General features: G+C 48.6%; 38 protein-coding genes. 16 read left to right on the forward strand and 22 right to left on the reverse strand.

Features of this window, described 5'->3' with window-relative positions:
* On the forward strand, nt 1-379 hold a 379-nt coding region (locus tag ACMJ0U_RS00490; protein ID WP_417127450.1), incomplete at its 5' end, for a GTP-binding protein.
* 95 nt (nt 380-474) lie between these two features.
* On the opposite strand, the gene ACMJ0U_RS00495 is transcribed toward ACMJ0U_RS00490, so the two are convergent.
* Genes ACMJ0U_RS00495 through ACMJ0U_RS00515 form a run of 5 tightly spaced genes read right to left on the reverse strand, consistent with a single transcriptional unit; the run spans nt 475 to nt 5,079 of the window.
* Nucleotides 475-2,010, reverse strand: coding sequence for a glycoside hydrolase family 28 protein (locus tag ACMJ0U_RS00495; protein WP_417127452.1), 1,536 nt, complete (start codon nt 2,008-2,010; stop codon nt 475-477).
* An 18-nt stretch (nt 2,011-2,028) separates the two neighbouring features.
* Nucleotides 2,029-2,562 carry an HD domain-containing protein gene (locus ACMJ0U_RS00500; protein WP_417127453.1) on the reverse strand — a complete coding sequence of 178 codons (534 nt, stop codon included), beginning with the start codon at nt 2,560-2,562 and terminating at the stop codon, nt 2,029-2,031.
* A gap of 23 nt (nt 2,563-2,585) precedes the next feature.
* A complete protein-coding gene (gene thiD, locus ACMJ0U_RS00505) occupies nt 2,586-3,404 on the reverse strand; it encodes a bifunctional hydroxymethylpyrimidine kinase/phosphomethylpyrimidine kinase (RefSeq protein WP_417127455.1) in 819 nt (272 codons plus the stop codon).
* Nucleotides 3,379-4,527, reverse strand: a complete 1,149-nt coding sequence (locus ACMJ0U_RS00510; protein ID WP_417127491.1) for an aspartate aminotransferase family protein — start codon at nt 4,525-4,527, stop codon at nt 3,379-3,381. Before ACMJ0U_RS00510 ends, thiD begins: the two co-directional genes overlap by 26 nt.
* A 36-nt stretch (nt 4,528-4,563) precedes the next feature.
* On the reverse strand, nt 4,564-5,079 hold the full coding sequence (locus tag ACMJ0U_RS00515; RefSeq protein WP_249087609.1) for a pyridoxamine 5'-phosphate oxidase family protein: 516 nt from the start codon (nt 5,077-5,079) through the stop codon (nt 4,564-4,566).
* Between the two features lie 187 nt (nt 5,080-5,266).
* On the opposite strand from ACMJ0U_RS00515, the gene ACMJ0U_RS00520 reads away from it, so the two are divergent.
* The gene (locus ACMJ0U_RS00520) at nt 5,267-5,956 is read left to right on the forward strand and encodes a Crp/Fnr family transcriptional regulator (protein WP_304194375.1); all 690 of its coding nucleotides are present in this window, start codon (nt 5,267-5,269) and stop codon (nt 5,954-5,956) included.
* A 61-nt stretch (nt 5,957-6,017) separates the two neighbouring features.
* Here ACMJ0U_RS00520 and ACMJ0U_RS00525 read toward each other — a convergent pair whose 3' ends face one another.
* From ACMJ0U_RS00525 to ACMJ0U_RS00565, 9 genes are all read right to left on the reverse strand, one after another.
* On the reverse strand, nt 6,018-7,298 hold the full coding sequence (locus tag ACMJ0U_RS00525; protein WP_417127456.1) for an alginate export family protein: 1,281 nt from the start codon (nt 7,296-7,298) through the stop codon (nt 6,018-6,020).
* Between the two features lie 16 nt (nt 7,299-7,314).
* A complete protein-coding gene (locus ACMJ0U_RS00530; protein WP_417127492.1) occupies nt 7,315-8,103 on the reverse strand; it encodes a cytochrome c biogenesis protein in 789 nt (262 codons plus the stop codon).
* Nucleotides 8,104-8,113: 10 nt separating this feature from the next.
* A complete protein-coding gene (locus ACMJ0U_RS00535) occupies nt 8,114-9,340 on the reverse strand; it encodes a cytochrome c biogenesis protein ResB (protein WP_417127458.1) in 1,227 nt (408 codons plus the stop codon).
* 5 nt (nt 9,341-9,345) lie between these two features.
* Nucleotides 9,346-10,821: an ammonia-forming cytochrome c nitrite reductase gene (nrfA, locus tag ACMJ0U_RS00540; RefSeq protein ID WP_117672617.1), complete on the reverse strand. Its 1,476-nt coding sequence runs from the start codon at nt 10,819-10,821 to the stop codon at nt 9,346-9,348.
* 17 nt (nt 10,822-10,838) lie between these two features.
* Nucleotides 10,839-11,399 carry a cytochrome c nitrite reductase small subunit gene (gene nrfH, locus ACMJ0U_RS00545; RefSeq protein ID WP_417127459.1) on the reverse strand — a complete coding sequence of 187 codons (561 nt, stop codon included), beginning with the start codon at nt 11,397-11,399 and terminating at the stop codon, nt 10,839-10,841.
* 222 nt (nt 11,400-11,621) lie between these two features.
* A complete protein-coding gene (locus tag ACMJ0U_RS00550) occupies nt 11,622-12,611 on the reverse strand; it encodes a quinone-dependent dihydroorotate dehydrogenase (protein ID WP_417127460.1) in 990 nt (329 codons plus the stop codon).
* A gap of 267 nt (nt 12,612-12,878) precedes the next feature.
* Nucleotides 12,879-16,313: an SbcC/MukB-like Walker B domain-containing protein gene (locus ACMJ0U_RS00555; protein WP_417127461.1), complete on the reverse strand. Its 3,435-nt coding sequence runs from the start codon at nt 16,311-16,313 to the stop codon at nt 12,879-12,881.
* Between the two features lie 3 nt (nt 16,314-16,316).
* Nucleotides 16,317-17,531, reverse strand: coding sequence for a metallophosphoesterase family protein (locus ACMJ0U_RS00560; RefSeq protein WP_417127462.1), 1,215 nt, complete (start codon nt 17,529-17,531; stop codon nt 16,317-16,319).
* A gap of 5 nt (nt 17,532-17,536) precedes the next feature.
* On the reverse strand, nt 17,537-19,981 hold the full coding sequence (locus ACMJ0U_RS00565; RefSeq protein WP_417127463.1) for a S9 family peptidase: 2,445 nt from the start codon (nt 19,979-19,981) through the stop codon (nt 17,537-17,539).
* 85 nt (nt 19,982-20,066) lie between these two features.
* On the opposite strand from ACMJ0U_RS00565, the gene ACMJ0U_RS00570 reads away from it, so the two are divergent.
* The 5 genes from ACMJ0U_RS00570 to aat are packed head-to-tail and all read left to right on the forward strand — an operon-like array spanning nt 20,067 to nt 24,777.
* Nucleotides 20,067-20,861: a M48 family metallopeptidase gene (locus tag ACMJ0U_RS00570; RefSeq protein WP_417127464.1), complete on the forward strand. Its 795-nt coding sequence runs from the start codon at nt 20,067-20,069 to the stop codon at nt 20,859-20,861.
* 22 nt (nt 20,862-20,883) lie between these two features.
* The gene (locus ACMJ0U_RS00575) at nt 20,884-21,552 is read left to right on the forward strand and encodes a glycine zipper family protein (protein WP_417127465.1); all 669 of its coding nucleotides are present in this window, start codon (nt 20,884-20,886) and stop codon (nt 21,550-21,552) included.
* Nucleotides 21,553-21,585: 33 nt separating this feature from the next.
* Nucleotides 21,586-21,894, forward strand: a complete 309-nt coding sequence (locus tag ACMJ0U_RS00580) for an ATP-dependent Clp protease adaptor ClpS (RefSeq protein ID WP_417127467.1) — start codon at nt 21,586-21,588, stop codon at nt 21,892-21,894.
* A 14-nt stretch (nt 21,895-21,908) separates the two neighbouring features.
* Entirely contained in the window at nt 21,909-24,125 is a 2,217-nt protein-coding gene (locus ACMJ0U_RS00585; protein WP_417127468.1) for an AAA family ATPase, read from the forward strand.
* A gap of 10 nt (nt 24,126-24,135) precedes the next feature.
* Nucleotides 24,136-24,777, forward strand: a complete 642-nt coding sequence (gene aat / locus ACMJ0U_RS00590) for a leucyl/phenylalanyl-tRNA--protein transferase (RefSeq protein WP_417127469.1) — start codon at nt 24,136-24,138, stop codon at nt 24,775-24,777.
* A gap of 78 nt (nt 24,778-24,855) precedes the next feature.
* Here the strand turns inward: aat and proS are convergent, their stop codons facing one another.
* The 3 genes from proS to ACMJ0U_RS00605 form a co-directional block, all read right to left on the reverse strand.
* Complete coding sequence (gene proS, locus ACMJ0U_RS00595; RefSeq protein WP_417127470.1) at nt 24,856-26,346, reverse strand: proline--tRNA ligase; 1,491 nt, start codon at nt 26,344-26,346, stop codon at nt 24,856-24,858.
* Nucleotides 26,347-26,436: 90 nt separating this feature from the next.
* Nucleotides 26,437-27,687, reverse strand: coding sequence for an ABC transporter permease (locus ACMJ0U_RS00600; RefSeq protein ID WP_417127472.1), 1,251 nt, complete (start codon nt 27,685-27,687; stop codon nt 26,437-26,439).
* Nucleotides 27,684-28,886: a pyridoxal phosphate-dependent aminotransferase gene (locus tag ACMJ0U_RS00605; protein WP_007560434.1), complete on the reverse strand. Its 1,203-nt coding sequence runs from the start codon at nt 28,884-28,886 to the stop codon at nt 27,684-27,686. Before ACMJ0U_RS00605 ends, ACMJ0U_RS00600 begins: the two co-directional genes overlap by 4 nt.
* A gap of 205 nt (nt 28,887-29,091) precedes the next feature.
* On the opposite strand from ACMJ0U_RS00605, the gene ACMJ0U_RS00610 reads away from it, so the two are divergent.
* From ACMJ0U_RS00610 to ACMJ0U_RS00625, 4 genes are all read left to right on the forward strand, one after another.
* Entirely contained in the window at nt 29,092-30,330 is a 1,239-nt protein-coding gene (locus ACMJ0U_RS00610; RefSeq protein ID WP_417127473.1) for a fucose isomerase, read from the forward strand.
* Between the two features lie 80 nt (nt 30,331-30,410).
* Nucleotides 30,411-30,893: a DUF4494 domain-containing protein gene (locus ACMJ0U_RS00615; protein ID WP_417127493.1), complete on the forward strand. Its 483-nt coding sequence runs from the start codon at nt 30,411-30,413 to the stop codon at nt 30,891-30,893.
* Between the two features lie 18 nt (nt 30,894-30,911).
* Nucleotides 30,912-31,580, forward strand: a complete 669-nt coding sequence (locus ACMJ0U_RS00620) for a YggS family pyridoxal phosphate-dependent enzyme (protein WP_417127475.1) — start codon at nt 30,912-30,914, stop codon at nt 31,578-31,580.
* A 13-nt stretch (nt 31,581-31,593) separates the two neighbouring features.
* The gene (locus ACMJ0U_RS00625; protein ID WP_417127477.1) at nt 31,594-32,571 is read left to right on the forward strand and encodes a dihydroorotate dehydrogenase-like protein; all 978 of its coding nucleotides are present in this window, start codon (nt 31,594-31,596) and stop codon (nt 32,569-32,571) included.
* Between the two features lie 83 nt (nt 32,572-32,654).
* Here the strand turns inward: ACMJ0U_RS00625 and ACMJ0U_RS00630 are convergent, their stop codons facing one another.
* Complete coding sequence (locus tag ACMJ0U_RS00630) at nt 32,655-33,740, reverse strand: HpaII family restriction endonuclease (protein ID WP_417127478.1); 1,086 nt, start codon at nt 33,738-33,740, stop codon at nt 32,655-32,657.
* Between the two features lie 370 nt (nt 33,741-34,110).
* On the opposite strand from ACMJ0U_RS00630, the gene ACMJ0U_RS00635 reads away from it, so the two are divergent.
* The 3 genes from ACMJ0U_RS00635 to ACMJ0U_RS00645 all read left to right on the forward strand — a co-directional run bounded on the left by ACMJ0U_RS00635 (nt 34,111) and on the right by ACMJ0U_RS00645 (nt 36,395).
* Nucleotides 34,111-34,797: a hypothetical protein gene (locus tag ACMJ0U_RS00635; RefSeq protein WP_417127480.1), complete on the forward strand. Its 687-nt coding sequence runs from the start codon at nt 34,111-34,113 to the stop codon at nt 34,795-34,797.
* A 200-nt stretch (nt 34,798-34,997) separates the two neighbouring features.
* On the forward strand, nt 34,998-35,459 hold the full coding sequence (locus tag ACMJ0U_RS00640) for a hypothetical protein (RefSeq protein ID WP_417127481.1): 462 nt from the start codon (nt 34,998-35,000) through the stop codon (nt 35,457-35,459).
* A 12-nt stretch (nt 35,460-35,471) separates the two neighbouring features.
* Nucleotides 35,472-36,395 carry a DNA/RNA non-specific endonuclease gene (locus tag ACMJ0U_RS00645; protein ID WP_417127483.1) on the forward strand — a complete coding sequence of 308 codons (924 nt, stop codon included), beginning with the start codon at nt 35,472-35,474 and terminating at the stop codon, nt 36,393-36,395.
* 26 nt (nt 36,396-36,421) lie between these two features.
* Here ACMJ0U_RS00645 and ACMJ0U_RS00650 read toward each other — a convergent pair whose 3' ends face one another.
* The 4 genes from ACMJ0U_RS00650 to ACMJ0U_RS00665 are packed head-to-tail and all read right to left on the reverse strand — an operon-like array spanning nt 36,422 to nt 42,629.
* Nucleotides 36,422-36,922: a hypothetical protein gene (locus ACMJ0U_RS00650; RefSeq protein WP_417127485.1), complete on the reverse strand. Its 501-nt coding sequence runs from the start codon at nt 36,920-36,922 to the stop codon at nt 36,422-36,424.
* Between the two features lie 13 nt (nt 36,923-36,935).
* Nucleotides 36,936-38,312, reverse strand: coding sequence for a TolC family protein (locus tag ACMJ0U_RS00655; protein ID WP_417127486.1), 1,377 nt, complete (start codon nt 38,310-38,312; stop codon nt 36,936-36,938).
* A 43-nt stretch (nt 38,313-38,355) separates the two neighbouring features.
* Nucleotides 38,356-41,499: an efflux RND transporter permease subunit gene (locus ACMJ0U_RS00660; protein WP_417127487.1), complete on the reverse strand. Its 3,144-nt coding sequence runs from the start codon at nt 41,497-41,499 to the stop codon at nt 38,356-38,358.
* Nucleotides 41,500-41,510: 11 nt separating this feature from the next.
* The gene (locus ACMJ0U_RS00665) at nt 41,511-42,629 is read right to left on the reverse strand and encodes an efflux RND transporter periplasmic adaptor subunit (protein ID WP_417127488.1); all 1,119 of its coding nucleotides are present in this window, start codon (nt 42,627-42,629) and stop codon (nt 41,511-41,513) included.
* Between the two features lie 219 nt (nt 42,630-42,848).
* Between ACMJ0U_RS00665 and ACMJ0U_RS00670 the strand changes: the two genes are divergently transcribed.
* Together ACMJ0U_RS00670 and ACMJ0U_RS00675 are read left to right on the forward strand one after the other, a co-directional pair.
* Complete coding sequence (locus tag ACMJ0U_RS00670) at nt 42,849-43,238, forward strand: hypothetical protein (RefSeq protein ID WP_417127489.1); 390 nt, start codon at nt 42,849-42,851, stop codon at nt 43,236-43,238.
* A gap of 38 nt (nt 43,239-43,276) precedes the next feature.
* A complete protein-coding gene (locus ACMJ0U_RS00675) occupies nt 43,277-43,726 on the forward strand; it encodes a hypothetical protein (RefSeq protein ID WP_417127490.1) in 450 nt (149 codons plus the stop codon).
* Nucleotides 43,727-43,863: the final 137 nt, after the last annotated feature.

Consider the following 43,863-nt stretch of genomic DNA (forward strand, 5'->3'; position numbering starts at 1 on the left):
AGGTGAGACCGAGGAATACGGCATCAGCAGTTTCGTGTACTATCGCCGTCCTGCCTTCGACATCCACAAGTTCGACCGCTTTGTGATGACGAAATGGCCTCGCAACGTGATTCGTGCCAAGGGAGTATGCTACTTCGCCCACAACCGCGACATGTCGTTCCTGTTCGAACAGGCCGGACGACAAAAACAGATTTCAGAAGCCGGGCTCTGGTATGCCACCCAACCGGAAGAAGAAATCGTAGAACTGATGAAGCGCGAACCCGGCCTGCTGAGAGACTGGGACGAGCACTATGGCGACCGCATGCAGAAGATTGTCTTCATCGGCCAGCACCTTGACAAGGAACAGCTCATCAAAGACCTGGATGCCTGTCTGGAATAATCCCGACAGCCATAAAATAACGATGCCTTCCCGAGTCTACCCATTCCGTGACTCAGGAAGGCATCATGCTTTTACCTAACTAAGGCCCGAAAGCCCTATTCCACTTCTGTGATATACTCCTTCACCACATCATCGGCCGATTGCAAGTTTGTCTGCCGTAGTACCACCTGCCCCACCTTTTTATTCTCCGGTAAACTGATGCCCGAAAGATTTACATCGCTTACCCTGTCGAACACAAAAGCCGGACGGAAATCATCTTCCTGCAAACGCAACTTGACATTATGCATCTGGATACCTTTCACATGGCGCACATAGAATCCCCATGAAGGCAATTCCTCGAACATGGTAAATTCCGGGTATCCTTTTTCATTTTCCGGCACATCTTTCAAACGACTCAACGACATATAGGCCATTCCGCGCGTAGCACGTCCCGGACACACAATCTCTATATTCTCCAGTTTCACGTTTTCAATATCATGCCCCGGAATGCCTGAGATGGAACTCGGGAACGGATTATGAAAGAACGTCACCGCCGGTCCGCGCAAGTCATAGTTGATGTCCGGACGACCGAAAGGCACTTCCACATACACATCCTTTATTGTCACATTCCGCAAATACCCCGGTTGCTCACCCGAACGGTGACCCAGACGGATAAAAATGGCATTTCCTGTGTTGACCGCATGCACGTTAGACACCCGCACGTTTTCAATCTCCGCCCCGTCGACCGACTCAATGGCTATGGCCGAACGGAAAGTATCTTTAACCCGAATATTGTCAATCGTCACATTCTTGAATCCACCCAACGATTCCGTACCAAACTTAATGGCACTGGCACTGCTGATGATGTGGCAGTTGGAGATACATACCTTGTCGTTCCATGCTCCCCGGTTATGCGACTTCAGGCAAATGCCATCATCTGCCGAGTTAATAAAGCAGTTAGAAATACGCACATCCTTACAATCGCTAATGTCAATCCCGTCATTGTTCCAGTACGCCCTGTTTTCCACATGCAGGCTATCAATCGTCAGATCGGCACACAGAGAAAAAGAAAGCCCCCATGCCGCACCGCTCCGGAAATTCGTTTTCCGAAGCTCCACCTTCCGGCAACTACGCATAAAAAGCAACTTTGGTCGTGTGTTCGGCCGCTTGCGATACGTATTATAGTGCTTGTCCACCAGTTCTCCCGTATGATGCAGGCTGTCAATCGTCAGCGCCAGTTCCCTGCCCTGTCCGTCTATACATCCTTCTCCCGTGATGCCGATATTTTCCGCACCCTCCGCATAAATCAAGGCCTGGTCAAAATGGTCATCATTGACTTTCAGTTCCTTTTCGGTACTGAAACCCGGATAGTCATAAGGGCTCGTACTTCCTAACAGCACTGCATCCTTTTCCAAATAAAGTGTCACATTCGATTTCAGTTGCAGGCTGCCGGTCAAGTAACGTCCGGCAGGGAAGTACAACTGCCCTCCCCCTTTTGCATGAAGCGCATCAATGGCCGATTGCAAAGACTTCGTATTCAATGTTTTTCCGTCACCGACGGCCCCCTGCTGAAGCACGTTGTAATCTGTGGCAGCTATCGTAGCTGCGCATAAAAACAAGCTACATAGAATGAAGATAAATTGTTTTTTCATGGTATTATCAATTTCTATTTACTGTTTTTCAACTCCAAACATCGTCTCGAGCAGTGCCCGTCCTGCCGAGGTTTTGAAAATCTTTTCTCTCACCTTGCGAATGGCATCGGCCGGCAGATTATCTTCATAAATGTTGACCAGGAAATCAGCTTCCACCAAAATCTGATAGTCTATCCCTGTAATAGAGTCATACGTATGATGATGTCCTACCAGCCAGCATATCCGTTCTATTTGTGCTTCAGAAAATGTCCCCATATCCGTCAGCAGTTTCCGGGCTTCGTCCGGACCTTCCAGTTCCTGATGCTTTCCATCGCAGACTCCGTATTTCTGCTCACAAATCCGGATACCAATGTCATGCACAATGGCTGCCGCCTCCAAAATCAGTTGAGTAGCCTCATCCACATGCACTGCCAAACCAATCATACGGGCAAAATAATGTACTTTTATCAAATGTTGTATACGCTTCGGATCGCCCGCATTATAGGCAACCATTCTGCCTGCCAGTTCATGAAGCTGCCGTTCCGCAGCCTCGATAAATTCAGTTGTTTTCATATTATTCTCGTATTGTTACACATTTATTCTTGTACTTCATAATAAGGATATACAGGACCGAATCCTCTTCCAAACTTAAAGCGGGCTCCTAACTCAATGGACTGCTGAATAAACCTTTCCGCTTCAGCAACAGCAAACTCAATCCCATAACCTTTACTTAAAAAAGTCGCTATTGCAGAAGCAAAACTATCTCCAGTTCCATTTACATTTCGGGTTCGAATTCCTTCCTTCTTGTAAACCTTCATCATCTTTTCCACCGGATTATAATAATAATCGATAAAGAAATCACGGTTCTCCACCGACTTTATAACTACACTATTTCCCCAACGGCTCAAATCCTTCAAACATTCCTCTATATTATCCTCATTCAACTCCTTTCCACACAACCACTCAGCCTCTTTCTTATTCGGTGTTAGGATAGAAGCACGAGGGAATAGGTAATCTTTATAAGCTTGCACCGCATCTTCTTCCAGCAATTTATCACCCGAAAAAGTAACCATGACCGGATCAACGACAACTGGAATCGAGCTATATTCATCTAATATGCCTGCAACAAGCCGAATGATATTTTTAGAATACAACATACCGGTTTTTATGCAATCTGCCCCTACATCTTCAAGGAAAGAACGGATTTGTCCTGCAACCATATCTGCCGGTATCAAGTGTACTCCTTTTACATGAGTTGTGTCCTCATCTACAATACATGTCACTGCTCCTGCTGCATACCCTCCACAAGCCACGATGGCTTTCATATCGGCCTGAATTCCCGCTGTCCCTAAAGGTTCACTACCCGCAACAACGAAAACTTTATAAAGCTTATCTGCTATTTTCATAATATCCATCCAGCACTTTCTTCAAACTCCCTACAAATATATCCACTTCTTTCTTTGAAAGTACCAGCGGAGGAAGTATTCTTAATGTATACAGCCCGGAATAGCCGGTAAAAATCTGTTCCTCAAACAGCAGGGGTTCGCGTACCTCTTTCACCGGCACGGTCAGTTCCACCCCCACCATCAGTCCACGTCCCCGGATTTCTTTTATAAGCGGAGAGTGAAGTTCCTGCAACCGCTGCATCAAATACGCTCCCGTATGAAGAGCATTCTCTATCAGTTTCTCCTCGCGGATAATTTTCAGCACAGCCAGAGCTGCGGCGCATCCCAAATGATTGCCACCGAACGTCGTACCGAGCATTCCTTTTCGGGCGGCAAACATCGGACTAATCAAGACTCCCGAAAAAGGAAATCCGTTAGCTATACCCTTGGCCACAGTGATAAGGTCCGGCTTGATGCCAGCCCACTGGTGAGCAAAGAACTTCCCCGTACGACCATAGCCCGACTGTATTTCATCAAGAATCAATACCACTCCATAACGTATCGTCAGTTTCCTCAATTGCCGCAGAAAGTCCTCATCGGGGACCTGGATTCCCCCTACTCCTGAAATTCCTTCTAGAATTACGGCACACACATCTCCCTTGGCCAACTCCGTTTCCACCTCCTTTATATCCAAGTCTGCAAAATACACGTTATGATTCGTATTAATCGGTGCATGAAGGGCAGGATTGTCCGTCACTTCCACAGCCGCCGACGTACGCCCATGAAAAGAGTTTCTGAAAGCCACTACCCGCTTTTTCCCCGTATGAAACGAAGTCAGTTTCAGGGCATTTTCGTTGGCCTCTGCTCCCGAGTTGACAAAGAACGCCCGATAATCAGGATACCCCGACAACTCACCCAGCTCATAAGCCAGTCTTTCCTGCAACTTATTCACTACCGAGTTCGAATAAAACATCAGCTGCTGCAGTTGCTCACTCATGCACTTCACCAGATACGGATGCGAATGCCCCACCGAAATCACGGCATGTCCGCCATACAAATCAAGATAGGCCTGCCCCTTCTCGTCATATACCTCACAACCTTTTCCCCTTACGATATTCACGGGAAAAACTGAATACACATCAAACAGTTCCATCATCTTTTACATTTTACGATATAGCCTGCGGCAAGGTCATTCCATCCTGCCGTATTTCATTTCATCTCCATTCTTGTCATATTGCTTACGCTTGCCGGTGGGAGGGCTTAATAAAGTAATCCGTACCACCTCCGTACGATGAAGGCTTCTCTGCACCGCCTCATCAAACGCATCCATGTGCTTGGGCAGGAAACGCTGACTGATGACCCGAAGCGCCTCAATTTTCTCTTCCGTATCCGTCACCCGTTCCGCCCTGCCAAAAGCGATGGCCGAACGATATTGAAGTGTAAACGTGCCGTCCTTCGGTCCCACAGTAGGCTGGCACTTCGTGACCGCCGAAAGACACACTTCCGGATGTACGGCAATGGCATCCAGCTTATCCCCTTCAGGAGCACAATGAAAATACCACACGTCCTCACTTGTACAAGCCAGTGAAAGCGGCACCCCGTATGCACTTCCGTCGGCCCGGGTAAAGCTGACCGTGATATAAGGGGCCTTGCGCATAACCTCCAAAGCCCACTGACTATCCATTTCTCTACTTGCTTTTCTCATCTGTAATTCTTTATTCAGATTTTTCCTTCTATTTCACAAAAATACGGCTTGCCAGACAATCTGCATGTAAGATTTATGACAAGGGGATTAATTAACACTCCCACAAAAACAGATTAATCCTGCCTTTCTATTGAAAGTAATAAACAAAAAACATATTTTTGCAAAAGAAAATGCAGAAAGACAGATAATGAAAAGCATACCATTCAACGATTATTACAAGGAAAAACTTTTTTCTATTCCACTCTTTAAGGAACTGCCGGATTACCTGAAAAGTGAGATTCTAAAAAGACTTGATTTCCGTCTTCAGGAAATCAACGGGAATACGGTTATCCTGGAGCAAGGAGATATATGCTGTAATCTGTATGTATTGCTTGAAGGAACCTTGGAGGTGAACATCATCGATGCCAACGGCAATGAAGTCTTAATCGAACACATTGAGTCGCCCAGGGCTTTCGCCACCCCTCACCTGTTCAAGAAAGACAACCGTTTCCCCGCCACATTCCGTACGCTGGAAAAATCTGTCCTCCTGACTGCCACCAAGGACTCCACCTTCCATCTTATCAGCAAATATCCGGATATGCTGAAAAGTTTTCTCTGCGTATCAGGCAACTGCAACGTGTGTACCACCATGCGACTGGACGTGCTGTCACGAAAAACCATTCGCGAAAGAATCCTGGTCTATTTACTGAAACGGCTGGATAAAGACACTTCTACCGTGAAACTGACGCATACCCTTACGCAACTGGCCGAATACATTAACGTGACACGTCCGGCCTTGTCTACCGAATTCAATAAGATGGAAAAAGAAGGCATCCTCAAAAGGAAAGAAGGCAATTACATCGAACTGAACCGAAAAGCCATAAAAGGGATTATATAAAGAACAAGGACTGCTCCTTCAATGTGGAACAGTCCTTGTTCTTTTATTGTGCACGTAACTATTATTTTTTGAAAAGAGTCGGATTAACGTTCAAAGACACCCATCCCCAGTCTTGCCAGCTTTTGTGATTTCCTCCTTTCACGACATCCATTGTCGAAGTTCCTCTCATCAGCGAGTAACCCACCGAAAGGCTGACATCTTTCATGATTTTCCAGTCCAGCTGATAATCCAGTTCAGACCCTAAGGTACGGTTCAGGCTCTCCAGCTTCACACCTGTGGCGAAATAATGATAATTCAGTCCCATCGATACTGAAGAAGATACCTTATAACCTACTCCTATCTGCGTGTCAGAAAGTCCCGGTGCATAGCCGTTCACAAAATCGGACGCATAAAAATAATCCATTGCTCCGTAAAATTTATGATGAGTGCCATACAGCGGATTAAAAGCCCGGTAAGTGCCATCGGACTTCTTACTACCACTCAGGTAATCAGTTCCCACATTGACCGTCCAACTGTCATTGATAGAATACGAAGCCCGCACACTTCCCATGAAAGCAGAAACCTTGCGTGCGGATACATTCTTTCCTGTCTGATAATAGAAAGACCCTGACAGATTCCATGAGGCCGGGGTGAATTGTACGTACATGCCCACCGTCTGCATATATTGAGTATCCGACTTTCGGGTTTCGGCATCACCTCCTTCCTGACCCAGATTCATGGCCAGCACAGAAAGTTTCACAGGTGCAGATGCGAAATCATAATGATACCACAAGGTCTGCATATTTTTATATAGTTTGGTCTTGCTGCTGTCATAATATGTTCCGCCTATCAGGGTCTCGTCATTCTGGTTGAAAGCAAAGATACCATCCAGCTGATGCCCTCCGTGTCTGTAGCCTATTTTCAGGGCATCATGATAGCGCCCTGCCACGTTCCAGTCCAGTCCTCCCAAGATGCGCTCATCATCATACACCAGCGACTGCCTTCCCAGCTGCATGAACCACGAGTCATTCAGATGGAATGCAGCCCAAGCCTCGTTCAATATAAAACGCCCGTTTTTGTCAACCAGCGCATCCTGCCCCCACACACCGACATGCTGTGCCGAGAACTTCAACGACAACTTCTTGCGTTCATATCCCAACGTCAGTCGGGCACGTTCATTGATAAACCCCGCAGGTTTATCGCCCTCACCGCGGGGAGACAGCGCGCCATTCCGGTATTCTCCTCTTGTACGAATCTGGGCTGAGGCCCAAAAATGACTTTCTTCATTCTCCTGAGCATGGACCAAGGACACCTGCCCAAGAAGCAAAGCCACCGCCCATGCAGACAAAATTCTTTTTCTCATACTCTCAGCGTTTTTATCAGTTCATATTATAGGTGTGAATACTGCTCCCTTGTGCGGAGGGCAGGTAATTAATGCCCCACCAGCACATCTGTAAAAAAACAAAAGAAATCAGCAGGACCGACAATGACAACCGGCGCTTCTGCTGTAACCCCATTCGCATGTGAATGTAAGTAAGATACGAAAACCAGGTCACAGCCGCCCAAGTTTCCTTGGGGTCCCACGCCCAGTAATGTCCCCAGGCTTCCTTCGCCCATAAGGCACCGGTAAGCATTCCCAGTGTCATAAACGACAGTCCGACATATACAAGGTTATCACACAAGGCCATTTCCTTCTCGTCGCACCGGTTCTTTCTGACCCAGAGCAGGTAAATGGCCATCACGGCAGAAGCTCCCAGCATGGCATAGGCAAACATATAAATAATGACATGAGGGGCAAACCAGGGACTCTGCAAGGCAGGCATGAGCGCTTTATTGTGTATCTCTGGCTTCAGAATATTCACACAGATAAAAACAACCGACAGCAATGTGCCAAATCCTAATATCCATTTATATTTCCACCTTATGTAAGTAATCAGTCCGGCAAAAGGCAGAAAGAACGAATACCACAAACGGGTTTCTCCCATCGTACGCAGAGGAGGACGCTCCAGTGAATGCCACAACAAGCCGATAAATGTACCAAACACCACAAGCCCTAACACCGTACACGCACATGCGCGCAGACGACTCCCCTTAAAGGCACTCCATGCACCAGCTATCCAGCACAGCACAGCCACCAGGGCAAAATAACTAAACCAGTCCCAATTCAGCATATTCTTCTCAACACTTATTATTCTTCTGGGCCGTTACGAACATGCATACAGCCCCCAACATCATCATTACAATTCCCACATAAACTACCGGAAGCCATGGGTCTGACACCAGTTCAAACACACTGACATCACTCCAGCGGCCTTTGCTCTCATCGTAGCTTAACTGATAGATTTTCCAGCCTTCCACTTTTGCCGGCTTATTGACTTCAATTGTCTGCTCAAGCTTTTTTCCTGTCTTTGTATAAATTGTCACCTCAGACGAGAAGCGCCGTGGCTCTCTGTCGGGCATCATCAGGCTGCAGACACTATCAAGCCGGAGCGCCTGATACGGGAACAGAAAACTTCCGCAGCTTACCCAGCCGTCTGCCATCTGCTTCCCATCAGCAGAAGTAGCCCTGACATGGACGGCACACGTAGCTCCCATGCTCGGCCATTCCACGTACCTCACCGTATCTTCTCCTGACACGGAGGCAGCCATATCTATCTTGTTACGTACCTCAATATTCCATCCGGGCAACACACCCTGACTGACACCCTCTTCCAAAAGCAGATGGGCAGGTGCGTTGTCTGGCAAAGCTCTTCCGGTAGCATTGTCTATCAGCATCAGCTTGGGAGGATATTCTTCTATACTGAAATTCTTGAGTTCGATGGCCAGTGGTAACTCGGTTAACTGCCCGTTCGTGTCCGTAGCACGCCATTCAGCCTGACCCACACGTGTATTCATCGTCAACCGTTTCATATCGGCACTACCCAGTGTGGCAGATACCAACGCCACGAATAACCCAAAATGATTCAGCAGAAACGGTATCTTCTGAAACCGGAATGAAAACAGGTGCTTGAGCGACACCAGTCCTACGATGGACGTCATCCAAAAATACTCCAACACGAAAGGCCACCATGAAATCATGCGGTTAAACATGGAAATACCCTCGGCAGGTACATGTCCCGGGACCTGCTTAATCATACCCATACAGAATGTAAGGACCGACACAGCTGCCAGCGAAGGAATCGCCGCTTTGTACGACATGGCCCAGCGCACGAAATAAAGCTTTTTCCGCAAAAAATACAATGCCACCAGCCACACCAGGTAAGCCACTGCCACACACAAATTCAATGGCCAGGAAAAGCTGTTCCAGTCTACTCCACCCGTCATCAAATGAAGAATAAGACCTATGACGAGCAATCCCGCACAGGTCATTATTCCTTCTTTTATCCCCCAAGTATTTTTCCACATAACACTTAAATGATACGTTCCTTCAGTTTTGCTTCTTTCAACCAGTTCGGAACCGTTTCATTCAAGAAACGTTCTTTAGCAGCTTTTTCAGCCGGGATGTCCAGACCTATGAACTCCTGCGCTTTCTCTTTGGTAGAAATATCCGGCATCGGCACACTCTCCGTGTAACCGTGCTTAGCCAGAATACGGACAAGAGAAAGACGGGCCTGCAGTGCTCTGTCCAGTCCATGCGACAGGATTCGCTGAATTTCCTGAGGTGCATGGAAAGCAGCTCCATGAGAAGCTACTCCAAAATCCCAGCGCCACTGAGCTTCACGCAGCAGTTTCAATACCGGTTGCATTTCATTCTCTGTCGCTCCCTTATCCCAGGCGAATTTAGCTTCGATATGTGCCGAAGCCAGTTCTTTTTCCAGACGGGTTCTGATTTCATTGGCCTTACGCTGACGTTCATACACGTTATTGCGCAATGTTTCTTCACTTTCACGATGACACACCTGACACGTACGGTCTATCATGGCAAGCGGACTCTGGATGTGATGGTCACTGAATTTCATTCCTCCCTCACTCTTATACGGCATGTGACAATCGGCACACGATACTCCTCTCTGTCCGTGAATGCCCATCTGCGAAATTTCATAGTCAGGATGCTGTGCCTTGAGAATCGGTGTACGACTCAAAGCATGCGTATAGTCAGAAAAGCCGGCTTCATCGTAATATTGCTCGATGGCCTCTACCGTCATGCCCTTGTCCCATGGGAAAGTGAGGTACTTGCCGTCTCCTTTAAAGTAATATTCCACATGACACTGTGCACACACCAGCGAGCGCATCTCCTGAGGAGTGGCTTTTGTGATGTCTTTTCCCTGACGGGCAAAAGCTTCAATCAGGGCCGGACGGCTGATATGCAAATCCATTGTTTCTGAATCATGACAATCTGAACAGCCTATCGGATTCACAATCTCATCGCCGAAAGCAGCCCACTTGTTATTGTAAAATGAATCTACCCCTATCTCCTGCATCATGCGCGGCACATCAGGACTCTTGCAGGTCCAGCAAGTAGAGGGCTGAGGGCCGTCTTTTTCACCCTGAGGTGCTCCTGTTCGCAACGTGGCACGAATGTCTTCAATGGCATGCATGTGGCCACGAGGAGTGGCATAGTCTTTTGAAAAGGCATAGCCTGCCCAAAGAATCACCATCTCCGGCCGCTGTGCCAGCACATCCACCTGCACATTTCCGTTGAATTCACTTTCAAAATCTGTGCGGGCAGTTTCAGTCCAAGTCTGATATTCTCTCGGGAAATCTCCCTGAAATTTCTCGTTTTGAGCCACAATCCCTTTCATCGGATTCTTCCGGTTATTAAATATGCTTGCCACTTCGGCCCTGCGTTCTGACAACGCAGACACGGCAAGTCCTAAACAAAACACGACGGCCATTGATGCACCAAACAACAGCCATCCCTGCCAAGATTTAAAATTATGAATCATACTATACGAGTTTTAAATTATTCTTTCATCTTTCTCAACCATTCTGGAACTGGTGAATCCGGCAGTGGCACAATGGCCGCCGGTGTGGACGACAGACTGTTCTTTCCTCCATGGGGCACATCGCGGTGGCAATCCCAGCAGGCTTTTCCCTTCCCCACCTCCGACATCATATAGTCTATGCGGCCGGTCTTTGCCAGTTCCGTATTCAACTGTTCATGACAGCGGATACAATTATTCATGATGACCTGTGAACTGGCCGGATGTGCCTGAATGACCTGAGGCTCCGAACTGGTCAGAAAAGCAGCCACGTGCTTCACACCGTCCATCCCCTTAAACGTCCACTTCTTCACAAAATTCTCATGTGGCACATGGCAGTCGTTACACGTCGCATTCCGCGAATGAGAGCTGTGCATCCAAGTGGCATAATAAGGTGACATAATGTGGCAATTCACACAAGCCGAAGGCTCGTCAGTGAGATACGTATGTGCTCTCAAGAGGTAAAGGAAGTACAGTCCACCGCCTGCCACCACTCCTGCAATGAGAGCCGTTATCATTTTTTGTCGTTTGGATAGCATCATATATAATATACTTTTTTGCAAAAAAAAGACATTATTTCAAATTCAGGTGTAATAAATATGACACCCAGCCCAATTTTGCAGACATATAACATGCGATTCCTACCCAAAAATCACAAAGAATTTGATGACAACTCTGAAACCTCCCTATAAAATTAAAGCCGACCCATAAGATTATACCTTACAGGTCGGCCACCATCATTTATAAAACATGCACGCCACTACTTATATTTTCTCGGCAATACACTTTACCACACCAGGACCTTCATAGATGAAAGCGGAATACACCTGTACGAGGTGAGCTCCCGCATTCCGCATTGCCTTTGCCTCAAACGGTGTCATCACACCTCTTGCACCAATCAGCAACATATCCTTGGGAGCATGTGCCGACAAATACTTCATCACCTCCAAAGACTTGTGAATGACCGGAAGTCCGCTGATGCCTCCGGCTCCTACCCGTTCCACTTCAGTCTGTGCGGAATGAATCAGAAGCGAACGATCCTGTGTAAGTCCCGTAGCAATGAAACCGTCAATGTGATGCACCTTTGCAAATTCAATCACCGCATCCAGTTTCTCCACCGGCACATCGGCAGGCAACTTCAGGAAGACCGGTCTGTGAAAACGCTGTTTGTAGCTCTCGAGTGCAGTCAGCACATCAGTCAGAATCTCAGGCGTCATACTGCCCCAGTTTATCGTATAATAATCCGCATAGGCACTGAAAGTCTCGTACAAATCTGTAATATCTGTCACGGCCCGCTCCGCATCGGTCGGAGCATTGGTATTGATATTTACTCCCAAAATGTATTTTCCGTCCCGTTTCCGTTGCAGATTTTTCAGGACAACCTCTTTTCCGGGATTATTGAAGCCCGTACGTGAAACCAGCGCATGATCCTCCGGCAAACGGAAAATTCGGGGGAAAGGATTTCCTGCTACCTTTTCCGGAGTAACGGTTCCCACTTCCAGAAAACCAAAACCCAAATCACTCAGCTCGTCAAAGCAATTCGCCTCTTTGTCGAATCCGGCCGACAGTCCCACCCGATTGGCAAAAGTCAGGTTCCGCCATTGAAACGGAGTTGCCTTCGGACGATAAAATGCACGTAGAAGACATTTCACCGGTGGAAAATGACGATAAACATGAAGTAAAGCAACTATCTGACCGTGAATTTTCTCGGCATCCATACGGAACAACCAGGGACGAAGAATAGATTTGTACATAATCATAATGTTTTTAGTTTTGTGACACAAAAGTACGACATCTACCTGGTTTTTTGTCATAAAAAAAAGTTATCCCCTATTACCTGAAAAAACGTAAGTACGTTTGAATCGAAACGCAAGTGCGTTCAAGACAAAACGCAAGTGCGTTTTACTTCAAACGTACTTGCGTTTTATCTGAAATGTCCTTGCGTTTTAGTTCAAACGCAAAGGCGTTTTCTATTCAAATTTTAATCTGTTAAAAATCAATCATTTATAAAATCCGCAAATTTACATATTTCCCATCGTATTGACAACCTCCACCCGGCTTAGCGTATGGTTTACCCGCTCCACATGAATCTGGGTGGCAATGCGCTCACGCAGGGCTTCCACGTGACTGATGATGCCTACCTTCTTGCCTCCTATCTGGTGCAACTTCTCAAGTGCTTCCATCACCGTATTCAGGTAGTCACTGTCCAGCGTGCCGAAACCTTCGTCGATAAACAGCACATCCACCGAAAGACTTTTCCGGTTGAGTGAAGACAATCCCAATGCCAAGGCCAGTGACACCAGGAAGCTCTCTCCACCTGAAATGGTGGATGTGGGACGTTTCACCCCGCCCTGGTATTCATCGCGCAACAGAATGGTAAGTCCACCCGGCGGACACTCCATACGGTAACGGTCAGTCAGCCGGCTCAGGTAATGATTGGCACCGGCCAGCAACTGGCGAAGCACGTAGCTTTGGGCAATGTTACGGAACTTCTTGCCGTCGGCACTGCCGAACAAGGCAGCCACTCCCGCCCAGTTGTCCACTTCCTTTTGCTTCACTTCTATCTGTTCCTTCACTTTCCGGATACGTTGCAGACACTCTTCGTGATGTGCCAGCATCTGTGCGATGGCTCCCAAACGAGCCAACTTCCCGGTCTGCTGTTCTTCCAGTCGGGAAATTGTTTCCTCTACGACTGCCAGCGTCATCCCTTCGGTTTCCGACGGACGCTGTGCCCGATGCTGCGCCAATTCCCGACCGACCCGTTCCATTTCTGCCCGCCGGCTCGTCAGGTCGTTGTCCAGCTTCTGCAAGGTACGGCGTGCCATATTCACTTTTTCAACTTCCAGTCCGGCCAGTTTCTCCAAATACTCACGGGAAATCTCAGGATGACCGACAAGAAAAGCTTCCACCCCGGCGCTTTTTTCCTCCCTCAACTTTTGCGATGTCTTTATGGAATGGCAGACAGAAAGCACGGAAGTGTTCAGCGCGTTCCATTGTCCCGGAAGTCCTTCCGGACACGGCCCGTCGGGTATCGTCTTTGCCGTCGCCTGCCCCCAGTCCGGAAGTTCCGACAAGATGGACTGACGGACGGACTGCACCTGCTCCACCTGAGAAGCCAGCGACTCAACCTTGTGCGAGAGTTGCTCTCTCCTCGTCTGCTGTTCCACATACCGATTGGTTTCTTTCTTCAAAGCGGTAATAAAGTTCTCCCGATCGGTCTTCCAAGCTTCTTGCCAAGGCGTAAAGACAATCAAGGTCTCTCCTTTCTCCACACACTGGGAGATGGTCAGAGCCTCACGCGAAAGCGCCTCTTCCAGCATACGCAACTCGGTTTCCAAACGGGACACGGCTTTATCGGCTTCCTCTACCTTCCGGTGCCATTGCTCGCAGGCAGTGGTCAGTTCCTCCCGTTCCTTCGTCAGACGGTTCAAACGTTGCTGTCCTTCCTCGGCCTGTTTCCACAGCGCTTCCAGCCGGTCGCATACTTCCTGCTGCGCCGACAAGGCTTGCTCTACCTGAGATACGACCTCATCCGCTTCTTTCACCGTGGCATAAAGCGGCATATCTGTCACGGTCTTCTCCGCCAGAGAATAAGTTTCTTTTGCAATAGTCTCCTTCTTCGCCTCCATTTCTTCCAGTCGCATCAGGGAGCGAACCTCCGCTTCCGCCCGTGCCAGTGCGGTCAAGACTTCCTCCGCCCGACGTGCCTTTTCTTCCAGCAACGCACGGACCGGTTCCAGCAACGACACAAAATGAGCCTCGCTCTTCAAGTCATCACCTACCTCCTTGCCACAAACCGGACACACATCGCCTTTTGACAGACGTGCGCGGGCTTCGCGTGCCCAGTCCTCGCACGACATCCGCTGCTTGTCGTACACCTGCTGCACTTCTTCCTTTTCCTTACGACAGACCTCAGCCTGCGCTTTCAGTTGCGCTACCGTCTGTTGCTGCTGCCGGCAATCGTCCTGCAAGGTTTTCCGGTTCTTCTGCACATCCAGCCAGGCCTGTTCCTTTTCTGCACGGACAGAAAGTGCCTCCCGCAATTTCTGCCATCCGTCCAGTCGGGCGTCTGCTTCCTGCTTCTTCTGCCGAAGTTCCTCCACTTGCAAATCCTCTAACTGCATGCGGCACGCTGCCACCTCCTGCTGTTTTTCTTCCGCTACCTTTCGGGCCTGTTCATACGATGCCGTAGCTCCCTGGCGGACTTCCAGCGTTTTCTGATGGATTGCGGCCTTGTGTGCCTTTTCTTTACGGTAATCTTCCGACTGCTGAAGCGCGCGCTGAATCTGGTCGGACAAAGCCGAAAGCGATTGCAACGATTCGTACACCGGCACCTTTTCCTGCACACTGGAAAGATACGTCTCGCACGCCGCCCACTGTTCCCGGCACTGCACCTGCATACGCTCCAGTTGACCCAGACCGACACTCAACGAACGGTACTTCTCTTTCAGTTGTTCCAATTCTTCTTCCGACGTACGGATGCGCTGCTGCAAGGCCACCTGTTCCGTCCACTGGAAACGCACATCAGCCGTACGGTCCCAATCATCCAGCAACGACTTGTTACGCTTGTAGTCATCCGACTCTACCCGTTCCGTCAGTGCCTGAAGCGTCTTTCCTGTCTCCTCCAAATCATGTGCTAACTTCTGCTCGTCGGTCAACCATTTCCGAAGGTCCTGCTCCTGCTTCAACTGTGTGCGAAGCGTGACAGTCTCTTCTGTCACCTGGCGCTGTTCCGCCTGAAGCGCGGCCAGTTCCTCGTCAGTCAACAACACAATGCCGCCCGTCTGCGCCTTCAGTTCCTGCAGCTCCGCCTCCTTTTCGGTCTTCATCACGTAGATTTCCCGGCTGATGCGCGAGTAGATTTCCGTACCCGTAAGTTTTTCCAGGATATTCGATTTTTCCTCCTCCTTGCTTTTCAGGAACTTGGTAAACTCTCCCTGTGCCAGCAGCGTGGTCCGGCAGAACTGCTCAAAGGTGAGACCGATACGCCGCTCTATCTCCGTACGTGTTTCGGTCGACTTATTCGTGAGCGGAGTCCCGTCCTGCAAGGAAAGTGTCCAGACCACTTTCTGAATTTTCCCTCCAACCTTGTTGCGCGCCCTTGCCACGCTCCACACGGCCCGCAAGTCATCCCCTGCTGCATCCGTAAACCACAGCTCCACTTGTGCCGACACACTGTCACGCCGCATCAGCATGCGTGAATCGTCGATGCTCACCTCACCCGTACCGGAAAAGCTGTCGTTCTCGTCCAAGTAGCGTTCATTGGCTGCCTGCTTCAAGCGAGGAGTGGTGTTATAGAGTGCCAGACACACCGCATCCAGCAACGTCGACTTTCCGGCTCCCGTCGGTCCGCAAATCAGAAAGATGGAATCCTCGCCCAACGGTCCATGCTCAAAATCAATGCACGCCTTCTCGATGGAGGCTATATTTTCAATAATCAGTTTCTGTAATTTCATGTGCTATTCCTCCTCTTGACTTCGTACCCGTTTCACGGCTTCCTCCAGCATGTCGAGCATTTCCGGAGCGATGTCCCGCTGAAACTTGTCCTGATAATAGATGGCTGCTACCTGCGACGGAGAAAAAGTCTGCAAACGGTCTACATCCAGCTCTGTAATCTCCTTCTGCGTTTCCACTACTTCCCGTTCCCATTTGTAGCGGCAGAAACGGCACTGCTTGCCACGGGTCAGTTCGTAGGCCCGCTCCATGCAATAGGCCGGAGGTACGTCCTGAATACGGACGTGTAACTGCACATACATTTTTTCCTCATCGGGAATGGCCTGCAACACCTCCAATGCCTCTTCCAGCGACACGGCCCGCGAAGGCAGCACTTTTAAGGGCCACACATTCCGCACCGGCAAGGTACGCACTTCGGGCATAGCACCGTGTGCAGCCAGTTCTACCAGACTGACGGAATGCCCGTAACTCTCGTCGAAGCTGACCGGAAGCGGGGAACCGCAATAACGGGCCCGTCCGCCGGACAAGGTTTGCGGAAAATGAATGTGTCCTAAGGCCAGGTAATCATATCCTTCACCCATCAGACGGATATCCGTGTATTCCATGCCGCCGCGTCCGTCGTCCTGTCCGGTAATGTCACTTCCCGTCAAGGCCAGATGAGCCATCAGCACCACCGGAAGGTTTTCCTGGTTGCGTTCCTTCACAAGGTTCAGCAAGGTTTGAATAAAATGATGTTGCCGCTCCTCACGCGGAACTTCTTCATCGAGTGCCGGAAAGTTCTGCGGATACACATGAGGTAGGGCTATGACATAGCCTTTCAATTCGCCGCAGCTGTTCTTCACTTCCACGATATGACGTTCCAAGTCTATCTGACCGGCTTCATCTCTTCGGATAGAACCCACCACGGTGACTCCGGCATACTTCCACAGGTTCCGGTTGATTTCCAGCTTGGAACTGCTGTCATGATTGCCTGCCGTGATGATAATCTGCATGGAGGGACAGGTTTCATGAAACTCCACCAGCGCATCCGTATACAATCGCTGGGCGGCTGACGAAGGACTGCAATAATGAAACACGTCGCCCGACACGATCAACGCATCGGGCTGTTCTGCGGCGACCCAGTGGCGCAACTGCCGCAGAAAGTCTTGCTGTTCCTCGCTGCGGTCGTATTCAAACAGTTGCTGCCCCAGGTGCCAGTCACTGGTATGTAATATTTTCATCCGTTTTACAAGGTTTTAGGAGGATAAAGGGTGTTCCACCAGGTCGGGTCATCCTGCAACCATTTGGCAAACCAGGCAAAGATGGTGTTCTGCCACTGGATGCGCTTCTGATAGTCCTTGATGTGATGGTCTTGTCCGTCTACCACCACCAGTGCCGTTTCACGTCCCAGCAATTTCAGGGCCGTAAACATCTGGATACTTTCGCCCACCGGCACATTGGTGTCTACCGCTCCGTGCAGGAAGAGCAACGGAGTGTGTATCTTGTCGGCATTGAACAGCGGACTGTGATCGACAAAGAGTTCCGGATTCTTCCACGGGTAACTGTTGGCAGCCGATACTTCGCTGTAGGAATAACCCCAGTAGCCTTCGCCCCAGTAGCTGGTGTGGTCGCTGATACCGGCATGTGAGATGGCCGCCGCAAACAAATCGGTCTTTGTCTGGAGATACTGCGTCATGAAGCCACCATAAGAAGCACCGATGCAACCGATTTTCTGGCCGTTGACGAAGGAGTGGGTTTCCACAAACTTACGCGTTCCTTCGATGATGTCGTCGGCTACATAATCACCGAACGTATTCACATGGCGGGCAGAGAACTCCTGACCGAAACCGGTCGCACCACTCGGTTCCACCACATACACCACATAACCTAATGCGGCATACGCATGATGCGGGTAACGGCTGGCAAAATTACGGCTTGTGGGACTGCATCCGCCGTAGTAGTTGACAATCATCGGGTATTTCTTGTTCGGGTCAAAATGAGGCGGCAGGTAGTAGCGTCCGCAAATGGTGTCCCCACGGGAGTTGACAAAGTCCCACGCCTTGCATTCACCCAGCAGCACATCTTTCAATTCCCCGTTCAAGTCTTCTTCCAGTTTGGAATTATCCTTCTTTAGGTCGACCACATACAAGCGGTGAGAATTGGACGCACTTTCTCCGTAGAACGACAACGAAGAGGCTTTCTCGGCCACAGAGAATCCCAAAACCATTTCTTCGGGCACGTTCAACTTTTCAATGTGTTTTTTTGCCGGATTCAGACGGAACAAGGAAATGCAGTCACGGTCTTCTGCGGTGAAATACACACAGTTGTCTACAGCCGACCATACCGTTTGCATCACGTTCGGATTGAATGTCCGTGTCAGCGGCTCAATCTGCTTGCTCTGCAAGTCCATCAGGTAAAGCTGATTGTCAATCATGCTTGGCGTCTGTCCTTCCTTCACATTCTTGCCAATGCCGCCCAGACACTCCGGTGTACCGGCCAGCAATACCTGACGACCGTCGGGCGAGAACTGCGCATGGGTCAGGAAACCATCGTCTTTCACCAGTTCTTCCACCTGCAAGGTCTGCACATCCATCTTGTACACAGAAAACAAAGTAGTCGGGCGTTTTCCCATACGGTGGTTGGATGCCATTATCAGGACAAACCGTCCGTCGGAGGAAATGTCTGTGGCCCATACATTCTTGTAACCGAAGGTCAACGGTTGGCACACCCCTGTCTGCACATCAAAACGGGCCAGATACGTACGGTTACGCCATCCCGGCTGGCGGTCATCCGGGTCGATAAATTCATAAATTTCCTTCTTTTCTTCCGGCCCCTTCTGTACAAGAGTAAACAGCAGATAATCTTCCGTAGGTGCTACCTGGAAGTTACCCTCCGGGAGATGGCTCACCCATACTTCCTCGCGTCCGGATACAGGATCTACCGTCACCAGTTCCCGGCCGGATACTCCCTGACGTACATAGTAATATTTCACGGAACGCGGCATCCAGTGCAGGGTTTCTCCCCGGGTAGCGACTACTTTTCCTGTCTTCAATTCCTTTACCTTAGTCTGCGAAGTCGTTTCTCCACCTTCCTTTGTTATAGTGTACGACGTAATCAGGTATTTCCCGTCGGCTGAAAGTTCAGTACCCGTAAAGCGGGTTCCGTGCAACACATCGGCTAGTGTAAACAAACGGCCCTGCTCGGTACGCAAGGTAAACACTCCGTCCTGCTTGGCATCCAGAGTCACCTTCGGCACACTCTTTTCTCCCGGCATGGAAAGATACTTGATGACCACCTGATGCGTAGCCGGATTCAGCGATAACGAGGTATCCTCCACGCGCTTACCATCCACATACACCTGATAGTGCTCAGCCCCTTCCACCTTCAATGACACTTCTCCATAGTGTGTATTCTCCAGTACAAAGCCCATCAAGTGCAAGGCATAGCCTGACGACGGAGACAGCTGGCTTGCCTGCTTCACCTCTGCTCCTTCAAGCAAAGAAAATGATACCGGCGTCTTCAGCAGCGACTCCGCTTTCCATGACTTGGAATTAACATCCACACTGTCAACCTGATAAGGCTGCATCAGTTCATACGGTCCTGCGTATTTAAACGAAGTGACCTCTATATTCTCGGCATTCACCAACATAGTTCCGCATAAAGAACATGCTATAATAAGTTCCTTTTTCATCTCTTTTTTTACAGTTTATTGCCACAAACATAATCAAAAATCATCATTTTTTTGTTATGTTTGTAGAACAACTAACGAAACCGTTATGAAAAAAGAACTAAGTGTGTATGTACTTTCCTTGCTGATGCTGGCAGGATGCAGTTCGGTACCGCTCACCGGACGTAAACAGTTGTTACTGGTTTCAGATCAGGAAGTACTTTCTTCCAGTCTGACTCAGTATAAAGACTACATAAAAAGTGCCAAAAAATCAACCAATTCCACCCAGACAGCCATGGTGATACGAGTAGGAAAAAACATCGCCACAGCCACAGAACGATACCTGCGCAGCAACGGACTTTCGGCTGAAATCAAGGATTTCTCCTGGGAATTCAATCTGGTAAAGAGTGACGAAATCAACGCATTCTGTATGCCCGGCGGAAAAATTGTGGTGTACGAAGGCCTGATGAAACTCGTATCGTCGGACGATGAACTGGCCGTGGTACTGGGACATGAAGTAGCGCATGCAGTGGCCAAGCACAGCAACGAGCGTATCAGCCAGCAGATGCTTGCCCAATACGGAGCGCAACTTCTGGGAGAAAGTCTCTCACAAAAGAGCGAGATGGTACAAGCCATAGCCAGTACGGTGTACGGTGTGGGAGCGCAATACGGAGTAACCCTTCCTTTCTCACGCAAACACGAAACGGAAGCGGATTACATGGGACTGATTCTGATGACCATGGCGGGCTATAATCCTGACAAGGCAGTGACTTTCTGGCAGAAAATGTCGGCTAGTTCAGGCGGCAAGGTTCCCGAGTTCATGAGCACGCACCCTAGTGATGCACGCCGTATCAGTGATATCCAAAAAGAACTTCCAGCTATTAAAGCTAAATACCGCAAATAAAACTTTTATCAAGAAAACATCCATGAAGAAAGTCGCAATTTTACTTCTAATCGTGTCCCTACTGAGTAGCGGATGCGGAACTACGCAACCGGAACGTACCGGTGCCATTGTAGGTGGTGCTGCCATCGGAAATAGTTTGGGAGGTGCCATCGGCGGACTGGTGGGCGACTCCCGTCATGGCTGGAGAGGAAGCTACAGAGGTTCTGCCATTGGAAGCATTGTCGGCACACTGGCCGGAGCCGCCATTGGGGGTGCACTGACAGCTCCTAAATCGCGTGAAGAAGACAGAGCAAACTATCCCGTGGAACAGGTGTACGCCGAGCCGGACTATACACAGTCTGCACTCTCCTCTTTATACATCCGGAACATCCGTTTCATAGATAACGACCGCGATCATGTCATCAGCTCGGGAGAAAGCAGCAAAATCATCTTCGAAATCATGAACGAAGGAAATGAAATAGCCTATAACGTAATTCCCAGCGTGACAGAAATTAGCGGAATGAAACATCTGCATATCTCCCCTTCCATTCTGGTGGAGCAGATTCTGCCGGGAAACGGGGTGAAATATACGGCTACCGTCACTGCCGGAAAACGCATCAAAACGGGTACGGTTACTTTTCGGCTGGCTGTGACTGATACCCGTGGACAAATGTACGACCAAAAAGAATTTACCCTAAACACGGCACGTTGACGCGAGTCTGCATCGCTATTTCAAAGAAGACAAATGGAAAAAGAACAATCTCTATGTAAAGAAAAAAAACGTGTGGAGCTACACGAGCCTAAACATTATAAAGTAATACTCCACAACGACGACTTCACCACCATGGACTTCGTGGTGAAGGTGCTCAAAATCGTGTTTTTCAAATCGCAGGAGGAAGCTGAAGCACTGATGCTGAAAGTACACCAGCAGCAATCGGCCACAGCAGGCATCTATTCTTACGACGTGGCACAGTCCAAAGCACAGAAAGCCACCCAGATGGCGCGTGAAGAAGGATTTCCTCTGCGACTGACCGTAGAACCCGAAGATAATTAAACTGTAAAGAATCAATGAGTCACATCGTAAAATCTGTATATGTAGACAAAGCGCTGTCGTTTGCTCAGGGACTGGCTTTCCGTTATCGCCATGAATTCATTACTCCGGAACATATTCTCAGCGCACTCTTTAACCAGGACCCTTTTGTGGAAGCCGTAGAAGAATGTTTCTGTCACATCCCAGTAATGGAGGAAGAAGTGGACGAATACCTGGCGCAGAAAATGGAACAGGTGCCGGAGGATACCAACTATGAGCTGGAGTTTTCCGTACAATCCAACTTGTTGTTTCAGAATGCGTATGCTTTCGTGGAATCATCCAATGCTGAGGTGCTGGACATTCCTCACGTAGTACAGGCCATGTTACTGCTGCCGGAGTCCTGGGCCTGCTATTTTCTGAAAAAACATCTGAAAGAACGGATTCCGGATTTCATCAGCCAACTGGTGGTTATCTATGGAGACGACCTTAGTCTGGACGAAAATGATTCGGATGAACCTCACGGCATCTCCAAGAATTTCATCACTTGTCTGAACGAGCAGTTGGAGAATCACAATCCGCTGATTGGACGGGAGATGGAACTGGAACGCACCATCGAAGTGCTGTGCCGGAAAGACAAGAACAACCCGCTGCACATCGGTGAACCGGGAGTAGGAAAAACTGCCTTGGCTTACGGACTGGCAGCCCGCATTGAAGCCGGAGAGGTGCCCGAACGTCTGAAAGGCAGTCGTATCTACGAACTGGATTTGGGAAGTATGCTGGCCGGAACGCAATACCGGGGCGACTTCGAACAACGGTTGAAGAGTGTAATGAAGAGTCTCAGCGCAGAAAAGAAAGCCATCCTCTATATTGACGAGATACACAATCTTATCGGAGCCGGACAAATAGGCGACGGCTCGATGGATGCCTCCAACATGCTGAAACCTTATCTGGAGCAGGGGGACATCCGTTTCATCGGTTCTACCACCTACGAGGAATACAACCGTTACTTCTCACGCAGCAAAGGGATGGTACGCCGCTTCCAACAAATCGACATCCAAGAGCCCAGTATTGACGAGGCTATCCGAATCATAGAAGGATTGAAAGAGAAGTATGAAGAGTACCACCATGTGACCTATGAGCCGGGAGTGATTGAATATGCCGTAAAGGCCAGTGCCCGCTACATCAGCGACCGCTTCCTGCCCGACAAGGCTATCGACCTGATTGATGAGGCCGGCGCTTACCGGGAAATTCATCCGGCCACAGACGGCACAAAGACAGTAGATAAAAAACTGGTTACAGAAGTGCTTTCACGTACCTGTAAGATTGATGCCAATGCACTCAAGGAGGAAGACAATGCTTCACTGGAAGCATTGTACGAACGCATATCCGGACAGATTTACGGACAAGACGAGGCCATTCGTCAGGTAGTGGAAGCGGTACAAATGGCCAAAGCCGGATTGCTGGACGAGAACAAGCCGCTGGCCAGTCTGTTGTTTGTCGGCCCTACGGGAGTAGGAAAAACCGAGGTAGCCAAAGTATTGGCTTCAGAATTAGGTATCTCACTGGTACGCTTCGACATGAGTGAATACATGGAAAAGCATACCATCGCCAAACTCATCGGTTCTCCGGCAGGTTACATCGGCTATGAAGACGGTGGCTTGCTGACGGATGCCATCCGTAAAACACCCAACTGTGTACTGTTACTGGATGAAATCGAAAAGGCACATCCCGATATTTTCAACATCCTGCTGCAGGTGATGGACTATGCAGTGCTGACAGACAATAAAGGACGGAAATCAGACTGCCGCCACTTGATTCTTATCATGACTTCCAACGCCGGTGCTCAGTATGCGCATCAGGCTTCTATCGGTTTCAACAGTCAGGTAAGTACCGGACAGGCCATGCTTCGTCAGGTAAAAAAGACCTTCAAGCCGGAATTTCTCAACCGTCTGTCGGCTTCCGTCGTCTTCCACGACATGAGTCGGGAAATGGCCACGCAAGTGCTCGACAAGAAATTGCGGCAGCTGGATGAAAAGCTGGATCGCCGTCGCGTTTGCCTGCACCTGACACCCGAAGCCCACGAATGGCTGCTGAAAGAGGGCTTCAAGCCGGAATACGGAGCCCGCGAAATGGACCGTGCCATCGCTGCCCACTTGAAGCCGCTGCTCATGCGTGAAATTCTGTTTGGCTCGCTGAAGCAGGGAGGTGACATCACGGTAACGGCCGAAAACAATCAACTGAGTATTCTCCAATAATTTCGATGCCATGGTTTTCCAACTGACAAAAAGACTGGCTTTTCCGGACCCGCACTGGGGAGACCCTGACGGCCTGCTGGCCATTGGGGGCGACTTGTCCGTCGACCGCCTTATCCTGGCCTATTCCAACGGTATCTTTCCCTGGTATGCCTTCCGCGAGAAAGTCATCCAATGGTGGTGCCCGTTGCAGCGCTTTGTCATCTTTCCGGAAGAGATTCACATCTCCCATTCCATGCGCACACTGATGAATAAGGATAAATACAAGGTAACTTTCAACCATGCATTTGAACAGGTGATACGGAATTGTTCCAAGCTCCGCATCGAACAAGAAGGAGCTTGGCTGGGAGAAGAAATGATTGAAGCTTACATCCGCATGTACGAACAAAACTTGGCCGCCAGCGTAGAAGTATGGGAAGGCGACAAGCTGGTCGGAGGCTTGTATGGAGTAACTTTGGGTACGTGTTTCTTCGGCGAAAGCATGTTCTCGCTCGTGCCCAGTGCTTCCAAGCTTGCCCTGATTCGACTGGCCCAACTGCTCCATGCACACGGAGGTACCCTCATCGACTGCCAGTTCGAAACGCCTCACCTCAAGTCAATGGGCGGCCGGTTCATCAGTTACGAAGAATACATGCAATGCCTGAAAGTTGAATAATAAAACCCATAAAAAAAGTCCGATTCCCTCTTTCAAGAGAACCGGACTTTTTTATGATATTACTGTAAGTATAGCCAATTAGTATGCACGAGCAAACAATACACGACGTGCAGAAGGCTTGCCAGTCAGCATATCCACACCCGGAGTCAGACTTTCCTCATCTGCTTCGAAAGGCAGACAGCGGATAGTAGCCTTAGTTTCCTCCTTGATGCGGTCTTCTGTTTCCGGAGTACCGTCCCAGTGAGCCAGGATAAATCCACCCTTCTCAATCTGTTCCTTGAATTCTTCGTAAGTATCCACTTTCACAATGTGCTGGTTACGATAATTCAATGCCTTCTGGTAAATATTCTGCTGGATTTCCTCCAACAGGTTCTGTACATATTCTTCAATGCCGTCGCAGGAACGGGTTTCTTTTTCCAGCGTATCACGACGCATTACTTCCATCGTATTGTTTTCCAGGTCGCGACCACCCATTACCAGACGTACAGGTACACCCTTCAATTCATAGTCTGCAAACTTGAATCCCGGACGTTTGTTGTCAGCGTTATCGTATTTCACAGAGATACCCATGCTGCGAAGCTTGTTGACAATACCTTCTACCTTGGCATCAATCTGTTTCAGCTGTTCGTCGTTCTTATAGATAGGTACGATAACAACCTGAATCGGAGCCAAATGCGGCGGAAGAACCAGACCGTTGTCATCAGAGTGAGTCATGATCAAGGCACCCATCAGACGAGTAGATACACCCCATGAAGTAGCCCATACATAATCCAGCTTATTGTTCTTATCGACAAACTGTACGTTGAATGCCTTGGCAAAGTTCTGTCCCAAGAAGTGAGATGTACCACACTGCAAAGCCTTACCATCCTGCATCAGTCCTTCGATAGTATAAGTATCCAATGCTCCGGCAAAACGTTCGTTCGCAGACTTCACACCTTTGATAACCGGCACAGCCATGTATTTTTCAGCGAAATCGCCATATACGTGCAACATCTTCTGTGCTTCTGCTTCAGCCTCTTCGCGAGTAGCATGAGCCGTATGCCCTTCCTGCCACAAGAACTCAGCTGTACGCAGGAACAGACGTGTACGCATTTCCCAGCGCATCACATTTGCCCACTGGTTACACAAGATAGGCAGGTCACGGTATGAGTTAATCCAGTTTTTATAAGTACTCCAGATAATCGTTTCTGAAGTAGGACGAATAATCAGTTCTTCTTCCAGTTTGGCAGCCGGATCCACAATCACTCCCGAACCATCTTCTGCATTCTTCAAACGATAGTGGGTCACTACCGCACACTCCTTGGCGAAACCTTCCACGTGTTCAGCTTCACGGCTCAGGTAAGATTTTGGAATCAACAACGGGAAATACGCATTCACATGTCCTGTAGCCTTGAACATATCGTCAAGGATACGCTGCATTTTTTCCCAGATGGCATATCCGTAAGGCTTGATTACCATACAGCCACGCACAGGAGACTGTTCAGCCAAATCGGCCTTTACCACCAAATCATTATACCATTGTGAATAGTTTTCACTTCTCTTGGTAAGGTCTTTTAATTCTTTTGCCATAACTTTATGTAGCTATTTTATTCTTTAATATCAATTGAGAGTGCAAAATTAGTAAAAAAGATTTGTTTGCTCTTGATTTTAAAGCAGGATTTATTCAAAACGAATGGATTTTGCCGGATGAATGTGGCTTATCAGATATGAAGGACCCACCAGCATCCCTACCGAAACCAATAATGTGCACACGTTCAACAATACAATCCAGCCCAAATGAAGTTCCACGGGTACCGCATTGACATAATACGTAGCCGGATCCAACTTAATCGGTGCGAAAAAATACTGAATAAGACAGCACGACAGTCCGATGACATTCCCCCAGCACATACCTCTTCCGATAAGAAAGACAGAAAATGACAGGAATATCTGACGAATAGAGGCATTGTCAGCTCCCAGCGCTTTCAATACCCCAATCATCTGCGTACGTTCGAGGATGATAATCAGCAATCCGGAAATCATGGTAAAACCAGCCACTCCAGTCATCAGAATCAGAATTACCCACACATTGGTATCCAGCAAGTCGAGCCACGCAAATATCTGAGGATAAAGCTCTTCCGAGGTACGAGAGCAATAGATTGCGCCATAACGGTCTGTCTGCTCCTGAATATGGCCGCGAATATCATCATTCACCGAATTCAAGAAACGATAATCCGACACGGCCACTTCCACACCTCCCACCTGATCTGATTCCCAGCCGTTCAGACGATTGACCGTGTACATGTCAGTTATCAGAAAATAATCATCGAAAGCAGAAAAATTAGTCTGAAAAATCCCGCTCACCGTCAACCGGCGGGCACGCACATTGCCTTCTATATAATAAGTATAAAGTTTATCGCCCACCTTCAATGAGAGTTTGTCGGCCATGGAACGGGAAACCAGTACACGATTACTGGCCACGGAGTCTGTCAGTACAGGAATCTCTCCCTCCTGCAAGTGTGCTTTCAAGTACGTCCAGTCGTATTCCTGCGCCACCCCCTTCACAATCATTCCCTGAAAGTTATCAGCGGTCATAATCATACCCGGCTTCGTAGCGTAACGCTGCACGTGACTCACCTGGGGAATTTCCCGTATCACCGACAACAGGCTGTCGTTTGCCACCACCGGATTCATCTGATAAAGCTGTGCCCCTTCTATGCTGGAAACCACAATATCAGAGCCCATTCCTATTACTTTATCGCGCACCTGATGCTTGAAACCAATGACCACCGCCACCGACACAATCATCACACCCAGTCCGATAGCAATACCGGCCATCGCAATGCGTACGGCCGGCTTTGATACTTCTTTCTCTCCTTCCCTGCTACGGTAAATCCGTCGGGCAATAAAAAATTTCCAGTTGCTCATCATTCATCCACCCTTCCCGGATAGGCCTCGAGCGCCTTACGCAGAATGAACAAAGCCCGTACCAGGTCTTCTTTCTTCAATACATAAGCCACACGCACCTCGTTTTTACCGCCGCCCGGTGTGGTATAAAATCCGCTGGCAGGTGCCATCATAACGGTCTCTCCTTCATAATTGAAATCAGACAAACACCATGCGCAGAATTTCTCGCAATCATCCACCGGCAGTTTAGCCACAGTGTAGAAAGCTCCCATCGGTATTGGAGAATAAACACCCGGTATACGGTTCAATCCGTCAATCAGACACTTACGGCGTTCCACGTATTCATCATACGTTTCGCGAGCATATTCCTCCGGTTCATCGAGCGAAGCCTCAGCTGCAATCTGGCCAATCAACGGTGGACTCAAACGAGCCTGACAGAATTTCATCACTGCCTTGCGCACTTCCGGATTCTTCGTAATCAGCGCACCGATACGAATTCCACATTCCGAATAACGTTTCGATACGGAGTCAATCAATACCACATTCTGTTCGATACCTTCCAGATGGCAGGCAGAGATATAAGGAGAACCTGTATAGATAAATTCACGATATACTTCATCGGAGAAGAGGAACAAGTCGTACTTCTTCACCAAATCCCGAATCTGGTTCATCTCCCGGCGAGTATACAGATACCCGGTCGGGTTATTCGGGTTACAAATCAAGATACCCTTGGTGCGTTCATTAATCAACTCCTCAAACTTCTCTACCTTCGGCAAAGAGAAACCTTCGTCGATGGTAGTCGTCACCGTACGGATAACCGCTCCTGCCGAAATCGCAAACGCCATGTAGTTGGCATACGCCGGTTCCGGCACGATAATCTCATCCCCCGGATTCAGACAGCTCATAAACGCAAACAGCACAGCTTCCGACCCTCCGGTAGTAATGATAATGTCATCGGCATCCAGGTGAATGTCGTACTTTTCATAATATCCCACCAGACGCTCTCTGTAGCTTCTGTATCCCTGGCTGGGACTATATTCCAACACCTTGCGGTCAATATTTCGAATCGCATCGAGGGCCGCTCGTGGAGTAGGCAGGTCAGGCTGACCAATATTCAAGTGATATACATGAATTCCTCTCTCTTTCGCAGCTTCAGCCAAAGGCGCAAGCTTACGTATCGGCGACTCCGGCATTTCAGTTCCTCTGATGGATATTTTTGGCATATTTTATAGTTTAAAAAAGATTCTGAAATGCAAAGATAAAGCGAATGTCGAAATTAAACAACTTTGTGCTCAGAAAAATACGGCTACTCCTTTCTTTTGAGAAAAAGGCCCTCCAAGTAAAGTTTAACGCCTTTTCAGGCATTTTCCAAGTCTTCTACCCAAAAAATCCGTATGTTTGCTATCGATAACCAAACACTCAAGCATTATGAACCTTTACCTAATTATATTTACAGCCGGCACATACAAGGTGGAGCAAGTCTACGAAAAGCATAAAGACCTGTTCGTGGAACTGGAAAAACATTTTACCCTTCACCTTGTCAACTATACAGACTCTGAAAGCATTCCCAGTCATGAATACAAAATGGCTTTCATTGCCAGCGGGGGCGTGGAAAATGCAGTGGTGCGTTTTTTCAGTATCCTGCCCTATCCCATCACCCTACTGACAGACGGCCTGAACAACTCACTGGCTGCCGCCCTTGAAATCTCGGCATGGATTCAGTCGAGAGACATGAAGGTCAAAATCATCCATGGCTTAGTGCCCGACATAGTAAATCAGGTACTTTTACATCACCAGGCATTTGCCGCCAAACGTTCCCTGAAGAAAAAACGCATCGGTGTAATCGGCACTCCGGCCTCCTGGCTGGTAGCCAGTCACGTAGACTATCTGTTAGCCGGACAACGTTGGGGAGTGACTTACACGGACATCTCCATTGAGACCGTAGAAAAAGCTTTCCACGAGATTACGGAAGATGAAATAGGACCTGAAGCCTCTTTGTTTGCCCACCGCGCCAAAGGGATTCAGGAGGTTACTCCGGAAGAACTGCTTCGGGCCATGCGCCTGTACAAAGCTATCCGACGTGTATGCCAGGAAGAAAACCTGGACGCTCTTACCCTGTCCTGCTTCTCGCTGATCCAGAGCCTGAAGACCACAGGCTGCCTGGCCCTTTCTTTGCTGAATGACGAAGGAATACCTGCCGGATGCGAAGGCGACCTGCAATCCATCATGACCTTGCTGATGGTAAAAGAACTCATCGGAAAGCCCGGCTTTATGGCCAATCCTTCGTTTGTAGACCTTGCCCGCAACGAAGTACTGCTGGCACACTGCTCCATTCCTACCAAAATGGCCGAAGAGTTTATTATCCGCAACCATTTTGAAACAGAAAGCGGCATCGCCATTCAAGGCATTGTACATCCGGGCGAAGTCACCCTCTTCAAATGCGGGGGAGAATGTCTGGACGAATATTATCTGAGTTCTGGACATTGCATCGAAAATACCAACATGGTGACCTGTTGTCGCACACAGCTAAAGGTACGCCTGGATAAGCCGGCTGACTATTTCCTGCATAATCCGCTGGGCAACCACCACATCCTGATTCAAGGGAATTACACCGACCTCATTCAGGAATTCATGCAACAAAACCGCTGCAAACCGAGAATTGACTGATTTTTCAAAACCATTTATTCTCTCATTCAATTTATAATCGTATCTTTGTGTGAAATATTACAAATTGAAAAGCAAGAAAAATTATGATGCATAATTGGTTTGAATGCAAGATCCGTTACGAGAAAGTAGCCGAAAACGGAATGAACAAGAAAGTAACGGAACCCTATCTGGTGGACGCACTCAGCTTTACCGAAGCCGAATCGCGTATTATCGAAGAAATCACTCCGTTCATCAGCGGAGAATTCACTGTATCCGACATCAAACGCGCCAACTATAGCGAGCTCTTTCCCAGCGACGAGGAAGCTGCTGACCGCTGGTTCAAGTGCAAGCTCTACTTCATCACCCTCGACGAGAAAAGCGGTGCTGAAAAGAAAACAGCCACCAACGTACTGGTACAGGCTGCCGACCTGCGCGATGCCGTGAAGAAACTGGACGAGGGAATGAAGGGTACAATGGCCGACTACGTCATTGCCTCTGTAGCAGAAACCGCACTGATGGACGTATACCCTTACTCTGCAGAGCCTGACGTAAAACCGGAGTTCCTGGATGCAGACAAACGATAAACAAACACCTATCACACCATGGATATTCAGTCTAATTTAAAAGAAGTACGGGCACAACTTCCTCCCCAGGTCAGTCTGGTTGCTGTATCTAAATTTCACCCGAACGAAGCGATTCTGGCTGCATACGAAGCCGGACAGCGTATCTTCGGAGAAAGCAAAGAACAGGAACTAAGCAAGAAACAGGCTTCTCTTCCAGCCGATATTCAGTGGCATTTCATCGGCCATCTGCAGACCAACAAAGTGAAGTACATCGCACCCTACATTGCCATGATTCATGCCGTAGACAGTTATAAACTGCTGGCTGAAATCGACAAACAAGCAGCCAAATGCAACCGGGTGATTCCTTGCCTACTGGAAATCCATATTGCAGAAGAGGATAGTAAGTACGGATTTTCTTTTGAAGCTTGTCGCGAAATGCTGGAAACCACCCCGTGGAAAGAGCTGACACATTTGTGCATCAGCGGGGTCATGGGAATGGCCACCAATACAGACGACGAATCACAAATCATCAAAGAATTCGAGAGCCTTCACCGTTTCTTTACCGAACTGAAAGCTACCTATTTTAACGATTGTGACACTTTTAAGGAAATTTCCATGGGCATGTCACACGACTATCCGCTAGCCGTTCAGGCTGGAAGCACGATGATACGTGTAGGCAGCAAGATTTTCGGAGATAGAGTATATTAACAACGAGAAGAATATGGCACAATTAAAAACAACTTTTGCAGGGTTAACCCTGAACAACCCGATCATTATCAGCAGTTCGGGACTGACTAACAACCTGGCTAAAATTCAGAAACTGGAAGAAGCCGGAGCGGGTGCAGTAGTACTGAAATCAGTATTCGAGGAACAAATCAACATGCAGGCAGGAAGCATGCAGGGCTATGGCTCACCCGAAGCCGACGACTATCTGGGGGCATACGTACGCTCACATGCACTGAACGAACATATCACCCTGATTGAAGACGTAAAGAAACATTGCAAGATTCCGGTAATCGCCAGCATCAACTGCTACAGCGACAGTGAATGGACTGATTTTGCCCGCCTGATGGAAGAAGCTGGAGCCGATGCGCTGGAACTGAACATCCTTTCTTTGCAGACCAGCAAGGACTACACGCCGGGAAGTTTTGAACAGCGCCACATCGACATCCTGCGCCACATTAAAAAAGTAGTCAGTATTCCGGTAATCATGAAACTGGGCAGCAACCTGACCAATCCGGTTGCACTCATCAACCAGTTGTATGCCAATGGTGCTGCTGCGGTGGTATTGTTCAACCGTTTCTACCAGCCGGACATCCAGATTGACAACCTGACTTTCACTACAGCCAACGTAATGAGTTCACCTTCTGAACTGTCTGACCGTATCCGCTGGACAGCCATTGCCTCGGCGGAAGTTCCTCAGCTGGATTATGCTGTTTCAGGTGGTGTACACAACGGAAAAGGTGTCATCAAGTCCCTGCTTTCAGGAGCTGCCGCAGTAGAAGTTTGCAGCGTTATCTACCAGCATGGCAACCAGATGATTGAAGAAATGAAGAAAGAGCTGACCGAATGGATGGATGACAAAGGATATGATTCCATTGCACAGTTCAAAGGAAAGATGAATGCCTCTGCCGCAGGAGCCATCAACCCGTTTGAACGTACACAGTTCATGAAATATTACAGTAACCACGAAGAATAACCTCTTCGCAGATACGCATAAAAAACGGATTCCCTGACTTTACAGCCGGGGAATCCGTTTTTCTTTTATCCACTATCTGAGTCTTATCGCTTCAGAAGACCGATTTTCAGGTTCAGTTTAAAATAGTACACTCCATTTTCACGTTCCAGATAACCATACTTGTCTTTTTCCGTAGACCCTTTTTCCAAGCGGCTGTTCTGGAAAAGGAAATCGGCAAATGTCTGACGGAAGGCACGCTGGTAGCACAACACTTCCCCGTCACCCGTCACGAAAAGAAACCCTGCAATGGCAGAGTCTGTTCCGTTGTACAGTTTTGCCGGACGAAGCCCCATGGCCAAAGCCAGCAACAGTTCCTTTACCTTATATTCATAGAAACCGTGCTTGGTAATCAACTCATCCTTTATCTTCAGCGGGTTCAGCTTTTTGATTTCCTCCGTCAGTTCCGATACCTTCGTAATGCCGTCCAGCCACATCAGACGTGTCATTTCAGCCAGCAAACGTCCCATGTGAAGGTCAATCATGGACAGATTACTGCGGAAAATCTTATCGGCCACGTCACTGTATTTTAACACTCCCCCCAAGCGTTCTATCATCAACATTCTCGACACCACATCGTCTTCCTCTCCTTCTGCATTGATTTTATTGATGGTAGGGGTAGCAAACTTCACGCCTGTCTGCTCAAACTTGAAATTGGCGGTTCTTCCTCCGTCAAGCAGCGGAATCATCATCCCCAGACGAGAACGGACACAAAATCCGGTGAGCGGAGCATCTACAGAATAAAAAGCCACGCTGAAATCCGTACGGTCGTCCGTCTTGGCTTCCAAATCAAAAATGGCCACCTCATCCAGAAACTCCTCTACACCATCGGGAGATGTAACATCGTCCTCCCGGCTCTGGCGAATTGCCGCATAGATAAGCTCTGCCACCGTAGCAAAGTCTTCACGAGGAATCCGCTTGTCTATATTTTCCCCTTTCAGGCGTACGGTATCTTTTTCCAATATATACTGACGCGTACCGTCATGTTCTTCCCGCTGAACCATTGCCACCGGAAGGCGGAGCGTTTCGTTCTTTTTCACATCGGGAGTACCACCGTACACATAACCGTCGGCCAGCAGCCGGAAGAATGCATACAGCTCTCCCCATTCTCTTTTCGTCGCTTCAAATGCCATAAACTGTCTATTTTTTAATTGCAAAGGTAGTAAAAGAAGCGTTAACAAAAACGTTTCCGGCAAATGCAAATTATAATATATGTTATAAAGCAGATTCTTTAAAGTCTTTTTCTTGCAAAGAAGCAGAAAATACGTACCTTTGCAATGTGTTTTTCATAGTATTAGATTTAAGGTTAACAAAGGTTGGAGTTCAGCGGAACTCCTTTTTTTATGCCCTTTCATAAGTAAAAGAAATTCCAAAGCACACTGAATCCCCCAACAAATGCACTTTTTTCTTGCAAAACATCATTTTTACTAACAAACAGTTTGATTCGATTAAATTTATTATTACATTGCGCACCATGAAAAACACCACAAATACAACCTGCTTATGAAACGCTCTGATTTCTATTTCCTACTTATCGTAGTGATTCTGTTTGCCCCATTCTTTGTGTCCGAAAATCTTTACACTTGGTATCAGTCATTCAATACCGAACACGGCATGGTAATGAGTTTCATCAAATTCGCCCTCTTGTCTACCTTAGGCGAATTACTCGGTCTGCGCATCAGCACTGGCTACTATTATCGTACAGGATTCGGTGTACTTCCCCGCGCAATAGTATGGGGTATCTTCGGAATGGCCATCAACCTGGCATTCATCATCTTTTCCACAGGCGTGCCTGCTGCAGCAGCCTATCTGGGAGTAACCGACCCGGCAGGTATCATGGCCGGTCCACTCTGTCTGTCTAAAATATTGCTGGCACTATCCATTTCGGTATGCCTGAACAGTATCTTTGCTCCTGTATTCATGACCTTCCATAAAATTACCGACACGCACATTTTAGCCACTGGAGGAACACTGCGTGGACTGTTTACTCCCATTCCAATGGGAGACATTATGCAACAAATCAACTGGCATGTGCAATGGGGATTCGTGTTCAAAAAAACCATTCCGTTCTTCTGGTATCCGGCACACACCGTTACATTCCTGCTTCCAGGCGAAACGCGTGTTCTTTTTGCAGCCTTACTGGGAGTTGTTTTAGGTGTCATACTAGCCATTGCAGCACGAAAAAAATAGATACCACAAAACGTAAGTACATTCTTGTTAAAACGTAAGTACATTTCAATCAAAACGCAAGTGCATTTTGGATGAAACGTAAGTGCGTTTTGGATGAAACGTAAAAGCGTTTCAAATCCTCCAAAAGACACATGGAAAAATCCACATAAAGACTGCATATATCCTCTCATTTTGTATCTTTGCCGGAAAATACAATCATTATGGAACAACCTACTCAACTTAATAAACATAACAAGCAGGAATATCCCCCCATGCACACCTGCGAACACATTGTCAACCGCACCATGGTCAATCTTTTCGGATGCGGACGGGCGGTATCTGCCCATATCGAACGGAAGAAAAGCAAACTCGATTTTGCACTTTCACAAGCACCTTCGGAAAACGATATTGCACGCATTGAAACGACTGTCAACGAAGTAATCGCACGCCACCTTCCTGTCACTACGGAATTTATCACACAAGAAGAAGCTACCGGACGCTTTGACATAAAACGACTGCCTGAAGGGGCTTCCGAGACGGTTCGCGTGGTACACGTGGGCGACTACGACGAATGTCTGTGCATCGGACAGCATGTAGAGAATACGTCAGAAATCGGTACCTTCAAGATTATCAGTCACGACTTTAACGACGGCATCTTCCGAATGCGTTTCAAACTGGTTTAATACACGCAAATCATGGGAAAGAAAAAGAGAAGTTCATACACCGGCTCCCTGAAAGGCTTCATACTCCTGTTGCTGATTCTGGGTGGCGGTGCTTATTTCTATCAGAACCACCAGAATCTGCCGGAAGCCAAGGAGCTGACAAAGGAGCTTTCGCACACACTGGAGAAGGCACAGAAGGAAGTGGCACAGCGCCTGCCGGAAAAGTCGCAGGACGAGACAGAGACACAACCCTCGGCCAGCCGTATCAGCAGCAAACTGGAAATTCCCGTCATGCTGACCAAACGGGAAGAAATCAGGTTGCAGCGGACGGGATACACCGTTTCATACAATAATTTCTATAAAACACCCAACTGGGTGGCCTGGGAACTGACACGGCAGGAAACCAAAGGAAGTGAAGAGCGAAAGAACCGCTTCGTACCCGACCCGGATTTGCCCGAGCCCCGTGTGGAGCATGCCGATTATACACGCTCCGGATACGACCGGGGACACATGGCTCCGGCGGCCGACATGAAATGGAGTAAGAAAGCCATGGAAGAATCGTTCTACATGAGCAACATCTGCCCGCAGAACCAGAAACTGAACCGGGATGACTGGGGGGATTTGGAGGAATTATGCCGCAGCTGGGCACGGAAATATGGCACGGTGTACATTACCTGCGGACCTATCTATGACAAGAAGCAACCCAGGCGCATCGGAGAGCACCGGGTGGCCGTACCCGACCGTTTCTTCAAGGTGGTGCTGATTTACAACCGGAAGAGTCCCATCGCCATGGGCTTTCTGTTCGACAACAAGGCACACCATCAGACACTGGAAAAATACATGGTACCGGTTGACTCCGTAGAAAAAGTAACGGGGATGGATTTCTTCTCCAAGCTCCCCGACGACGTGGAGAATCGAATAGAGGCCGAAGTGCCGGCACTGCCTTCAGGAAGGTGAAAGCAGGCCGGAACTTCGGTTCACTCCTATTCCTCGTTTTTGTATTCTTCAATACAAAAACGATTTATCGTGCAATGCAAAGAATCAAAGTTTGTGCGGTAGGCTATGACCTTTATTGCCATCCCGTCATTGGCTTCTAACAGATATTCATGGGTACCGCTTGTATTCATCCGGTACCACATGCCGTTCTGTCCGTAAAGTATCCGCAAGGTATTTTCCGACGTATACTCCCAACTGATACGATAAAGCCCCGTCTCTCCTTTATGAAAGGAGAAGGTACACGAGTTTTCATCGTACTCCAGATAGTCCAATGAGGTGATTTCGTCTTTATAAAAGTTCAAGACAGCAGCCTCACCAAGGGTATCATATTCGAGCCGGATGTAATTCTCCGGCTCACATTTATATTTGAACGTCTCTCCTAAGTGAATCTTGGGAAGCGGAGTATATGCACCCACCTCTTCTTTATTGCATGCCAGCATACATGCAAGTCCTCCCACGCATGCAGCAACCATCATCATCTTCTTCATATCAACCTATATGTTAGTTGTTTCCCCCTCCCAACGCATGATAAAGGGTTATGACACTTTTTATCTCAGCATTCCGGTCGGACACAAGCGACAACCGTGCTGCCAATAATGACTGACGGGCAGTCAGCACTTCCAGGTAGTTCGTCGTACCGTGTTCCATCAGCAGTTCCGTATCACGCAACGCATCTTTCAGATGCTCCACCTGCTCACGGTCGAGCACCGTTTTCTGACGGGCCGTCTGCCACTGGCTCAGGGCATTGTTCACCTCCGCACCGGCATCCAACAAGGTCTGCTGGAACTGTAGCAGAGCCTCTTCCTGCTGTGCCTTGCTGATTTTCAGATTTGCCATAAGCTGCCCCCGCTGAAAAAGAGGTTGCACCAGAGAGCCTACGGCCTGAAGCAGCCAGGCACCCGGATTGGTCACAAGGGCTCCCCCACTGTTTGTCCATCCGGCCGAGCCGCTCAATGTCACGCTCGGATAAAAACTGGAGCGTGCCTGATTGGTGGCATAAAAAGCCTGTTTAAGTACCGCCTCAGCCTGCCACACATCCGGACGGTTGGCCAACAAATTCAACGGCACTCCCACCGACAAACTTTCCGGGAAATCCACTTCACCAAGTGTACCGCGCGCAATAGACTGCGGGGTCCAGAAAAGCAGGGCACACAGCGTGTTTTCCGTTTCCGTCACCTGCTGCTTCAAATCCAGCAAAGAAGCTTCGGCATCCAATCGGGAAGCTTCTGCCTGATTCACGGTCGCACGGTCGGCCTGTCCGGCCCGCATCAGGGCTTTCAGACTACGTATATACTCCTTCCAGCTTTCTACCGTCTCCGTAGTTACGGCTACCTGCTCATCAAGCATCAGCAACGTGTAATAACTCTCGGCCACCGTAGCAATGAGCTGTGTCTGCACCACCTGACGATACGCCTCACTCTGCTCCAGTGCCGCACGTTCTCCCCGTTTGGCGTTGGTCAGCTTTCCAAAGAAATCCAGTTCCCAGCTGGCAGAAGCTCCCAACGAATAGGTCTTGGTAGGTTTGCTGCCGTCAAAACTGCTCAATGCTCCTTCCGGATCCAACTGGGCAGAAGGCAGGTAGGCCAGCTTAGCAGCTGACAGCGAGGCCCGTGCCTCTTCCACTTTCAAACGGGCCACATTCAAATCCGTATTCGCCTCCAGCGCACGTGTAATCAGTTTTTTCAAGGATACATCCGTAAACAGCTCCTCCCATTTCAGGTCGGCCAGTGAGGAGGTGGTATCCACCTCCTCCGGAAGCGTGCCAAACAACCCATCGGTTTCCACCTCCGGCTGCTGATATTTCGTATAGATGCCACAACCGGTCAATAAATTAGCCATACAAGCGGCAACCAATAAAAAACTCCTATTTTTTTGCATATCAAATGTTTCTTTAATCGACATAATATTTTGCGGCAACGGATTATTCTTTCGTGTCCTCCTCTGTTTGACGGTGTGGCATTACTTTCTCTTCAATCAGTTGGAACACCGTAAACAGCACCGGCACCACGAACAGCAGGGCTACCGTACCGACAAGCATACCTCCTACCGTACCGACTCCCAACGAACGGTTTCCGTTGGCTCCTGCCCCGGTAGCCACAATCAGCGGGAACAATCCGATAATCATCGTCAGGGCGGTCATCAGAATCGGACGCAGACGAACTCCGGCAGCCGCCACAGCAGCCTGTGCAATGCTCATCCCCTGTCGGCGACGGGCCGAAGCGTATTCGGTCAGCAAGATGGCGGTTTTCGAAAGCAATCCAATCAGCATAATCAAACCCGTCTGCATATAGATGTTGTTCTCCAGTCCAAAACACTTGGCAAACAAAAAGCTTCCCATCAGTCCGAAAGGAACAGCCAGGATAACTACCATCGGAATGAACAGGCTCTCATAAAGTGAACAGAGAATCAGGTAGATGAATACAATACAAATAATGAAAATGATGACCGTGTTTCCCGTACTTCCCGATTCTTCGCGCGTAATACCGCTGAACTCATATCCATATCCCGTAGGCAGCGTCTGTGAAGCAACCTCCTCAATGGCTGCAATGGCATCACCCGAACTGTAACCATCTGCCGGCATACCGTTGACCGGGATAGAGGTATACATATTGAACCGTGTCAAGGTTTCGGCTCCGTATACCTTGGTCAGCGTAATAAACTGCCCCACAGGAGCCATCTCCCCGCTTTCAGTCCGTACAAACATATTGTTAAGCGACTCTTTATCCAGACGGTAATCCTTCCGAGCCTGAATCATCACACGGTAAAGCTTGGAAAAGCGATTCAGATTGGACGAGTAATTACCGCCAATATAACCGGAAAGTACGCTCAGCACATCGGACGTGGTGACACCCGCCCGCTGGCACTTTGCGGCATCCACCTCCACCATATACTGCGGGAACTTCGTATCAAAAGTGGTATAGGCCATAGAAATTTCAGGCCGCTTATTGAGGGCCGCAATGAAATTCTGGGTGTACTTCTGCAAATTCTCCACGCTGCCTCCGGCACGGTCTTGCACGTACATTTCGAAGCCGCTACCCATACCGTATCCCATAATGGTAGGCTGCGCAAAGGCAAAGAGCTTGGCCGATTTAATGTCGGCTGTATGCTGGTAAATCGCCGCAATGATGGCATTGATGTGATCCTGTGCCTCCTGACGTTCATCCCTGTGCTTCAGCTTGATAATCAGCATACCTCCCGAAGCGGCCTGTCCGCCCATCATGCTGTAACCGGTCACATTGGAATATGTCCTTATCTGCGGAATCTCACGGATACGCTCGTCTATCATTTCCATCGTCTTGCGAGTCTGGGCCAAACTGCTTCCGGGAGGGGTGGTCACATTGACGAAAACCGTACCCATATCCTCATCCGGCACCAGCCCGGTCTTAGTGGTCCGCATAAAAAATACCAGCAAGGCACAGACAGCCGCCAAAGATACCCAGGCCATCCATTTACGACGGAGGAAGAACGACACTCCATTCTTATACTTCAACACCAGTCTATTGAAGGAAGCCTCAAATGCATGGTGAAAACGGGAAGAAAAACTCAACTTACCGCCGGTCGACTTGTCCATGTGAGGAGTCATGATGAGGGCACACAAAGCCGGACTGAGGGTCAAGGCATTGATTGCAGAAATACCTACTGCCACCGCCATGGTCAAACCAAACTGGGTATAGAATACCCCACTGGTTCCTCCCATGAACGAGGTCGGGATAAACACGGCCATAAATACCAGTGAGGTGGTCACAATAGCTGCGGAAATGCCATCCATGGCAGCCACCGTAGCTTTATAAGGCGAGCGGTAGCCTTCGTCAAACTTGGCCTGCACGGCCTCCACCACCACAATGGCATCATCCACCACCGTACCGATTACCAGCACCAGTGCAAAGAGGGTCAGCAGGTTCAGACTGAATCCGGCCACATACAAGAAGGCAAACGTACCCACCAGTGACACAATGATGGAAACCGAAGGAATGATGGTGGAACGAACGCTCTGCAAGAAGAAATAGACCACCAGCACTACCAGGATAATAGCCTCAATCAGGGTTTTCACTACCTCGTGTACCGATGCATCCAGGAAGTCCTTCGTACTCATCAGGTCGGTCAGCACCAGCCCTTTGGGCAAATCCTTCGCCACCTCTTCCATCAGTTTATCCACCTCCTTCACAATCTCGTTGGCATTCGAGCCGGCGGTCTGCGAAATCATACACGTAGCACCGGGGTGGCCCGCAATCTGGCTATTATAGGCATAAGTCTGGGCACCCAGTTCCACCTCAGCCACATCCTTCAGGCGGAGCACTTCACCTGACGGCAAGGCCTTGAGTACCATGTTGCCAAACTCTTCTGCCGTTTCATACCGCCCCCGGTACTTCAACGTGTATTGAAATGTATTTTCAGAATCCTCGCCCAGTGTACCCGTGGCCGCTTCTACGTTCTGGTCATCCAGCAAGGCAATCACATCGGCAGGTACCAGCTGATACTGGGCCATCTTCTGAGGGTTCATCCAGATACGCATGGCATAATCCCCACCCATGACATTCACGTTGCCCACTCCCGTAATACGAGAAAGACGAGGTTCTACATTAATCTTAAAATAGTTGTTGATAAAATTCTGGTCGTAGCTGTCGTCGGGACTGTACAACGCTATAATCTTGACCATACTGTTCTGCCGTTTTTCTACAGTCACACCCACCTTGGTCACTTCGGCAGGCAACAATCCTTCTGCTTCCGACACACGGTTCTTGGTGTTGACGGTCGCCATGTCCGGGTCCGTTCCCTGTGCAAAATATACGGTAATGGAAGCAGACCCCGTATTAGTAGCCGTGGAAGTCATATACGTCATGTTTTCCACACCGTTAATGGCTTCTTCCAATGGGGCAATGACACTCTTCAGCACTGTCTCCGCATTGGCACCCGTATAGGTGGTAGACACCATAATGGTAGGAGGCGCGATGTCAGGATACTGCTCCATGGGAAGGTTGCTCAGCCCGATTACTCCCAATATCAGGATAAGCACAGAAATGGCACACGACAGGATGGGCCGGTCGATAAAAGTCTTCAGTTTCATAACGTCCCCTCCTATTTTTCAGTATGTAACGAAAGAATCTGGGTATTCTCCTGAATCAGTCCGGCACCCTCAGCTACAATTACTTCTCCTTCCTGCAAGCCACTCTCTACAATGTATTCCTGCCCGTTGTTCAGCGGGAAAACAGTCACCTGTGCCGACTCGGCCTTCCTGTTCTCATTCACCTTATACACATACACCTTGTCCTGAATCTCAAAAGTAGCTTCCTGCGGAACAACCAGCGCATTCTCTTTGGTATAGGGCAATACGAGCGTAGCCGTACTTCCGTTTCGCAACATTCCTTCCGGATTCGGGAACACGGCACGCAAGCTGACAGCCCCTGTTCCGGTGTCAATGGTTCCACTGATGGCATCTATCACTCCTTCATGCGCATATTTCACCCCATCGCTCAACTGCAGGGACACTTTGGGCATACCGGCCAGGGCCTTGTCCACACTGCCATACTGACGGAGCAGTGACAGCATCTGATTTTCGGTCATGGAAAAATACACATAGACTTCCTCATCGTCCGAGACGGTAAGTAAAGGCGTGGTAATGGAAGAATTGACCAATGCCCCCACACGATAGGAAGACATACCTGCCACTCCATCCACCGGACTCCGGACTACCGTATAGGAAAGGTCGTTACGGGCATTGGTTTCATTGGCCTTCGCTTGTGCCAGACTGGCCTCAGCCTCCAACAAAGAATTCTGTGCCGTCTGACGGTCAAAATCCGAAACCACACGCTCCTTGAAGAGCTCTTCCTTGCTGTCGAACGTCAGCCGGGCCGTAGCTACGGCAGCTTCCGCACTTTTCACATTCGCCAATGCCGTCTGCAAGGCTGCTTTATACGGCACCTGGTCAATCACGAACAACACCTGTCCCTTGTGCACCTTGGCTCCTTCTTTCACACAAATCTCGGTAATCGTACCGCTCACCTGCGGACGAATTTCCACACTCTGTCTTCCCTTTACTACAGCCGAATAGCTGTTAGTAAGAAGGCGATTTTCTTTCTTCACGGTCATGGTCTTGTACCCACTTGCCTGTGAGGTAGCTACAGGCTGCGTGCAGGCTGTCAGCATCCCCAACAACGCACAAAAACATGCACCAACTGATACAAAAGCTTTTTTCATCTTATTCTCCTTTTTTAGTTGATTTGACTCTTTCTGTTATAGCCGATGCAAATTTAGAAGGCGGGAAAGACTACTCACTTGTTCCATTCCTAAGAACATTTGTCCGAATCCGTGCTTTAGCATTTATTCAGTTTATGATTTCTAAAACATACAAAAAGGTTTTCAGGCTACGATTTATGTCTGTATTTTAGATGCGCAAATACAACAACGAGATACAAAATGAAAGAATATGCGTTTACAAAATGGCTGGTTCCGACGCTGCAAGCAGACGGAACGGAGCGAGATATGGTGTACAATGAACAAATGGGTATCTTCACCGTACGGGGAGAAAATCAATTCCAGAAAGGAAGTATCGACACACAGCATACGGTATCTTTGCTCGTATTAAAAGGAGAAATCAGCATCCAGACCAATGACAAGCGGACCGTCATTCCTGCTCCTTCCTACATCGAGTTTATCGAACCTTACCAATGGAGCGACCTGAAAACAGACCGTGATTTCGAAGGATGTCTGCTCATAACCCGAAGGGAGATTTTTTTGCAGGCAGCCGAATGCATCCGTTCCAAGGTCGCAGCCTATGTATACAGACATGTACATTTATCCCATTAGAAAAACAGGATCTTCTCCGGATACAATCACATGTGGACATGCTACGCCACACCCTTCAGCAAAAAGAGAATCATTTCCTGGTTGAAATGCTGGAAAACACGCTTCGTTCCCTCATCCTGGAAGTATGGAACATAATCTTCCGCATGTATAAACAAGAAAACGAGCTCGAGCATTCTTTCCGCTGGAAAGATACCCTCCCTCGTTTTCTATACCTGATGCATACCAATTGCCGCTATCACCACACCGTAAAATGGTATGCCGACCAACTCTACGTATCCCCTGATGCGTTATCGGCCAAGTTAAAGAAACTCTATGGCAAGACAGCCAACCAGCTCATCAGCGAAAGCCTGATAGAAGAAGCGAAAGTCTGTCTGCTCAATCCAGCCAACAGCGTGCAAGACGTGGCCGAAAAGCTCTGTTTCTCTGACCAGGGATATTCAGTAAATGTCCCTAAAAGTAAGATGGCATATAAAGTCGATAGAGTATAATCACTTTATATGCCATTATTATTGCCCTTTTTCTGTGTTTTTTCATATAGTCCTATCTGTTGGACATGACGTTCCGGAAGAAGTCTGATGACCTCTTCTGCTCCTGTCTGTAAATTCATGTCATGCCGCTTTAGCTG

The organism is Phocaeicola sp. (genome assembly GCF_048170425.1).
GTDB lineage: Bacteria > Bacteroidota > Bacteroidia > Bacteroidales > Bacteroidaceae > Phocaeicola.

What these genes read in the sequence shown, in the direction of transcription:
- ACMJ0U_RS00495 (WP_417127452.1), bottom strand. Translation starts at nt 2,010, where the DNA reads ATGAAAAAACAATTTATCTTCATTCTATGTAGCTTGTTTTTATGCGCA.
- ACMJ0U_RS00500 (WP_417127453.1), bottom strand. Translation starts at nt 2,562, where the DNA reads ATGAAAACAACTGAATTTATCGAGGCTGCGGAACGGCAGCTTCATGAA.
- thiD (WP_417127455.1), bottom strand. Translation starts at nt 3,404, where the DNA reads ATGGATATTATGAAAATAGCAGATAAGCTTTATAAAGTTTTCGTTGTT.
- ACMJ0U_RS00510 (WP_417127491.1), bottom strand. Translation starts at nt 4,527, where the DNA reads ATGGAACTGTTTGATGTGTATTCAGTTTTTCCCGTGAATATCGTAAGG.
- ACMJ0U_RS00515 (WP_249087609.1), bottom strand. Translation starts at nt 5,079, where the DNA reads ATGAGAAAAGCAAGTAGAGAAATGGATAGTCAGTGGGCTTTGGAGGTT.
- ACMJ0U_RS00520 (WP_304194375.1), top strand. Translation starts at nt 5,267, where the DNA reads ATGAAAAGCATACCATTCAACGATTATTACAAGGAAAAACTTTTTTCT.
- ACMJ0U_RS00525 (WP_417127456.1), bottom strand. Translation starts at nt 7,298, where the DNA reads ATGAGAAAAAGAATTTTGTCTGCATGGGCGGTGGCTTTGCTTCTTGGG.
- ACMJ0U_RS00535 (WP_417127458.1), bottom strand. Translation starts at nt 9,340, where the DNA reads ATGTGGAAAAATACTTGGGGGATAAAAGAAGGAATAATGACCTGTGCG.
- nrfA (WP_117672617.1), bottom strand. Translation starts at nt 10,821, where the DNA reads ATGATTCATAATTTTAAATCTTGGCAGGGATGGCTGTTGTTTGGTGCA.
- nrfH (WP_417127459.1), bottom strand. Translation starts at nt 11,399, where the DNA reads ATGATGCTATCCAAACGACAAAAAATGATAACGGCTCTCATTGCAGGA.
- ACMJ0U_RS00550 (WP_417127460.1), bottom strand. Translation starts at nt 12,611, where the DNA reads ATGTACAAATCTATTCTTCGTCCCTGGTTGTTCCGTATGGATGCCGAG.
- ACMJ0U_RS00555 (WP_417127461.1), bottom strand. Translation starts at nt 16,313, where the DNA reads ATGAAATTACAGAAACTGATTATTGAAAATATAGCCTCCATCGAGAAG.
- ACMJ0U_RS00560 (WP_417127462.1), bottom strand. Translation starts at nt 17,531, where the DNA reads ATGAAAATATTACATACCAGTGACTGGCACCTGGGGCAGCAACTGTTT.
- ACMJ0U_RS00565 (WP_417127463.1), bottom strand. Translation starts at nt 19,981, where the DNA reads ATGAAAAAGGAACTTATTATAGCATGTTCTTTATGCGGAACTATGTTG.
- ACMJ0U_RS00570 (WP_417127464.1), top strand. Translation starts at nt 20,067, where the DNA reads ATGAAAAAAGAACTAAGTGTGTATGTACTTTCCTTGCTGATGCTGGCA.
- ACMJ0U_RS00575 (WP_417127465.1), top strand. Translation starts at nt 20,884, where the DNA reads ATGAAGAAAGTCGCAATTTTACTTCTAATCGTGTCCCTACTGAGTAGC.
- ACMJ0U_RS00580 (WP_417127467.1), top strand. Translation starts at nt 21,586, where the DNA reads ATGGAAAAAGAACAATCTCTATGTAAAGAAAAAAAACGTGTGGAGCTA.
- ACMJ0U_RS00585 (WP_417127468.1), top strand. Translation starts at nt 21,909, where the DNA reads ATGAGTCACATCGTAAAATCTGTATATGTAGACAAAGCGCTGTCGTTT.
- aat (WP_417127469.1), top strand. Translation starts at nt 24,136, where the DNA reads ATGGTTTTCCAACTGACAAAAAGACTGGCTTTTCCGGACCCGCACTGG.
- proS (WP_417127470.1), bottom strand. Translation starts at nt 26,346, where the DNA reads ATGGCAAAAGAATTAAAAGACCTTACCAAGAGAAGTGAAAACTATTCA.
- ACMJ0U_RS00600 (WP_417127472.1), bottom strand. Translation starts at nt 27,687, where the DNA reads ATGATGAGCAACTGGAAATTTTTTATTGCCCGACGGATTTACCGTAGC.
- ACMJ0U_RS00605 (WP_007560434.1), bottom strand. Translation starts at nt 28,886, where the DNA reads ATGCCAAAAATATCCATCAGAGGAACTGAAATGCCGGAGTCGCCGATA.
- ACMJ0U_RS00610 (WP_417127473.1), top strand. Translation starts at nt 29,092, where the DNA reads ATGAACCTTTACCTAATTATATTTACAGCCGGCACATACAAGGTGGAG.
- ACMJ0U_RS00620 (WP_417127475.1), top strand. Translation starts at nt 30,912, where the DNA reads ATGGATATTCAGTCTAATTTAAAAGAAGTACGGGCACAACTTCCTCCC.
- ACMJ0U_RS00625 (WP_417127477.1), top strand. Translation starts at nt 31,594, where the DNA reads ATGGCACAATTAAAAACAACTTTTGCAGGGTTAACCCTGAACAACCCG.
- ACMJ0U_RS00630 (WP_417127478.1), bottom strand. Translation starts at nt 33,740, where the DNA reads ATGGCATTTGAAGCGACGAAAAGAGAATGGGGAGAGCTGTATGCATTC.
- ACMJ0U_RS00635 (WP_417127480.1), top strand. Translation starts at nt 34,111, where the DNA reads ATGAAACGCTCTGATTTCTATTTCCTACTTATCGTAGTGATTCTGTTT.
- ACMJ0U_RS00640 (WP_417127481.1), top strand. Translation starts at nt 34,998, where the DNA reads ATGGAACAACCTACTCAACTTAATAAACATAACAAGCAGGAATATCCC.
- ACMJ0U_RS00645 (WP_417127483.1), top strand. Translation starts at nt 35,472, where the DNA reads ATGGGAAAGAAAAAGAGAAGTTCATACACCGGCTCCCTGAAAGGCTTC.
- ACMJ0U_RS00650 (WP_417127485.1), bottom strand. Translation starts at nt 36,922, where the DNA reads ATGAAGAAGATGATGATGGTTGCTGCATGCGTGGGAGGACTTGCATGT.
- ACMJ0U_RS00655 (WP_417127486.1), bottom strand. Translation starts at nt 38,312, where the DNA reads ATGCAAAAAAATAGGAGTTTTTTATTGGTTGCCGCTTGTATGGCTAAT.
- ACMJ0U_RS00660 (WP_417127487.1), bottom strand. Translation starts at nt 41,499, where the DNA reads ATGAAACTGAAGACTTTTATCGACCGGCCCATCCTGTCGTGTGCCATT.
- ACMJ0U_RS00665 (WP_417127488.1), bottom strand. Translation starts at nt 42,629, where the DNA reads ATGAAAAAAGCTTTTGTATCAGTTGGTGCATGTTTTTGTGCGTTGTTG.
- ACMJ0U_RS00670 (WP_417127489.1), top strand. Translation starts at nt 42,849, where the DNA reads ATGAAAGAATATGCGTTTACAAAATGGCTGGTTCCGACGCTGCAAGCA.
- ACMJ0U_RS00675 (WP_417127490.1), top strand. Translation starts at nt 43,277, where the DNA reads ATGCTACGCCACACCCTTCAGCAAAAAGAGAATCATTTCCTGGTTGAA.